Raw genomic sequence first — 40,935 nt, 5'->3', positions numbered from 1 at the left:
CGTACGCGGCCTCCCGCGCCGTCAGATGCCGGGACGTCAGCCGCCGCCGCGCCGCGTCCCCTGCCGTATGCAGCCAGGCGATGGACACCACCGCGAGGGTGAGCCGCCGCGCGAGGTGGAACACGCGCAGCGGCACCTGCGGGTCGAGCGTGATCCGGCGGCCCGCGCCGCTGCGGAACGGCGACGGGGGAAGGGCGCGCGGGTGTGTGAGGGCGTGCGGCGGTGTGGGGGCGCGCGGGGGTGCGTCAGCGGTCGACATCGGGCGGCAGCAGGAACGGATAGGGCCGGCGCAGCAGCCGGTGCCCGAGGCGGTCGACCTTGCGGAGCCGCTGGATGAAGGCCCACGACCGGGCGTCGGCCCGGTAGTAGTCGGCGACCTCCTGCTCGGTGAGGGGCACGTCGAGGCGTGCTTCGGCCTGTGCGAGGAAGCCCGGTATCAGGTGGCCGAGGCGTTCCTTGTGCAGATTGCCGAGGAAGTCGAGGACCACGCCGCGCGTCGAGTAGAACTTGTCGAAGATCGACTTGGCCGTGGCGACGCGGACGATGTCCCGCAGCAGCCAGGGGAGCGAGGCGAAGAACAGCCGTACGTCCAGCAGCTCACGCCCGGCGGCGTCCCGCATCAGGGGGGAGGTCACATCGATGTAGAGCAGTTCGCCGTCGATGTCGACCCAGTTGGAGGCCTGGGCGTCCAGCCCGAGGGTGGGGGAGACGGCACCCTCCACCTGGTCCAGGAAGCGGGAGAAGAAGTCGGCGGCCCAGGCCTCGCTCTCGCTGTGCAGGAGGTTGGAGCACAGCCGCTTGCGCGGCAGCGTCTCCTGGACGCAGTAGCCGACGATCCCGCCGCCGGGCCGCGGCTGGTGCCACAGCTCGGTCTCCGCGACCCGGACGCCCCCCTCCCGCAGTCGCCGCAGATAGGTCCGCAGGGTCTGCTCGTAGTTGAGGAGGCGGGCACGGTCGGGGAAGACCGGAAGCCGCTTGCAGGCGAAGGAGCCGCTTCGGGCCTCCAGCTCCAGTACGAGGGTCACCTCGCCGTGGCCCAGCAAGGTCAGCCCGGTGTCGTCCGAGGTCCGGAGCGCTGTTTGCACCCGGTCCTCCAGTGAACTGAGATCGCGGTCAGGGACGGTGAACGTCATGGGGGCGCCACCTTTTTCTCGTCAGGTGTGGCATCAGCTGCCGGGCGTGAAGATCAGGACCGCGTTCTGGCCGCCGAACCCGAACGAATTGCTCATGGCGACCTCGATCTTCTCCTCGCGTGGTTCGCCGGTCACGATGTCCAGTTCGAGGGCGGGGTCCTGCCGTTCGAGGTTGGCCGTGGGCGGGATGGTGGACCGCTCGACGGCGAGCACCGTCAAGGCGGCCTCGATCGCTCCGGCGGCGCCCAGGGTGTGCCCGAGCACGCCCTTGGTCGAGGTGACCGCGGCGCCGTCACCGGTCAGCCGGCGCAGCATCCGGGCCTCGACGGCGTCGTTGAGCGGGGTCGAGGTGCCGTGCGCGTTGACGTGCCGGATGTCTCCCGCACCGACGCCCGCCTGGGTCAGGGCGGCGTTCACGGCCCGTAGGACGCTGGCACCCTCCGGCTCGGGCGCGGTGATGTGGTGGGCGTCGGCCGAAGCGCCGTAGCCGGCCAGCCGCGCCCGGACCCGGGCGCCGCGGGCTGCCGCGTCCTCCTCGCGCTCCAGGACGAGGATGCCGCTGCCCTCGCCGATCACGAATCCGTCGCGGTCCTGGTCGAAGGGGCGCGAGGCGGCCGTCGGCTCCCCCACCCGCTTCGAGAGCGCGCCCATCTGGTGGAAGCCGGTGACCATCAGCGGCGTCACGTTGGCTTCCGTACCGCCTGCGAGCACGACATCGCACGAGCCGTCGCGCAGCAGGCTCGCCGCGGTGCCGATGGCCGTACCCCCGGAGGCGCAGGCCGTCGCGGTGACGAAGTTCGGGCCGGTGGCCCGCAGATCGATCGCCAGGTGCCCGGCGACCATGTTGGGCACCAGCATCGGCAGCAGGAGGGCCGAGACGGAGTCCGGGCCCTTCTCCAGCAGGCGGCGGTGCTGGGTCTCCATGGTCTGGATGCCGCCGAGTCCACAGCCGACCACGACGCCGACGCGGGCTCCGTCCCAGGTATCCGGGTCGAGGCCGCAGTCGGCGACGGCCTCCCGCGCGGCCACGATGGCGAGCTGGATGAAGCGGTCGTGCATCAGCGGGCTGCGCCTGCCGACGTGCCGTGCCGGGTCCAGTCCGGGTACCGCGCACGAGATGTCGACGGGAAGCCCGTCCAGCCGGGGGTCCCTGGCCGCCGCCGACCGGCCGCTGCAGACCCCCTCCCAGGTCTTCTCCGCCCCGATGCCGGCCGCCGTGATCAGGCCCAGCCCGGTGACGGCGATGGACGAGGGGGCTGTCACTGGGCCGTGGCCTTGGTCCGGTCCTCCAGCAGCGCCGCCACATGCCCGATGGTGTCGGTCAGCGTGGCGGCGTCGTCGTCGAGTTTCACATCGAATTCGGACTGGATCACCAGCAGGAACTCGACGAGGAAGAGGGAGTCCATCTTGAGTTCTTCGAAAGTGGCGTCCGGGGTGATCTTCCCCCGGTCCACGGCGAAGTGATCGACGAGTATGTCAACCAGTTTCTCGTACATACCGCTCATGACTGTGATCTTCCCTTCTCCGGAACAGACCGACCGACTCGTCCCGTCGACGCGTCCCGTATTCGCGGTACCGCACCGGTACCCCACCGCGTGAAAGCGCTGCAAGGCGTTGCGGCCACTATGCGGGCGCCGGCTGACCGTGCGCTGACCGATGCCTGACGGCCGCGGGGGTCAGCAATCGGTCAGCGTGCGGTCAGCCGGGCCCCATACGTTGCGAGCGACCGGAGCCCATGGGCTGTCATCCACGGGGAGGAGCACGCGGTGGTTTTCTGCCGTCGTCGTCTTACGTCTCGGCCACGTCAAGCGCCTCGCCGGGAGGTTCACATCGAAAGCCGTCCAGCGGACAGCGCCCGATGACCCGCGCGGCCGTACTGGCCGGCCTCGGGGGCTGCCTGCCGCCCAGGCTGGTCACCAACGAGGAACTCGCCGCGCGGCTGGACAGCTCGGACGAATGGGTGCGGTCCCGGACCGGGATCAGACAGCGGTACATGGCCGAGGCGGGCGTGCTCACTTCGGACCTCGCCGTCGGGGCCGGCTCCAGGGCGCTGAAATCCTCCGGCGATCCGCATGTCGACGCCCTCGTCGTGGCCACCACCACCCCGGACCGCCCGTGCCCGGCGACGGCTCCGACCGTGGCCAGCAAGCTGGGGCTGGGCCACGCCGCGGCGTGGGACGTCTCGGCCGTGTGCACCGGCTTCCTCTACGCACTCGCCTCCGGCGCCGGCCTCATCGCGGCCGGCGGCGCCGAACGCGTATTGGTGATCGGCGCCGAGACCTTCTCCCGGATCCTCAACCCCGCCGACCGCTCCACCTCGGTGATCTTCGGTGACGGAGCCGGCGCCGTGGTGCTGCGCGCGGGGGATCCGGATGAGGCCGGCGCGCTCGGCCCGTTCGACCTGGGCAGCGACGGCGAAGGGGTGGAACTGATCACCGTACCGGCCGGCGGCCCTCCTCCCGACGGCATGGATCAGGGGCCGGCGCCCGAGGACTACTACTTCACCATGCAGGGCAAGAAGGTCTTCTGGCTCGCGGTCCAGCGGATGGGCCAGAGCGCGCAGACGGTGCTGGACCGCACCGGCTGGCGGGTCGAGGACGTGGACCACCTCGTCGCCCACCAGGCGAATCACCGCATCACCCGGCGGCTGGCCGACGAGATCGGGCTTCCGCGTGAGCGGGCCGTCAGCAATATCGCCGAGGTCGGCAACACCGCCGCGGCCTCCATTCCGCTGGCACTCGCCCACGCCCATGCCGCGGGTGCGCTGACGCCCGGCGACCGTGTGCTGCTGACCGCCTTCGGCGGCGGCCTGACGTGGGGCGCGACGACGCTCACCTGGCCCGCCGTCGAACGGAGCTGACCGCACGGACCGTGAGCGGCGCTGCCGGACAGGCACGCCACGGCGACCGAACCGAGGACGGCAATGACACCTCAGAAACTCATCAGCGACTACATCGTCGATGTCTGGATGGACGGCGACGCCGAGAGTCTGGAACCGGACACCCCGCTCACCGAACTCAACATCATCGACTCGATGGGAATCTTCGATCTCGTCGGATTCCTGCAGCGCGAATTCTCCATGACCGTGCCCATGCAGGAGGTGACGCTGAAGAACTTCCGTTCCGTACGCACAATCTCCGCACTGGTCGTCCGGTTGCGCCAGGACGAGGGAGGAAATGCCGCATGACGGAGACCGGTGAAAAACACCCCGACCTCGCGCTCCTGCACAAACAAGTGGTGGAAATCGTCGCGGAGCGCACTCTGTACGACGAGTCCCATCTCCTGCCCGACAGCCACTTCGAGGCGGACCTGGGCATCGATTCGGTCATTCTGGAGTCGATCCTCGCCTCGCTCCAGGAGCGCTTCGGCATCGGCAGGCTGAACGGCCAGGTGGCCACCCTGCGGGAACTCGTCGACGCCGTCGCCGCCGAGCTGGGCCGCGAGGGCGGGGCAGCCTGGGCGGACGGGCCGGACACCGTCCTGTCGGCGCTCGTCTCCGCCGCGCTGCGCCAGACGCAGTACCGGCGCGACCAACTCGGTCCCGACACCCATCTGGAACGGGACCTGGGCATCGACTCCGTGATCCTGACCTCCGTCGTGGCGGAGGTCGCGCAGACGTTCGGAGCGCCGGAGACGGTGCCCGGCACCGGCGAGGCCACCACCTTGCGGGAGCTGGCGGACCTGTTGAGCGCGGCGTGGTCGCACAGCGAGCCTGCCACCGCCGCGCCCGCACCTGAGCCGGGAACAGCGCGTCAGGAGGACCGCCCGGCCCCGCAGGCGGGCGAGGGGCGCCAGGCACCACCGTCCAGCGCCGAGGACGGCTGGGACAGCCGCTCGATGAAGGACTTCGTGGAGCAGCGCGACCCCGACCTGTTCGCCAAGGCCCGCAGCTTCGGCGCCTACCGGCGCGGGCGGGAGGAGGACCGGCTCTACTGGTACGGCATGCCGCTGCACTCCCGCTGCGAGAACCGTGCGGTCATCTTCGACGAACTGGCGGGCCGCAAGCGCGAGTTCCTGATGTTCGCCTCGAACAACTACCTCGGCCTCGCCAACCACCCCAAGGTGATCGAGGCCGTGTGCGACGCGACCCGCAGCTACGGCGCCACCCACACCGGATCCCGCTTCATCGGCGGGACCAACATGCTCCACAAGGAGCTGGAGCGCCGCCTGGCCGCCTTCAAACAGCGGCCCGCCTGCATCGTCTACCCGGGCGGCTACGCCGCCAACCTCGGCTCGATCTCGGCCCTGGTCAAAAGCTACGACACGCTCGTGGTCGACAAGCTCAACCATATGAGCATCGTGGACGGGGCCAAGCTCTCCGGCGGCAGCCGCAGGATCTACCAGCACAACGACATGGCGGATCTCGAACGCGTGCTGCGGCGCGGAGCCGACTCGCCCGGCGGCACCCTCATCGTCGCCGACGGTGTGTTCAGCATGCACGGCGACATCTGCGACCTGCCCGGCATCGTCCGACTGGCCAAGGCGTACGGCGCCCGCGTGATGATCGACGACGCGCATGCGACCGGCGTGCTGGGCGCCCGCGGCTCCGGCACGACCGAGCACTTCAACCTCAAGGGCGAGGTCGACCTCGAACTCGGCACCATGAGCAAGGCACTGGCCGGCATGGGCGGGTTCGTCGTCGGTGACGAGGAGGTCGTCGAGTACCTGCGCTACTACTCCAACTCCTACGTCTTCGCCGCCAACATCCCCGCCGGGGTCGCCGCCGGGCTCATCGCCGCCATCGACGTCATGGAGGCGGAGCCCGAACGGGTCAAGCGCCTGTGGACGAACATCGGCGCCCTCCGCGCACGCCTGCTGGAGGCCGGCTTCGATCTGGAGAACTCCGAGAGCGCCATCCTGCCCATCCGCATCGGCGACGAGCGGCAGGCGATGGAGATGGGCCGCGCCGTGCGGGCCCGCGGGCTGTACTGCCAGACCGTGGTCTTCCCCGGTGTGCCGCTCGGGGACGCCAGGCTGCGGGTGAGCGTGACCTGCGAACACACCCCGGAAGACCTCGAACTGGCCGCCGAGATCTTCCTCGACGCGGCACGTGAGACCGGCGTGCGGCGGGCCGGCCGGTGAGCGCACAGGAGGCAAGGACGATGGACGCACACCCCGCCGTGATCCGGCTGCCCCGCGACCTCCCCCCGGACCACGCCGAACGCCCGGCGTTCGTGGGGGCGGAGACGGTGACGTACGGCGAGTTCACCGGGCGCGTCGACGCGCTCTCCGTCCGGCTGCTCGACCTCGCCGTCCGGCCGGGCGACCGCATCGCCATCTGGATGGACAAGCAGCCCCGCTACGCGGAGGCGATCTTCGCCGCGCTGGAGGTGGGCTGCGCGTATGTGCCGCTCGACGGCGGTCAGCCGAAGCAGCGGGTGCTGACCATCCTTGCCGACGCCGAACCGACCGTCCTGTTCACCGATCCGCGTCATCTGGCCGCGTTGGACGACGGTCCACTGCCCTCTTCCCTCACGATGATCGTCGTCGACGGCGACGACCCGCCCGCCACGGCCTGCGGGCTGCCCGTCCGCTCCTGGACGGACTTCGCGGGGGTCGCCCCCGGCCGGATCACGCTGCTGCCCTCGCTGCGAGCGACCGACCTGGCGGCCATCCTCTACACCTCCGGCTCCACAGGCTCCCCCAAAGGCGTGCGGATCTCGCACCGCAACCTCGCCAACTTCGTCGGCTGGGCCCGCCAGGAGCTCGACGTGGGCCCCGACGACGTGTTCGCCAACCACGCCTCGTTCAACTTCGATCTGAGCACCTTCGACCTGTTCACCGCGCTGACCTCCGGTGCCGCCCTGTGGGTCATCGGAGATGCGGCGGCACGGGACGTCTCGGCGCTGGCGGCGGGAATCCGCGAGCACGGCGTCACCGTGTGGTACTCCGTGCCCTCGATCCTGAGCCTGCTCACCGCCTCCGGAGCGCTCACCCCGGAGGGCGCCCGCTCCCTGCGCTATGTGCTGTTCGCGGGCGAGGTCTTTCCCGTACCCCGGCTGCGGGACCTGGTCGAGCTGCTGCCCGAGGACACCGCGCTCTACAACCTCTACGGGCCGACGGAGACCAACGTCTGCACCTTCCACCGGGTGCGCCCGCAGGACCTGCGGCGCGAGACGCCGGTTCCCATCGGCGGGCCGATCACCGGCGCCCGGCTGAACGTCGTCGACGACAACGGAGCCCCGGTGACGGAGCCGGATGTGATCGGCCATCTGATCGTCGAGGGCGACTGTGTGACCCCCGGCTACTGGCGCCGCACCGCGGACCCCGCCACGGCGTACCACTGCGCGGGCAAGCACCCCACCGGCGACCTCGTCAGCTATGAGAGCGACGGCCGGCTCGTCTACCGGGGCCGCGAGGACCGCATGGTCAAGCTCTCCGGCTACCGGATCGAGCTCGGCGAGATCGAGGCGGCCGTGCAGCAGCACCCGGACATCGCCGACGCGGCGGTGCTCCTCACCGGGGAGGGGCAGCAGGCGCGGCTGGCCCTCTACTACACGCTGCACCCAGGAGCCCCCAGGCCGAGCCTGGTGCGGATCAAGCAGCACTGCGCACGGCGCCTGCCCACCTACATGCTGCCGCACACCGCGACCTGCCTCGACCAGCTGCCGCGCAACGCCAACGGCAAGGCCGACTACCGCCGGCTGGCGCACGGCCCGGCCCAGTCCACCGCGGCGCCCACCGGCGCGGCTCGATAGTGACGGAGACGAACGACTGTGACTCCAGGCCCGATCGAGACGCATTGGCAAGGAGCGGAACCGGCGACCGTCGCCGGGCTGCTGCGGCGGCGCTTCGAGCTGGCGCCGCACGCGGTCGCCTACCGCTTCCTCTCCGACACCACCGGCACCAGCACCTCGTGGGACCACGCCGAACTGGACCGGCGCGCCCGCGCGGTCGCCGTCCACCTCCAGCGCGCGCAACTGAGCGGCCGTCCGGTGCTGCTGCTCCACCCGCCGGGGCTCGACTACATCGCCGCGTTCTTCGGATGCCTGTACGCCGGAGCCGTCGCCGTCCCCGCCTACCCGCCGCAGAACGCCAAGTTCGGGCAGACGATGCAGCGCCTGGCCGCCATCGCCCGTGACTCGGGTGCCACCCACGCCCTCACCACCCGCAGCATCCGCAAGGCCGCGCACGGCGAGCGCGCCGAGCTGGCGAGCCTCGGGCTCGACCGGCTGTGCTGGCTGACCGAGGACGAACTGGGCCCGGCCGAGGCAGCGGAATGGGAGGACCCCGGCACGACGGGCGACTCGCTCGTCTTCCTCCAGTACACCTCCGGGTCGACCTCGGCGCCGAAGGGCGTCATGGTCAGCAACGGCAATCTCGTGAGCAACCTGCGCTCCTCCCATCTGCGACTCGAACTCGACGCCGGGTCGGGGATGGTCTCCTGGCTGCCGCCCTACCACGACATGGGCCTCATCGGAGGGCTGCTCACCCCGCTCTACGGGGGCTTCACCTCCCACCTCATGGCGCCGATGACCTTCGTGCAGCGGCCGCTGCTGTGGCTGGAGACCCTCTCCAGCACCCGCGCCTCGACGAGCGTCGCCCCCAACTTCGGCTTCGAGCAGTGCCTTCGGCGCGTCACCCCCCAGGAGCGCGACGCCCTGGACCTGAGCCACTGGCGGCTGGCACTCAACGGGGCCGAGCCGGTGCGTGCCGACACCCTGGAGCGCTTCGCCGACTACTTCGCGCCGGCCGGCTTCGAGCGCCGCGCCCTGCTGCCCTGCTACGGACTTGCCGAGGCTACCCTCATGGCCACCGGCATCGGCCCCCACGAGCAACCCGTCGTGCACACCGTCGACGCCGAGGCGCTGGCGGCCGGAGCGGTCCGGGACGCCGGCCCCGGGACCGCCCGCGTCACCCGCGTCGTCGGCTGCGGCCCCGCGGTCCCCGACACCCAGGTGGCGGTCGTCGACCCGGCGACCCGGCAGCGCACCGGCGAGGAGCACATCGGAGAAGTCTGGCTGTCGGGGCCGAACGTGGCCCTCGGCTACTGGAACCGCCCCGATCTGACGGCCGAGACGTTCGACGTCCACCTCGACGGCGACCCCGGCACCGGCTGGCTGCGCACCGGCGATCTGGGATACCGGCGGGACGGTCAGCTCTTCCTCGTCGGGCGCACCAAGGACGTCGTCATCGTCCAGGGCCGCAACTTCTACCCGCACGACATCGAACTGACCGCCGAGAAGGCCACCGAGGCCGTACGCCCGGACAACGGGGCCGCCTTCGGCGTGCCCACACCCGAGGGGGAACAGCTCGCGCTCGTCTACGAGATCGGCCGGGGCACGGACGAACCCGCGGCGGTGCTGGCCCGGTTGCGTACCGCGCTCGCCGAGGAGCACCAGGTCTCCCCGCACACCCTCGCGCTGGTGCGGCACTCCTCCGTGTCCAAGACCACCAGCGGCAAGATCCAGCGCCAGGGCACCCGGCGCGACTTCCTCGACCTGAACATGACGGTGGTGGCCGCCAGCGTCGCCCGCGAGGTGGAGACTACGGGGCGCAGCGGCCCGGTCCCCGCCGCGCCCCGTTCCGCTCCGTCCGCCGAGGAACGCCGCGCCCAGGTGACCGCCGTCGTCACCGAGGCGCTGTCGCAGGCGTGCGGCCCCGCCCTGGCGGAGGAACCCGGACAGCGCGGCTTCGCCGCACTCGGCCTCGACTACCCCCGGCTGCTGGAGCTGGTGGCCGCCGTCGAGCAACGGCTCGGCGTCCGAATAGCGGTCGGTGACCTGCTGGTCCGCCCGGACGCCGACACGCTCGTCGAACTGCTGGACGGCGAACTGGCCGCCGCCGGACACGACAGCGCGGAGCCGGGAGCGGCCACCGGGCCGTCCACCGCGAGCCCCACCGCGAGTTCCACCGGGGCGGAGCCGAGCAGCGTCGAGCTGGAAGCCTGGCTGACCGAGCGGGTCGCCCGCCGGCTCGGACTGCCCGCCGCGGTCGTCGACCCCACCCGGACCTTCGCCTCCCTCGGCCTCGACTCGAAGCAGGCCGTGGCCGTCGTGGGCGAGCTCGGCGACCGGCTCGGGCGCAGGCTGCCCACCGGGGCCGTCTTCGACCATCCGACCATCCGCCAGGTCGCCACCCGCTTCGGCGCGCGCGGCCGAGCGGCGACCGCGGCCGACGCCGCGGCCCACGCCGCCGCCCGCACCGCGGGCCGGACCGCAGCGCCCCCCGCCGCCGACGAGCCGATCGCGATCATAGGGATAGGCTGCCGCTTCCCCGGCGCCCCGGACGTCGAAAGCTACTGGCGGCTCCTCCTCGACGGCCGGGACGCGGTGGGCGAGGTGCCCCGCGAGCGGTGGGACCCGTACCAGGCGCGGACCCCGGAGCAGGGCGGCTTCCTGGACCGGGTGGACGAGTTCGACGCCCGCTTCTTCGGGATCTCCGCCCGCGAGGCGCTCCGGATGGACCCGCAGCAGCGGCTGCTGCTGGAAACCGCCTGGCAGACCTTCGAGGACGCGGGGATCGCGCCCGCCGGGCTGGCGGGCAGTGACACGGCCGTCGTGGTGGGGATGAGCAGCCAGGACTACGGGCAGCTCCAGCTCGCGCACCCGGGCAGCGCGGACGTCTACGCGGCGACCGGCAACGCACCGTCCGTGGCGGCCAACCGGCTCTCCTACTTCTTCGACCTGCACGGGCCCAGCCTCGTGGTGGACACGGCCTGTTCCTCGTCGCTCGCCGGGATCCACATGGCCTGCACGAGTCTGCGCGGCGGCGAGAGCCGTCTCGCACTGGCCGGGGGAGTCAATCTGCTGCTCACCCCCGGCCTGTCGGCGGCACTGGCCGACGGGGAGATGCTCTCTCCCGGCGGTCGCTGCCGCACGTTCGACGACGCTGCCGACGGCTATGTACGCGGCGAGGGCGTCGGCCTGGTCTGCCTCAAGCCGCTCTCGGCCGCGCTGGCCGACGGCGACCGGGTCTACGCCACGATCACCGGCTCGGCCCTCGCGCACGGCGGGCGCGGCAACAGCCTGACCGCGCCGCGCGGTTCGGCCCAGCGCTCCGTCATCACCAGAGCGCTCGCCCAGGCCGGGGTCGAGCCCGGGCAGATCGACTATGTCGAGGCGCACGGCACCGGAACCCCGCTGGGGGACCCCGTCGAGTGGGAGGCCCTCGCGGCGGTGTACGGCCAGGAGCGTCCCGCCGAGGAGCCCTGCCTCGTCGGGTCGGTCAAGACCAACATCGGGCACCTGGAGGCGGCGGCGGGAGTCGCCGGGCTCATCAAGGCGGCGCTGGTGGTCGGCCACCGGGAGGTGCCGCCCCTGCTCCACCTGGAGAAGCCGAACCGGCACCTGGACTGGGACGGCTCCGGTCTGCACGTGCCGACCGGACGCCGCGCGCTGGCAGCCGGCACCACGGCACGGGCCGGTGTCAGCTCCTTCGGCTTCGGCGGCACCAACGTCCATCTGATTGTCGAGGCACCGCCCGCAGCCGTACCGGAGGAACAGCCGGTGACCACTCCTCGTCCCGCACACACCCTGTGCCTGTCCGCCCACACCCCCACCGCCCTCACCGCGCTCGCCCATCGCTACCGCACCCATGTGGCCGCCCACCAGGACGTGTCGCCGGCCGCGCTGTGCCACGCGGCGAACACCGGCCGCACCCAGCTGCCCCACCGCGCCGCGCTCACCTTCACCACAACCGAGGAACTCGACGCCGCCCTCGCCGCGCTGGCACGGGAGGAACGGTCGATGGCCGTCACCCGGGGCAGCACCGTGGAGGGACCCGCGCCCACGACGGCCTTCCTCTTCAGCGGCCAGGGGACGCAGTACGCCGGCATGGGCAGGGAGTTGTACGCGGCGCACAGCGCGTTCGCCGACACCCTGGACCGCGCCGAGGAGGTGGCGCGCCCGCTGCTGGGCACCTCGCTGCTCGATCTCCTCTTCGACGAGGATGGGGACGAGCGGCTGCGCAGCACGCGGTACTGCCAGCCCGCGATGGTGGCGTTCTCGGCCGCCCTCGCCGAACTGTGGACGGCGCTCGGTGTGCGCCCGGCCGCGGTCCTCGGACACAGCGTCGGCGCCATCCCGGCGGCCTGTGTGGCCGGGGTGCTGTCCCTGGAGGACGCGCTCCTGCTCGCCGCCGAGCGGGGCAGGCACATGGACGAGCAGCCCGGTGAGGGACGGATGATCGCCTGCGTCGGCGAGGCCGACACCGTGATGGAGATATCCGCCGACTTCCCGTCGGTGGCGGTCGCCGCCGTCAACACCGACCGGCATCTGGTCCTCTCCGGGCCGGCGGCGGACATCCACGAGGCACGGGAAGCACTCGAGGCACGGCGGATCGAGGTGCGCCCGCTCGCCGTCTCGCACGCCTTCCACTCCGGGCTGATGGACGCGGCAGCGGCCCCGCTGCGCAAGAGCCTGGACGACATCGACTTCGGTCAGCCGGGCATCCCCTGGATCTCCGACACCACCGGGGAACGCGTCGAGAGGGTGGACGCCGACTACTGGGTGCGGCACATGCTCGGTACCGTCCGGTTCGCCGACGGGTTCGCGACCCTGCGACGGCTGGGGTGTGACGCGTTCGTCGAGATCGGACCGCACCCCACGCTCCTGTCCGCCGGCCGGGCCATGACGCAGGAGAGGGAGGGGGCGCACGGACGGCCCCTGTGGCTGCCGTCCGTACGCAGGAGAGCCGGTGAATGGGCCACGCTCCTCGGCTCGCTCGGCCGGCTGCACTGTGCCGGCGGTGACGTCGACTGGCGTGCGCTCGACCGGGACGACCCGCCGAGGCGGGTTCCTGTCCCGCACACGGTCTTCGAGCGCGAGTCCTACTGGTTCACACCGCCCGCGGCTCCGTCGACATCCGGTGCGGGGGACCCCTCCACCGGCTCCCACGGCACCGTGGACGGCCTGCCGGGCGGGGGCGCGCCGCCGCTCCCGTCCGCCACGCCCTTCCCGGCGACCTCGGACTCGCCCCACCCCCTGCCGACCCGGCCCGGCACCGACGCGCCGGCTGCTGTCGGCGAGATCGTGCTGGAGAGTGTCGCCCGGGTCTGCGGTTTCCCCGCCGAGCAGATTCCCGCGTACGCCAGGCTCGGCACGGACCTGGGGCTGGACTCGCTGATGCGTACCGATCTGCAGCGCCGGATCTCGGCCTGCTTCCCGCTGGAGGCGGAGCGGCTGCGGCACGATCTGCCGGACGACCCCACCGTGCGGGATGTGACCGACCTGCTCACCGAGGCCGGGGCGGGCCAGCAGACGGGCGCGCAGCTGCCGGTGGCCCACCAGGCCGCCGTCGCCCCGCCGCCGTCGGCTCCGCCGCAGTCGGCGCCCGGGCTGCCGACCGCCGCACCGGCGCCCGCGGTGAAGCCGGAGTACTCCATCGAGGAGTGGCCGGAGTACGCGGAACTGCAGGACCGCCTGCGGCAGACCGTCGCACACGGCGACAACCCCTACGGCCGTACCCACGAGGGGTTCAACTCCGGGGTCGTCACCGTCAACGGCCGCAAGGCCGTCAACTTCGCCGCGTTCAACTACCTCGCCCTCTCCCACCACCCGCGGGTACGTCAGGCGGCCAAGGAGGCGATCGACACCTACGGCACCTCCAGCTCGGCGACGCCGCTGCTGTTCGGTGAGACGCCCCTGCACCACGAGCTCGATGCCGAGGTGGCCTCCTTCCTGGGCACCGAGGCCGCCATCGTCTTCGCCGGGGGCCATGCCACCAACGTCGCCACCGTCGGGCACCTGTTCGGCCCGGAGGACCTCATCGTCCACGACGAGTGGAGCCACGACAGCACGGTGCGGGGCTGCATCCTCTCCGGCGCGCAGCGCAGGCCCTTCCCGCACAACGACTGGGAAGCCCTCGACCGGATCCTCGCCGCGGGCCGCTCCCGCTACCGCAGGGCGCTGGTCGTCATCGAGGGCGCCTACAGCCAGGACGGCGACATTCCGGAGCTGCCACGCTTCATCGAGGTCAAGCAGCGGCACGGCGCGATGCTGATGATCGACGAGGCGCACTCCCTCGGCGTGCTCGGTCGCACGGGCCGCGGCATCGGCGAGCACTTCCCCGTCGCACGCGCCGATGTGGACCTGTGGATGGGCACCCTGAGCAAGGCGATCGGCAGTCTCGGCGGCTTCATCGCCGCCCGGCACCCGATCATCGAGTACCTCAAGTTCACCGCCCCCCTGCACATCTTCAGCACGGGCATCTCACCGGCCAACACGGCGGCGGCCCTGGAGGCGTTCCGGGTCATCCGGGACGAGCCGGAGCGCGTGGGACGACTGCAGCAACTCGCCGAGTTCTTCCGGACCCGGGCCAGGGAGCGCGGCCTCGACATCGGGGTCTCGCGTGCGTCGGCCGTCATCCCGGTCATCGTCGGCGACTGGAACAAGACCATGGCGCTGTCCAACTCGCTGCTGGAGCAGGGCGTCAACGTCATGCCCATCGGCTATCCCGCCGTGGCGCGCGACGCGTGCCGACTGCGCTTCTTCATCAACGCCGACCACAGCGAAGCCGACCTCGAACAGTCCCTCGACCTTCTGGTGTGATCATGGCTACCCAAGACAATGACCTCAGTGCGGCCGCGGCGAGCCACGGGCCCCGGGACGGCACGGCCGACGTGCTGGTCACCGGCGCCAGTGGTTTCATCGGCGGCCACCTCACCCGGCGGCTGGCCGAACTCGGCCACCGCGTCCGTGTCCTCGTACGGCCCGGCAGCGACCGCTCCGGGTTCGGGGACGCGGCGGACGAGATCGAGACCGGAGACCTGGACGATCCGGACAGCCTGTGCCGGGCCGCCAAGGGCGTCACCCACATCTACAACTGTGCGGGCATGTCGGCGGACTGGGGGCCCTGGGAGGACTTCCAGCGGGCGAACGTCCACGGCGCCCGGCGGCTCGTCGAAGCCGCCCACCAGGCGGGCACCGTGGCCCGGGTCCTGCACGTCAGCACCACCGATGTCTACGGCTACCCCAAGCAGCCCTGCGACGAGGCAGCCGGCTGCAAGGACATCGGGCTGCCCTACAACCGCAGCAAGCTGCTCGGTGAGCGCGCCGTGCGCAACGCCGCGGCCGAGACCGGGGTACCGGTCACCATCGTGCGGCCGGTGTCGGTGTACGGGCCCCGCAGCAAGGACTTCGTGATCGAGATCGGCAACCTCCTGCTGCAGAAGCAGATGCTCTACATCCGGGGCGGCCAGGTTCCGGCCGGTCTGCTCTACGTCGACAACGCCGTCGACGCCATGATCGCCGCCGCCACGTCCGAGGAGACGGTCGGCAAGGTCTACAACCTGCGCGACCCCGAGCTGACGACCTGGCGCCAGTACGTGGAAGCGCTCGCCGCGGGAATGGGAGTCAAGCCACCGTGGCTCAACCTGCCGGCTCCCGTCGCCACCGCCGTCGCCACCCTCTCGGAGAAGCTCTACGGCGCACTGAAGATCTCCTCCCGCCCGATCCTGACCCGGCACACCGTCCACCTGTTCGACCGCGATCAGTCCTACGGCATCAGGCGGGCGCAGCATGACTTCGGGTTCAAGAGCACGGTCGACTTCGAGGAGGGTATGCGCCGCACCGTCGCATGGCTGGACTCCGACGAGGGGCGCGCACATGTTTCCCGTTGAGACCACCTCCCGGACGGCCGGCTGGTTCCCCGGTCCGGCCGCCGGCGATGCCGGGGCGCGGCCGCTGGTGTGCATTCCGTACGCGGGCGGCACCGCCTCCGTCTACCGGGGCTGGCAGGAGCGGCTGGGAGCGGACATCCACGTCGTCCCCGCCCAACTCCCGGGCCGCGGCCGGCGCCTGCGCGAGCCGCCCCACACGGCGCTCGAACCACTCGTCACGGCGCTGGCCACCGCCCTGGTGGAGGCGGAACTCAGCCACGACTACGCGCTGTTCGGCCACAGCATGGGCGCGCTGCTGGCCTACGAGGTGGCGTGCGAACTGCGCGAGCGAGGTGAGCCGGAACCGTCGCACCTGTTCGTCTCCGGCAGCAGGGCACCCCACCTGTACGGGACGCGCGAAGACCACCTCCTGCCCGACGACGCATTGCGCGAGCTGGTCAGCGACCTGGGCGGTCTCGACCGGGACCGGGCCGTCGACGCCGCCTACTTCGAGCGCAGGCTGCCGGTGCTGCGCGCCGACCTTCGGGTGTGCGAGACGTACCGATGGCGACCACGTGCGCCGCTGCGGTGCCCGATGACGGCCTTCTCCGCCTCCCGGGACGCCCTCGCCTCCGCGCCGCAGACGGAGGCGTGGCGTGCGTACACCTCCGGGTCCTTCCTGCGCCGTCACCTGGACGGCGGCCACTTCTTCCTGAACGGCGGCCCCTCCCGGGACCGACTGCTGCGGCAGCTGCGCGACGAGCTCGACCACGTGCGCACAGGACCGGACGCCGGACCTCAGCCCGTCAACGCGCGAAGGAACGCACCATGGACCTCTTGAGTCTCGCCACCACCGTTCGCAGCCGCGTCGAGGAGCCCGTCACCGACCTGCTGCAGATACTGAAAGTGCTGAGCAATCCGCGACTGCCGGTGCTGCTCGCGCTCTCCAAGGGGCTGATCGAGCCGACGTACCGGCTGGCCTTCCTGGCGTCCGCCTCCAACTCGGGGGTGCTGCGCTGTCTGGCGGCGCGGCCGTGCGACCTGGAGTCGCTGGCCGACAGGCTCCAGATCGGCCCGGCCGAGAAGGACCGGCTCCGTGCCTGGCTCGACATGGGCGTCAAGCTCGGTGACTTCGGTACGGGCGAGGGCTGCTACCGGCTCAGCAGCTTCACGGCGAAGTTCCTGGCCCAGCCGGGCAACGACGCGGTCGCCGCCGCGCTGGAGGAAGTGATCCGCTTCCATGTGCCGGCACTGCTGCACGGGCCGAACATGCTGCGCGTCGGCGAGCGCTTCTCGCTGGACGACCAGGACGGCGCGGTCATCGCCCGCTCCACCCGGGTCGTCGAGTCCTTCGTGGAGGCGGCCGTCGACCGCAACCTGGAGCGCTCCCGGCCGGTGCGGCTGCTGGAGGTCGGCTGCGGCAGCGGGACGTACGTACGCCACGCCGCCCGGCTCAACCCCAGGCTCTCGGCGCTCGCCATCGACATGCAGAAGAACGTCGCCGACCAGGCCGCCTCGAACATGGCCGAGTGGGGGCTCACGGACCGGGTCGAGACCCGGCAGGGCGACCTGCGCACCTTGGACCTGGAGCCGCAGTTCGACCTGGTCACGATGCACAACAACATCTACTACTTCCCGCAGGACGACCGGGTCGAGACTCTGCGCCGGGCGCGCCGGCTGCTCGCGCCCGGCGGCAAACTCCTGCTGACCACCTCCTGCCAGGGCGGCAACACCGGCCTGGAAGCGCTCAACCTGTGGTTCCACTTCTCCGACTTCGGCGGTCCGCTGCCACGGGAGGGCGAACTGGTGGAGCAGTTGGAGGAGGCCGGGTTCACCGATGTCGAGGCCACCCAGGTCATCCCGGGTGAGCAGTTCCGCGCCTGCACGGGCACCAACGCACAGCTCGCGCTGGACTGAGCGGTCAGGAGACCTCACCATGACAACGCACGCAACCGACACCCCGGTCACCGGGGAGTACGCCGACCAGGTCGTCCTCCTCGGCGCGGGACCGCAGCCCGACCCGGCCGTCCTCGGCGGGAAGGCCGCCCGGATCGGCGAGATGCTGGCTGACGGACTGCCGGTACCGCCCGCCTTCTGCCTCACCACCGAACTCTTCGCCGCGTATCTGAGCGAGACCGGCCTGGCGTCCGAACTGCGCGGCACCGACAGCCGCTCCGCGCGGGAGCGGGTGCTGGCCACCGGGATACCGCCCGCCATCGCGGAGGCGATCATCGCCGGATACACCCGGTTGGGGCGCCCCCGGGTGGCCGTGCGCTCCTCCGCCCTGCGCGAGGACTCCGCGGGCCAGTCGTTCGCCGGCCAGCACGACACGATCCTGGACGTGTCCGGCGACGCGGATCTGCTGGACGCCGTACGCACTTGCTGGGCCTCCCTGTGGTCGGACCGCGCCACCGCCTACCGCGACGACGACAGCGCGCCCGGCGCCATCGCGGTGGTGGTGCAGGAGATGGTCCACGCGGACGTGAGCGGTGTCGCCTTCACGGTCGACCCCGTCAGCGCCCGCCCGCACCGCATCGTCGTCGAGGCGTGCCAGGGCCTGGGGGAGGGGCTGGTCTCCGGCCGGGTGTCCAGCGACTACTTCGTGCTCGACGACCGCACCCTCGAGGTCGTCGAGGAGCGGGTCCGGCACAAGGTGACCAAGTGCGCCCCGCTGGCGCCCGGGAAGATCGGGATGACCAGGGTCGAGGCCGCGGCCCGCAATGTGCCCTGTCTGTCGCGGGAGCAGCTGGCCGAACTCTCCCGGCATGCCCTGCGGCTGCGCAGCAGGTACGGCGCGGAGCAGGACATCGAGTGGGGGATGCGCGACGGTGCGCTCTGGTTCTTCCAGACGCGGCCCATCACCACCCGCCCCGCCGCCGGGTCCGGCGACCGTCCGGGGGGCGCCCGCAGTCCGTATGTCACCCCGCAGAAGGACGCGATCGAGCAGGGCACCCTGTGGTCGCGGATGGACATCGGAGAGATCTTCGTCGGGCTGATGACCCCGCTGGGGCTGAGCTTCGCCCGGTACTACCAGCAGCATGTGCACCTGGACTGCACCTCGGCCCTCGGCGCCCGGGTCACCGGCGACCCCGATCTGCCGATGGGCTATGTGCAAGGGCACGTCTACCTCAACATCTCCTACAGCGCCTATGTGATGGCGCAGTGTCTGCCCACCCGGGACCAGTGGCGCTTCACCAGCCGGTTCGTCAGCGAGGAGGTGGACCTGACCGGGTACGAGAACCCCTTCGGCCGGTTCCCCGGCGGCCTCACCGACGCCCTGTCGATCGCCTTCTGGCTCCGCACCACGGCCAACGAGCTGACGGACATGAAGGCCCGGGCCGAGCGGATGTCCTCCTCCCGCGCCTATGAGTTCGACCGCGACAGGGCTTTGGACCTGACCCGGATGGGCCGCAGCGAACTGGACATGGAGCTCAAGCGCCGCCTCGGGTACTTCCACGACATGCATGTGGGCTACATGCCCTACTACATCCACGCGTTCGGCTTCTACGCGGTGCTGGCGGAGCTGTGCAAGCAGTGGCTCGGCGACGAGGGCGTCAACCTGCAGAACCGCGTGAAGACCGACATGTCCAACCTGCGCACAGTGGAGTCGGCCAAGGAGATCTGGTCCGTGGCCCAGGCGGCCAAGGACCGGCCGCGGGTGCTGGAACTCATCGAGGAACTGCCGCTGGACGGCATCGAGGAAGCCCTCCGCGCGGACGAAGAGGGCCGCGAGTTCTGGCAGGAGCAGATGGAGCCCTTCCTGCGCGCCCACGGCACCCGCGGGCCGCAGGAGATGGAGATCACCCACCCCCGGTGGATCGACGACCCGTCGTACGTCTTCCAGATGATCCGGCGCTACGCCGCGGACGGGTTCTCCATCGACGACATCCTCCGGCGCAGCGGCGGCCGGCAGGACGCCTCGCACACGGTGCTGAAGCAACTGCCGCTGCCCAAACGGCGGGCCGTGGAGGCGGCCATCTCGATGTACCGGACCTACAGCGAGCTTCGCGAGGTCACCCGGATGTCGATGATCACCTCGATCTGGCTGGTGCGCAACGTGGTCTACGAAGTGGGCCGGCGCCTGCTGGAGGCCGGGGTGCTGCACTCCATGGACGAGGTGGCGTACCTCGACTTCGAGGACATCCGCGCCTATCTGGCCGGTGAGCTGTCCGAGGCGGAGGCGTTCGACCGGGCCAAGATCGACGGAGCCCGGCGGCTGCACGAATACCACAAGCGGCTGCCGGAGCCGCCGCTCACCTTCGTGGGCGAGCACGACCCGGCTTCCGCCGTGCGGCCCGTCCCCGACGGGGAGCACCTGGAGGGGCTCGGTTCCAGCCCCGGCCGCGTGGTGGGCCGGGCCCGGGTCGTCGAGGACCTCGTCTGGCAGGCCGACGAGTTCCAGGCCGGGGAAATCCTGATCACCCGCTACACCGACGCGACATGGACCCCGCTTTTCGCCATCGCGGGAGGCGTCGTCACCGACATCGGATCGATGCTCTCGCACAGTTCGATCGTGGCGCGGGAATTCAATGTGCCGTCCGTCGTGAACACCAAGTTCGCGACGCAGGTCATCCACACCGGGGACCTGATCGTGGTCGACGGGGACGCCGGCACGGTCGAGGTCGTCGAGAACTCCTGACCGGACGGCGGCGGCGCAACGGGCCGGTGCCGCGGGTCAGGAAAGCCCGCCGGTGCTCGGCGGGAAACTCGAAAGAGAGAGGGACTGCATGATTCCCGATATGTGGTATCCCGTGGCTATATCCGGGGATGTCACCGACAAGAAACCGAAAGGCATCCGCCGTCTCGGTGAGGAGCTGGTGCTCTGGCGCGACCTCGACGGGAACGTGGTCTGCCAGGGAGCTCGGTGCCCGCACAAGGGAGCCTGGCTCGGTGACGGCCGGATGAAGGGCAATGCGATCGAATGCCCTTACCACGGTTTCCTGTTCAACCCCGAGGGCAAGTGCACCCTGACTCCCGCGATGGGCAGGGACGCCCGGATTCCGGGATCGTTGAAGGTGCCGGTCTATCCGGTCCGGGAGAAGCACGGTCTGATCTGGGTGTGGTGGGGCGACGACCGGCCGGAGAGTGAACTCCCGGAGATCATCGCGCCCCGCGAGATCAAGGAGAACGACCGGGTCTACGACACCATCTCGTGGAACAAGCCGGTGCACTACACGCGGTACATCGAAAGCGTCCAAGAGTTCTACCACGTGACGTATGTGCACCGGGATCACTGGCTGAACTGGCTGGACTTCATGTTCCTCTACGGAACGAAGAAGAAGTTCGGGCTGGACGGCAAGGAGAACTACCTCAAAGCCACCATGATCCACAACCACCACGTGGAGACGGACGACGACGGGATGACCTTCCGCTACTCGTTCGACCACGGGGAGGAGGACAACCCCGAGCGGAGCATCCACTACGTCATCACCTTCTCGTTCCCGTGCATGGTGCACGTGGAGACCGAGGCGTTCGCGACGACGTCGTGGTTCTCACCCATCGACGACGACCACACCGAACACATCTTCCGCGTCTACGAGTTCCCCCAGCTCAAGCCGATCCTGCGGCATGAGAAGCTGCGGCGGGCCATGTCGACGCTCCAGTGCTACCTGGAGAAGTACGTCCAGGACCCGCAGGACTACAAGATCATGGCGCGTCAGGAGCCCAGGATCAGCGGCGGTGGGGTCAACAAGTTCATCCCCGTGGACGAGATGAACGCCAAGTTCATCAAGACCCGCGCCAGGCTGCTGAGGGAGGCCAGGGAGCGCCGCGAGGGCGTGGTCGGCGCAGGGGAGCTGTCCGACGGCATGGTCGGCGACCTGGACATGGCCACCGACGAGGCCGGCTCCGGGCAGCCGGCCCAGCGCCCGGCCGAGGCCAAGCGCCGTACCCCCGCCCGCTCCAACGGCCGCTCCCGGAACGGCGCGCACGCCAACGGCAATGCCAATGGCAGCGGCAATGCCAACGGGAACGGCAGCGCCAACGGCAACGGCAACGGCCGGGCCAAAGGCAACGGCGAGGCGGTCCCCGCCGCCGAGGAGGTGGAAGGCTGGTCCGAGGACCGCGCGGCGGCGCGGTCCTGACGCGGCGGCGTCCCGGACGAAGACGCATGGTACGGCCCGGTTCGGTACGGGATCGGGGCCCGCGGCGCGGCGGTGGCGACCGTCGCGCCGCGGCGCCCACGCACGACCAGACCACAGGGACAGCGACCACTCAGTGAGGAGAGCGCATGCCACAGGACGAGGAGCTGCCCGTTTCGCCGAGCGGCCGCGGCCCGCGAACCGAGCGGGAGACGAGAGGCAAGAACGCGTCCGGAGCGGGCGAACAGGCCTCGCTGCTGGCCGACGTGTTCAAGGAGCTCCTTGCCCACGGCATGGAGCTCTACGGGCGACTGTCCTCCGACGAAGGCGCCGTCGACGACTTCGGGTTCGACCCCGCACTGGTCGACGAGGCGCTGCTGCCCGCCCTCCGCCCGCTGTACGAGAAGTACTTCCGGGTCGAGGTCTCCGGTCTGGAGCACATACCGGCGGACGGCGCCGCCCTGGTGGTGGCCAACCACAGCGGCACACTCCCGCTGGACGCGCTCATGCTGCAGCTGGCCATCCGCGACCACCACACGGCACACCGCAACCTGCGCCTGCTCGCGGCGGACCTGGCCTTTTCCTATCCCGTGGTCCGGGACCTCGTCCGCAAGCTGGGGCACGTCCGCGCCTGCCCCGAGAACGCGATGCGGCTGCTCGGGACCGGCGCGCTCGTGGGCGTCATGCCGGAGGGCTACCGGGGGCTGGGCAAGCCCTTCGAGGACCGCTACCGCCTGCAGCGTTTCGGACGCGGAGGTTTCGCCGCCGCCGCGCTGCGCACCGGGTGCCCGATGGTGCCCTGCTCGATCGTCGGGGCCGAGGAGATCTACCCGATGATCGGCGAGTCCCGCACCCTGGCACGTATGCTGCGCCTGCCGTATTTCCCCATCACGCCCACTTTCCCCTTGCTCGGCGCGCTGGGACTGGTGCCCATGCCGACGAAATGGACCATCCGTTTTCACGCCCCGGTGGGCACCGACACATTTCCGGCGGACGCGGCGGACGACGCCCGGGTCGTGGAAAAGCTCGCCGGCGAGGTCAAGGACACCATCCAGCACGCGCTCAACGAAACACTCGAACGGCGTGACTCGCTGTTCTTCTGACGCTCTGCGCACAAGTGAGGGGCGGGTCGGCCGGTGACGGTGCCACCGGGGGCTCGCCCCTCACCTGTACGGCAGCCCGCCGGGGACGGAGTGCGCCGAGCCCGCCGACCGGTCGCTGACGCTTCGCTGAAAGCCGGCTGACGGGGCGCTGACGGCGGAGCCGGGGCCCGGAGCGAACTCTTGTACGCCCACGCTCCGGTGCACAGAATCGTGGCCATGAGAAATTTCTCGGGGCTGGACGAATTGGTCTCAGCGAAAGGCGAACACCTCGGCTACAGCGAATGGTTCGACCTCACTGAGGAGCGGGTGGAAAAGTTCGCGGCAGCCGCGGGGTTCTCCACCCAGGAGCCCGGATTCCGCAGGGCCGCGGAGGGTTCTGCCGTGAGCACTGTCCACCCCGGCTGTCTGACGCTCGGCCTGCTGCCGTCGATGATGCGGGCCGTCTTCACCGTCGAACGGGCCCGGAGCGGGGTGAACTTCGGGCTGGAGAAGGTGCGCTTCCCCTGCCCGGTCGAGGTCGGGGCCCGTGTCCGCGGCGGTGCCGAGCTCTCCGGCGCCCAGGGGGTGCCCGGCGGCTGGCTGGTCTCCGTTCGGATGACGGTCCAGATCGAGAACGAGCGGCGCCCGGCCTGCGTGGCGGACACCGTGTCGCTGTTCCTCGTATGAGGCCGTTCGCCGGGGTCGGGCAAGGGCCGGGGTGGGGCTGGAGGAGGAGAGGGTGTCGCCGTGGCGCGGTCCGCCCTGGGCGGGCGGACCGCACCGCCACCTCAGTGGGCCGACCCGGCAGGGGCCAGCCGCAGGACAGGCACCCGCTCGGCGACCTCGTGGAAGTCGGCCTTCGAGCCGTCGACCCAGTAGCCGTAGAGCCGGGGCAGCATCCGCTTGGCCACGGCCCGGTGACGCCAGAAGTATCCCGTCATGATCTCCGTCGCCTCTTCGGCGGGGAGCGGTTCGGCGGTCACCTGCTTGGTCCGGCCGTCGACCTCGACGGTCGTGCGGGGACGCCGCAGCAGGTTGCGGTACCAGTCGGCGCCCGGCCCCCAGCCGGAGGCGATCAGATAGCTGTCGTCGCGTTCCTCGTGCCGGATCACCTCCACCACCGTCTGGTAGCGCTTGCCGGTGACCCGCCCCCAGTGGTTGACCATGAGCAGGCGGTCACCGAACAGCCGGCCGAGGCCGAGCCGGTAGAAGTGAACCGGCAGTTTGAGCATTTTCCGGGTCAGACCCGTCGGATGGTCCACCTCTTTGATGACCTGCATCGTCACTTCACCTCCGCTTCGCTTCTTCCTGGTGTGTCAGCCGCCGAGCGCGAGACTGCGGCGCCGGAAGCCCGCCACGCCCACCACGGTCAGCGCTCCGGCGAGTACCACCATCACCACGATCGGCATCACGGTCAGCGACTCGGCGGGCATGTTCGGCAGGTGGCTGTAGGGCGAGATGTCGAGCAGCCCGTCGGGCAGGTTGAGCAGCGTTCCGAACTGACCGATCACCAGGCAGACGGCGAACGCCGCCCAGGTGACCGTCGCCGCCAGCCGCGGGAGCAGCCCGAAGGCCGCCAGCGCGAAGCCCGCCAGCACCGCGGTCGGTGCCAGCTGCGCCAGCGTCGTCTCCATCAGATCGCCCAGGGCGGCGGTCAGATCGTTCGACACCGCGCCGTACGCCAGGCCGGTGCTGAGCCCGAGGACGGCCAACACCAGCGCCGTGCCCAGCAGGGCGATCAGCGTGTGTGCCAGCAGCCAGTGCGCCCGGCTCACCGAGGTGGCGAGTACGGCCTCGGTGGGCCCGTTCTCCTCGTCGGAGCGCAGCCGGATCAGTGCCTGCACGGTGAAGCCGGAGACGACCACGGCGAGCAGACCCATCATGCCCGCGAAGTACGCGTTCACCAGATCGCCCTCGCCGCCCAGGTCACGGACGAACTGGGCGCTCTTCTCGCTGCTGAACAGATCGTCGACCTGGTCACCGATGCCGCCGAAGACCGCGCCGAAGACCGCGATGCCCACCATCCAGCCGAGCACCAGTCCGCGCTGCAGCCGCCACACGAGCCCGATCGGTTTGAGCATGGCGGAGCTCGCCCGGACCGCGCCGCGCCGTGCGGGCAGCATGCCCGTCCCGACGTCCCGGTGGACGCTCAGCCGCACCGCGAGCAGCACGCTGAGGGCGCAGCACAGCAAGAGCAGCGCCAACGGCCACACCCGGCTCTCTCCGTAGGGCCGCAGTTGCTGGCCCCAGCCGAGTGGCGAGATCCAGCTCGGCCATGCGGGGTTCACCGTGATGTCGTCCGAGGCGGTGTTGCCGAAGGCGTCTCCCGCGGCGCGCAGCAGAAATGTCGTGGCGAGCACGAGACCTCCCAGCCCGGTCGCGGCGCGGGCGCTCTCGGTCAACTGGGCGGCGACCGCCGTGAGGCCGGCGAAGGCGAGCCCCACCGTGCCGAGCGCCAGGCCCGCCAGCGCCGAGCCGCCCGCAGGCAGCCCCATACCGATCAGCGCCAGCGTGCTGAGCACGATGAGCAGCACATTGGCGAGACCGCCGACCAGCAGCGCCGCGGTCAGCTGGGCGTGCCTGCCGACGGCCGCGGAACCCACCAGTTCGGTCCGGCCCAGTTCCTCGTTCTGCCGGGTGTGCCGGACCACGAGCAGGATGTTCATCAGCGCCACGAGGACGCAGGTGAACACCAGCCCCTCCGACACGGTCAGCGCCCCGGTGCTGCTGCCGGGCGCCGGGCCGGTGAACGCACGGGTGACCACGTTGTCCGCGCGCACCTGCGCGTTCTCCAGCCGCGCGGCGTCGGTCTCGTAGAGCCCGGAGATGCTGTTGCCGATGGAGGCGAACAGCGCGGCGAGCCCGACCACCCACAGCGGCAGCCGGAGACGGTCGCGCCGCAACGCCAGCCGGGTCAGTACACCGGTCCCGGTCAGCGCCCTCACCGGGCACCCACCACGGTGTCGGCGGGCTCGGTGGCCTTCTGTTCGCCGTAGTGGCGCAGGAACAGTTCCTCCAGGGTGGGCGGCGCGCTCGTCAGCGACCGGACCCCGAGTGTGGCCAGGTGCCGGTGCACCTCACCGAGCTGGGCGGTGTCCGCCTCGAACTTGGCGTGGTGGCCCTCCACGGAGAGCTTGTGCACGCCGGGCAGCGCCTGCAGGTCGGTCGGCGGCGTCTCGGTCTCCACCTCGAGCGCGGTACGGGTCAGATGGCGCAGCTCGGAAAGGGTGCCGGACTCGACCGTGCGTCCCTCCCGGATGATGCTCACCCGGTCGCACAGCTTCTCCACCTCGGCGAGGATGTGGCTGGAGAGCAGGATCGTCTTGCCTGCCTCGCGGAGCTCCTGGACGCACTCCTGGAAGACGGCCTCCATCAGCGGGTCGAGTCCGGAGGTCGGCTCATCGAGGATGTACAGCTCCACATCGGAGGAGAAGGCCGCCACCAGAGCGACCTTCTGCCGGTTGCCCTTGGAGTAGGTGCGCATCTTCTTGCCCGGGTCGAGGGCGAACTTCTCCAGCAGGTCGCGCCTGCGGGTCTCGTTCAGTCCTCCGCGCAGGGATCCCAGCAGGTCGATCGCCTCGCCGCCGGTCAGGTTCGGCCACAGGTTCACGTCGCCGGGCACGTAGGCCAGCCGGCGGTGCAGTTCGACCGCCTCGTCCCAGGGGTCGCCGCCGAGCAGGGTGGCTTCTCCGGAGTCCTTGCGCAGCAGCCCGAGCAGCACCCTGATGGTGGTGGACTTGCCGGCGCCGTTCGGTCCGAGGAAGCCGTGGACCTCGCCGGAGCGGGCCGTCAGCTGAAGGTGGTCGAGCGCCGTCGTGTCGCCGAAAGTCTTCACCAGGTCGCGGATACTGATCGCGACACCGGGATCACCGCCGGGCGATGGAACGTTGGTCAGCATTGCAAAGCTCCTTGCCGTTCTGCCTACCTTTGGTAAGTAGAGCGTAGCGCAAAACTGACCGGAGGTAAGCGGGGGTGCGGAAAATGGATCAGCAGACAAGTACGCGAGAGCGGATCCTGCACGAGGCGGAGCGGCTGTTCGTGGAGCGCGGCTACCACGCGACGGCCCTGCAGGAGGTCGCCGACCGGGTCGGCATCACCAAGGCCGCGCTGTACTACCACTTCTCCTCGAAGGTCGAGCTCCTCGGTGATCTGCTCGACCCGATGACGGCCGAGCTGGAGCAGGTGCTGGACGACGCGGCCGCCCAGGAGCCCTCCGGTGGCATCGGGGCGGTGCGGGGCACGCTGATAACCGGTTGGCTGGATGTCTTCCTGCGCTACCGCAACACCCTGGTCACCCTGCTGAAGGAGCTGCCTGCGACGCCTTCCGACTCCTTCAACCGGCTGTTGCGGACGATGGAGCACGGCATCGAGGTCGCGGCCGGGGCCGAGGCGGGCGTCCCCGAGCGCATCGCCGTGGCGCAGGCGGTCTCGGCCGTCACCGACCCGGTCGCGCTCATGCCGCAGCTGTCCAACGACGTGCTGCGGGACCACCTGCTGGCCGGTGCCTGGCGGCTGCTGCCGGAGTCGGCCCCGGGGGCGCGCAGGGGGCGCGGCGGGCGCCCCAGGTCACTGTCCGAGGAGGACGCCGACCTCGCCCGGACGCTGTACGCCTCGGGTGAGCACTCGGCGGACTCGATCGCGGCGCGGCTCGGGGTGTCCCGGGCGACGGTGTACCGCCATCTCAAAAAGTGACCCCGAGATTTTGAGACGGTTGTGAGACGGATGCGGAGACATCGCCGGAAGCGCCGAAGCTCTCCAGAGCCTCCTTGAGATCGCTGAGCACGTCCGCCGCCTCGGCGCCGTCGATCACCCGATGATCGAAGGTGAGGGACAGCGGCAGTACCGGTGCGACGGCGACCCTCCCGTCGCGTACCACCGGGCGCTCGGCCACACCGCCCAGACCCAGCGTGATCGTGGTGCCACCGGACGAGTGGAACGAGGTGACCGGCCGGTGGCCCAGCGAGGTCACGGAGAACGTGCCGTTGGTGGTGATCCGGCGGCGCAGCGGCCGGGTGGCCAGCCGGTAGGCGAGGTGCCCGAGCGGTCCCGGGAGGTGATGCAGAGCGCGCACGCCGGCGTACTCGGGCATCCGCTCCGGGTCGCCGTCGCGGTGGTGTGCGATCTGCCCGGCGATGTCGCGCAGGCTCATCGTGTGCAGACCGGGCAGCACGGCGGAGAGGACCACGCGGTGCCCGCCGAGCCGCTTGTCCAGCGTCAGCTTGCCGGCCACCGTGCGGTAGCGGGCCACCCGTGGGCGCAGCCGGCCGCGGAGCGCGGCATTGGCCTCGGGGTGGGCGGCCAGCACCCGTGCCGCCGTGTACAGCACATAGGCCACGGTCGAGCAGCTGCCGCCGTGCGCTGCCGCGTCCCGCTGGTGGCGCCGTACGGCGGTCATGTCGATCTCGGCGCCCAGGAACACCGGTGCGAAGCCGCGGAGCTCCCGGAGGAAGAAGGCGGTGTGCCGGCGCTCCCTGGGGAAGGGGCCGACTGTCATGTCCTTGTTCACGTCCCGTCCGAGCTCCTGCCTGGTGGGATGAGGATCCACGTCGGCCCCATGCTGCCGCCGCCGACTAGAGGCGTCCTCGTCGCGTGCTTCACCGGACGTACCCGCGGGCGGGCCCGGCCGGGCGCCGAGCGCCATTCGGCCCTGGCGCTTTCATGCTTAGGGGGCGCGCCGCCCGCTTCCGGGGCGGGTGTCGTGGTGTCCACCCGCACCGGCGCCTAATCTCGGCGGCGCTGTTCCCAGGCGGACGGCGGGACAGGCGTGCGCACGCCCTCGACGCACTCGCACCGTCAGGTCGGTGGAAAGGGGCCCCGTGACTCTCTACGTCTACGGGCTGGTGGCCGCCTGTTTCCTCGGGCTGGGCTTCGTGCTGCAACAGGACGCCGCCTCCCGCGCCCCGACCGCCGATGTGCTCTCCTTCCGGCTGCTGCTCGACCTGGTGCGCGTTCCGCGCTGGCTGCTGGGCATCGGCAGCATGGTGGTCGGTCAGCTCACCAGCGCCTTCGCCCTGACGCAGGGCGAACTGTCCACCATCGAACCGCTGCTCGCGACGAACCTGCTCTTCGCGATGCTGTTCGCGCGGCGGCTGAGCAGCCAGCGGCTCGGCTGGTCCGGCTGGGCCGGGGTGGTGCTGCTCAGCGGGGGAGTGACCGCCTTCATCGTGGCGGGCCGGCCGGAGGGCACGGACCGCGACGCGGGCCCCCTGCGGCACTGGCTGATCTTCGGTCTGCTGGCCGGGATCGCTGCCGTCCTGGTGCTCATCGCACGCCGGCTCGAACTCTTCAAGGAACCACCCCTGCTGGCGACAGCGGCCGGAGCGCTCTACGGGCTCCAGGACGCCCTGACCCGGGTCTCCGGCGGGATCTACGGCTCCTCCGGGCTGGGCGGTCTGCTGACGAGCTGGCAGCCGTACACCATCGTCGTCCTCGCCGTGGTCGGGCTGGTGCTGGTGCAGAGCGCCTTCGAGGGCGGGCCGCTGCGGATGTCGCTGCCCTCCCTGACGGCTTCCGAGCCGCTGGCCGGGATCGCCTGCGGCATCGGCTTCCTGGGGGACTCGATCCGGCTGACACCGGGTGCCCTGGCGGGCGAGGTCGCCGGGCTGGTGGCCGTGGTCGTCGGAGTCTTCATCCTCGGCAGGCACCCGGTGCTGCCGACGGGCAAGCAGCCCGGCACCGAGGAGGGCTGACGGCCACCGCCTCTGACGGGGAATCAGCGTCAGCGGCCCCGGCGGGCGTTGAGCCGGGCGGCCTGGCGCATCAGGTGGTCGCGCTCGGCGAGGTTCGGTGCCTTGTGCGCCGCCTCGGCGTACAGCCGTGCCGCCGTCGCCAGGTCGCCGTCGCGCTCGTGGAGGTACGCCGCCACCGCGGCGTGGCGGGGAACAGGGTGCTCCCCGCTCGAGCGCAGCCGGGAGTTCGGGGAAGAGGCGTCCAGCTCCGAGAGCGCCGCCAGGCCGGCGCGCGGTCCGTCGGCCTCACCGACGGCGACCGCGCGGTTGAGCCGGACGACCGGACTGTCGGTCAGGCGCGTGAGCTCGTCGTACCACTCGACGATCTGCACCCAGTCGGTCTCCTCGGCGGTGGGCGCGTCGGCGTGGAGCGCCGCGATCGCGGCCTGGGCCTGGAACTCGCCCAGCCGGTCACGGGCGAGGGCCGCCTGCAGGATCCCGACGCCCTCGGCGATCAATGCGGTGTCCCACCGGCCGCGGTCCTGCTCGGCGAGCGGCACGAGGCTGCCGTCGGACGCGGTCCGGGCGGTCCGCCGGGCGTGGTGGAGCAGCATGAGGGCGAGCAGCCCGGCCACCTCGGGGTGATCGATGCGGGCCGCGAGCTGCCGGGTGAGCCGGATGGCCTCGGCGGCCAGGTCGACATCGCCGGAGTAGCCCTCGTTGAAGACCAGGTAGAGGACGCGCAGCACGGTGGCGACATCGCCGGGCCGGTCCAGGCGCACACCGGAGACGGTGCGCTTGGCCCGGCTGATCCGTTGCGCCATGGTCGACTCGGGCACCAGATAGGCCTGGGCGATCTGGCGGGTGGTCAGCCCGCCGACGGCGCGCAGCGTGAGCGCGACCGCCGAGGCCGGGGTCAGCGACGGGTGGGCGCACAGGAAGTAGAGCTGGAGCGTGTCGTCCACCGCGGGCGGCGGCTCGGGAGCCGGCTCCTCCTCGACACGTTTCTCACGCCGGCGGCGGGCGACGTCGGCGCGCGTCGCGTCGAGGAACTTGCGCCAGGCCACGGTGATCAGCCAGCCCTTGGTGTCCCGCACCGGGTGTCCGCTGCTCGAAGAGGCCGGGGACGGGTCGGCCGCCCCGCCCCGGAGCGCCTCGACCAGAGCGTCCTGCACGGCGTCCTCGGCCGCCGCGAAGTCGGCTCCGCGGCGGACGAGGACGGCGATCACGCTCGGCGTGAGGCTCCTGAGCAATGCCTCGTCCAACGGTGGTGTCACTCGGTGATGGTGGGCGGTTCGGTCAGGAATGGGCGCAGCTCCAGCCACTCGTGGATCGGCTTGCCGCCGGCGCCGGGGGCTGCCGACAGCTCCCCTGCCAGTTCGACGGCGCGTTCGTAGCTGTCGACGTCGATGACCATCCAGCCGGCGATGAGGTCCTTGGTCTCCGCGAAGGGGCCGTCGGTGACCGGCGGGCGTCCCTCACCGTCGTAGCGGACCCAGGCTCCCTCGGGGGCGAGTGCCTGGCCGTCGATGAATTCGCCGGTCTTCTCCAGCCGGGCCGCGAAGTCGTTCATGTACTGGACGTGTGCCGAGATCTCCTCGGGGCTCCATCGGTCCATCGGCACGTCGTTGACCGCGGCCGGGGCGCCTCGGTAGTGCTTCAGCAGCAGATACTTGGCCATCGTGGCTCTCCTCGGTGCTCGTGCGACCCATTGTGGTCGCGTTCACCCCTGGGACGGAGCCGGACACCGATTCTCGACATCGCCGTCCGATCTTTTTCCCGGCCGGCTTCGGTGCGCGGAGAGATGGCCCGAAAGGGGCGCTGAACCGCAGGTCCGCGCCGTCCCGCGCTGGTGCGCGCCTGCTCCTGGACACCCGCGCCCCCACGCATAGGTGTGCGCTCAGTGGGGACCCGCTGGAGCGCACACGAGATGACGGAAAGGACGTGAGGCACGTGCGTGTTGCCTTTCTCGTCGCGCCCGAGGGCGCCGAACAGATCGAGCTGACCGACCCCTGGGACGCCGTCAAGGACGCGGGCGGTACGCCTGTGCTGCTCTCCACCCGAGGCGACACCGTCCAGGCGTTCAACCATCTGGACAAGGCCGACACCTTCCCCGTCGACCAACTCGTCCCGCAGGCCGCACCCGGCGACTTCGACGGGCTCGTACTGCCCGGTGGTGTCGCCAACCCGGACCTGTTGCGCACCGACGAGCAGGCCGTCGCATTCGTGCGGGGCTTCTTCGACTCGGGTCTCCCCGTCGCGGCGATCTGTCACGCACCCTGGACCCTGGTCGAGGCCGACGTGGTGCGCGGCCGCACCCTGACCTCCTATCCCAGCCTGCGTACCGACATCCGCAACGCCGGTGGCACCTGGGTCGACGAGCAGGTCAAGGTCTGCGACGGGGGCAACAACAAGCTGATCACCAGCCGCAAGCCGGACGACCTCAAGGCATTCGACAAGGCGTTCCTGGCGGAGTTCGGCGCCGGCGGCTGACGGCAGCCGACGGCCGGCTGCTCCGCCCCGATACGGTCCGTAGCGGTCGGGCCTGCCCTCGCGTCCTGTCACTCACGGGTGGCGAACACACCAAGGGTGACCAGGCCCAGTACCACCCAGCAGAACCACAGCCACCCGCTGCTCCCCAGCGCCGCGGTGTACGCCGTCACCACCACGAGACCGACGACCGTGCAGACGGTCATCGCCTTCGCGGACACCGGCATGCGCGTCAGACCAGACATCACAACACCGTCCTCCTCCCGGCGGCCCCGGGACGCACGGTCGCGCACGCACAAGGGCCGCGGCCAGGTCCCCATGGTCCCTCGCTCGCGGCCCCGTGCGCCACTGCGCACCTCAATGCGCCCGTGTCAGCCGCCGCCACGCGCCCCTACGGGCGCCCGGCGACGGTGTGCTCTCATCCCCGGGTCTGCAAGGAGGCGAGGTAGGCGTTGTAGTCGGCCAGTTCCTTGTCGCCGTCCCGGTCGGCCTTGCGGTCCCGGCGGCGGGCCTGGCGCTGCTCGGTCACATACCACTGGAACACCAGCGCGATCAGCACCAGCACCGAGGGGATCTCGCTGAACGCCCAGGCGATGCCCCCGGCCGCCGTCTGGTCCGAGAGTGCGCTCACCCCCAGCGAGGCGGGCGGATCGGCGTAGGTCTCCACCATCGGCTCGGAGGCCATCATCAGCGCGATGCCGAAGAAGGCGTGGAACGGCATCCCCGCGAACAGCTCCAGCATCCGCATCACGTAGCCGGGGCGGTGCGGGCCCGGGTCCACACCCATGATCGGCCAGAAGAAGACCAGGCCGACGGCGAGGAAGTGCACCATCATCGCGATGTGCCCGGCCTTGGAGCCCATCAGGAAGTCGAACAGCGGGGTGAAGTACAGCGCGTACAGGCTCGCGATGAACAGCGGGATGGTGAACGCCGGATGCGAGATCACCCGCACATAGCGGCTGTGCAGCAGCGCCACCAGCACCTCGCGCGGCCCCTTGCGCATCCCCTGGCTGCGGGCCGCCGAGGGCAGCGCCCGCAGCGCGAGCGTGACGGGGGCGCCCAGCAGCAACAGGATCGGCGACAGCATACTGATCACCATGTGCTGCACCATGTGCACGCTGAAGAGCACCATGCCGTACTCGTTGAGCGCGGTGCACATCACCAGCGCCACCGTCGCCACACCGACCGCGAAGCCGACGGTGCGCCCCACCGGCCAGGCGTCGCCCCTGCGCCGGAGCCGCACCACCCCCCAGCCGTAGAGCGCCAGCGCCAGCAGGCACCCCACCAGGAAGAACGGCTCGCCCGTGAACTCCAGGCCCCGCGCGACCGTGAACGGCGGTAGGTCCATCGTCATGCCGTGTCCGCCGTGATCCATCCGAACTCTCCCGCAACCGACCGATACGCCCGCACCAGACTAGAACCGCCCGCTGAGGCCGCTCTCACGGGGGCGGCCTCAGCGGGCGGTCCTGTCACTCGATCCGGTGGGAACGAGCCACCGGACAAGCGCGCGCGGAGCGGGAGGATCAGGCCGGCTGCGTCGCGGCGACGATCCGCTCCTGCCGCAGCGCCTCGTACCAGGTGTCGTCGGTCGGTGGCAGCGCGTTCACATCGAGCGACAGCTTGATCAGCAGATCCGCGATCTGCGGGTTGCGGGCCAGGACCGGTCCGTGCAGATACGTCCCGAAGACCGTGTCCCGCCAGGCACCCTCGGTGCCGTCGCCCGTGCCGTTGCCGTTCCCGAGCCGCACCCGGGCGAGCGGGCGCACCCCGGGACCGAGGTGGGTGATGCCCTGGTGGTTCTCGAAGCCGGTGAGCTCGGGGAGGCGCAGCTGATCGTCGGCTTCGCCGAGGACGTCGCCCACACACCGCTCGGCCTCGCCCCGGCTGCTGACCACGTCCAGCAGTCCGAGCCCGGCGGAGCGCTCGCCGAGGTCGTTGACGAACTCGTGGCCCATGATCTGGTAGCCGGCGCACACCGCGAAGACGATGGCGCCGTTGTCCACGGCACGGTTCAGACCGCCGTCGCGCAGCAGCCGCTCGGCCGCCAGCCGCTGCGGCCGGTCCTCGCCGCCGCCGATCAGATAGATGTCACCGGACGTCGGGATCGGCTGGTCCGAGCGGACGTCCAGCCGCTGGACGTCCAGACCGCGCTGCCGGGCCCGCCGCTCCACCACGAGCACGTTGCCCTGGTCGCCGTACGTGCTCAGCAGGTCGGGGTAGACCCAGACCACACGCAGACTCGTGTCACTCATGCCGCCAGTCTCCTTGAGCGGATCGATGGGTCGGGCGCGCGACGGCCCGGAATCCCAAGATACGGGTGATCAGTTGCCGACGGCGCGGCGCAGGTCCTGGAACGCGGTGTAGTTCGCGATGGTCTCGATCCGCCCCGGCGGGCACCTGCGTACCGCGTCCTCGGGGCTCTCGCACACCTGGAAGGGGACACCCGCGACCTCCAGCCGCACCGCGAGGTCCAGCTTGCGGTCGCCGAGGACGCAGATGGGGTGCCCGGCCAGCCGCCCGTAGTCCACGTCCCACAGCCACGAGGTGTCGGTGCCGTCCGCGCTGCGGGCGTTCACCGAGAGGATCACCGGGGTCGGCGGCGGGTCGATCAGGGAGAACGTCTCCAGCCATCCGGCGGGGTTCTTGGCCAGCAGCAGCCGCATGTCGCGGCCCTGGTACTGCACCACGTCGTACCGTCCGGCGACGGCCTTGACCGCGTACATCCGCTCCAGCGCGACCTGCGGCGGTACCCCGAAGGCGGCGGCCACGGCGGCGGAAGTGGCGGCGTTCGCCTTGTTGGCGCGGCCGGGGAGCTGGAGGTGGATGGGCCAGGCGGAGCCGTGCGGATCCAGTACGTGATCGCCGGACAGCGCCCAGGTGGGGAGGGGGCGGCGGAAGCCGCACTCGGCACAGAACCAGTCGTCGCCGGGACGCTGCATCACGCCGCCGCACGCCGGGCAGGACCAGGCGTCGTCCTTCCACTCCTGGCCTGCGGCCACCCACACCACATTGGGGGAGGAGGAGGCCGCCCAGACCACCAGCGGGTCGTCGGCGTTGGCGATGATGACGGCCTTCTGCCCCGAGAGGCCCTCGCGCCACCGCTCGGCGAGCATCCGTGTCTCGCCGGCGCGGTCGAGCTGGTCACGGGAGAGGTTCAGCAGCGCTATGGCCTTCGGGGTCACGTCCCTGGCCACGCCGGCAAGGTACTTCTCGTCCACCTCGATGACGCCGTAGCGCGCGTCCGAGCCGCCGGCCAGCGCCGAGGTGATACCGGCAGGCATGTTGGCGCCCAGTGCGTTGGAGACCACCTCGCCGTTGGCGCGCAGCGCCTCGGCGATCAGCCGGGTGGTCGTCGTCTTGCCGTTGGTGGCGGACACCAGGACCACGTCCAGGTGCTGGGCAAGCCGTTGCAGCAGGTCAGGGTCGAGCCTGAGCGCTACCTTGCCGCCGATCACCGACCCGCTGCCGCGGCCCGCAGCCCGCGACACCGCCGCGGCTGCCCTGCCCGCCGTCACGGCCAGCCGGGACCGTGGCGACAGCGGCTCCGTGTTGCCTGCCATCGTGTCTGAACCTCCTTGCCCCTCGCGCATGAAGAGAAGCCTACCGAGATCCTGCCGGGGCCCCGACCGCGCCACCCCTGGGAAGATCGACAATGCGTCGCCGGGCGTACGCTGACTGCCATGCGACGCGGCCCGATTCCCGGCGGTTCGGGTGCCGTACACCCGCTGCGGACGTACGGCGACCCGGTGCTGCACACTCCCAGCCGCCCGGTGGTGGCCGAGGACCGCCGCATGCTGCCGGGGCTGGTGGAGGACCTCTACGCGACGATGTACGCGGCCCACGGGGTCGGGCTGGCCGCCTGCCAGATCGGCGTACCGCTGCGGGTGTTCGTCTTCGACTGCCCGGACGACGAGGACCGCCGTCACCGTGGGTATGTGGTCAACCCGCGTATGGTGCGCATGGACGGGGTGACCGTGCGCGGCCCCGAGGGCTGCCTCTCACTGCCCGGGCTGGAGGCCCCCACGCGGCGTGCCGACGTGGCCGTCGTCGAGGGCGAGGACGCGGCCGGGGCGCCGGTGCTGATCGAGGGCACCGGCTACTTCGCGCGCTGCCTGCAGCACGAGTACGACCATCTGGAGGGCAGCGTCTACACGGACCGGCTCACGGGATGGGCCCGCCGCCGCACGCTCCGCAAGGCGGGAGGGCGCACCCGATAAGAGGCGGGAAGGGGCGCGGGGGACTGCGCGACCAGCCACCGGGGGCCCGCAGGCTGCGGACGACGCATCGGGGCACCCCGTGACCAGCAAAGCGGGAGGGGGCTCAGAAACGGGGCCCGCCCACGCGGTCGCCCGCGGCTGCGAGCCGTCCCCACAGCAGATCCGCCAGGTGCCGTACCAGTCGGGCCCGGTCGCACGGCTTTTCCCGCAGCCACCAGTCACCGGCGGCATGCATCATGCCGACTATGCCGTGCCCCCACACCCGGGCCAGCTCCTCGCTCTCGGGCCCCAGGTCGAGCCGTTCGGCGATCACCTTGGCCAGCTCCTCGCCCAGCCGCCGCAGCAGCGGTGCCGAGTGCTGTCCCACGTCGAACCCGCGCTCGCTGCTGGAGGAGTCCTCGGCCGGATGCATCAGGAACCGGTAGACCTGCGGATGGGCCGCGATGGCGGCCAGATAGGTGTCCAGGGTCGCCTCGACGCGCTCGCGCCGCTCGCGGGGGGCGTCGAGTGCGGCGCGCAGGGAAGCCAGCAGGGCGTCGGTGTGCCGGATGGCGAGTGCGCGGTAGAGGCCGCCCTTGTCGCCGAAGTGCCGGTAGAGAATGGGCTTGGTGATGCCCGCCTCGGCGGCGATGGCGTTCATGGAGGCCCCGGGACCGTCGCGCAGTACGACGCTCGGCGGCCTCCAACAGCTGTCTGCGGCGTTGCTCGGTGCTGTCGGCCCGGTCGGCCTGCCGTGCGGTCCCCATGGTGTGTCTCCCCGCCCCTGTCTGCGATTTCCCCGCCGCAACGTAACACCCTCACGTGCGCGAATGCCTGGGCGAACGGGAGTTGACAGGGGCTACTCACGGGTAACAGACTGCGGATTACCGATGGTAACGAATTCCGGAGACAGGCGGAGGACCCCGACGATGGCCGAGACCGAGTTCGCACTGGATCTCAACGACGACCAGAAGGAAGTCCGAAGCTGGCTCCACGGGTTCGCCGCCGATGTGATGCGCCCCGCGGCCGCCGAGTGGGACGAGCGCGAGGAGACCCCCTGGCCGATCATCCAGGAGGCCGCCAAGATCGGTCTGTACTCGCTCGACTTCTACGCCCAGCAGTACTTCGACCCCACCGGGCTCGGCATCCCCATGACGATGGAGGAGCTGTTCTGGGGCGACGCGGGAATCGCGCTGTCCATCGTCGGTACCGGTCTGGCCGCCGTCGGGGTGCTCGCCAACGGCACCGAGGAGCAGATCGGCACCTGGGTACCGCAGATGTACGGCGACACCAATGATGTGAAGGTCGCCGCCTTCTGCTCCTCCGAACCCGACGCCGGCTCCGACGTGGCCTCCATGCGCACCCGGGCCGTCTACGACGAGGCCAAGGACGAGTGGGTGCTCAACGGCACCAAGACCTGGGCGACCAACGGCGGCATCGCCGATGTGCATGTCGTCGTCGCCAGCGTCGACCCCGAACTCGGCTCCAAGGGTCACGCCTCCTTCATCGTCCCGCCGGGCACCCCGGGCCTGGCGCAGGGCCAGAAGTTCAAGAAGCACGGCATCCGCGCCTCGCACACCGCCGAAGTCGTCCTCGACGACGTCCGGGTGCCCGGACACTGCCTGCTCGGCGGCAAGGAGAAGCTGGACGAGCGGCTGGCCCGCGCCCGCGAGCGGGCCGAGCAGGGCAGTGGCGAGAGGGTCAAGAACGCGGCCATGGCCACCTTCGAGGCGTCCCGCCCCGCCGTCGGCGCCATGGCGGTCGGCACCGCTCGCGCCGCCTACGAGGTCGCGCTCGAATACGCCAAGACCCGCGAGCAGTTCGGCCGCCCCATCATCGACAACCAGGGGGTCGCCTTCCAACTCGCCGACATGCGCACCAGCGTGGACGCCGCGCGGCTGCTGGTGTGGCGGGCCTCCTGGATGGGCGTGACGGGCCGTAAGTTCGAGTCGGCCGAGGGCTCCATGTCCAAGCTGTTCGCCAGTGAGACGGCCAAGAAGGTGACGGCCCAGGCCATCCAGCTCCTCGGCGGCAACGGCTACACCCGCGAGTACCCGGTCGAGCGGATGCACCGGGACGCGGCGATCTACTCCATATTCGAGGGCACCAGCGAGATCCAGCGCCTGGTCATCGCCCGCACCCTCTCCGGCATGCCGATCCGCTGAGCCCGGCCGCCGCCCGGCTGCGCCGCACAGCGGTGGCGCAGCCGGACGGCTACAGCTCGAACCGGGGGGCCGACCGGGTGAGCACCGCCGAGCGGGAGACGACAGCCCAGTGGGCGCGCAGCGCGTCGGCGAGGACATCCATCAGCTCCGCCACCTCACCCGGGGCCTTCTCGTGCAGGCCCTCCGCGATGATCAGTACCTCGGCCGTCTCCTCCCGCACGGCGGAGTGGCCGCTCTGCCGATTGGTCCAGCGCCGCGCGTGCGCCCGGCCCGCGTCGTCGGCGAAGATCACCTCGCCGGGTTCGGGGTGCTCCTCGCTGCCGCTGAAGGTCTCGTAGACCTCGTCGCCCTCGGCGTGCCGCACCCGCAGATCGCCGGTGATCCGCGCCAGGTCGAAGACGCCCACCGGGATCGCGAAGGCGAGCGAGGCGGCGTTGCACAGGTCGATCAGCGGGTGAATGCCCGGCAGGGAGCCCTCCTTGCGGAAGCGCCGCAGCAGTGACTCGGCCGCGCAGCGGTACTGGGTCGGCTTGAGGCCCAGCGTCGCGAAGGCCCGCCGCCACGCCTGGATCTGCGGCAGCGTGCTCTCCTGGCCCCCGCCGTGCGCGTTGCGGGCCGCCGCCCGTGCGGACAGCCGCTCCACGGCGCCCTCGACGGGCGCTTCGGCCGTGATGCCCTTGGCGTGCAGCACGCCGGGCACCAGTCGGGGGAAGTCCCGCCACAGCTGCGGGGAGTGCTCGAAATGCATGGTTGCTCTCTCCTTGTGAGGGCCGGTGGTGTGGTCAGAAGAAGGCGAGTCGGGCACCGAGCGCGGCGAACGTACCGGCGAAGACCCGGCGCATCCAGCGCACCACCCGCGGCCGCGCGACGACGTGGGCGCGCATGGTCGCCGCCGCCAGTCCGTAGCCGGCGAAGACCAGCATGGTCAGCAGTACGAACACGGCGCTCAGTTCCGCCATCCGCCACAGGGTGTGCGGGTCGTCCTCCCGGACGAACTGCGGCAGGAACGCCATGAAGAAGAGTGTCACCTTCGGGTTGAGGACATTGAGCAGTACGGCGGACACGATGATCCGCGACGCCGAGCGCTGAGCACCCCCAGCCTCGTCGTCCCCCTCCGGCACCGGCGGCGCGGACGCCTCCCGCAGCGTGCTCCATGCCATCCAGAGCAGATAGCCGACGCCCAGGTACTTGAGGACCTGGAACGCCATCGACCCGGCGTGCAGCAGCGCGGCGAGACCGGTGACCGCCGCCAGCGCGTGCGGGAGGGTACTGAGAGTGCAGCCGAGGGCGGTCAGCAGACCGGCTCGTCTGCCGTGCGAGAGCCCGGCCGCGAGGGTGCACAGGACACCGGTGCCGGGCGTCACCACGACCACCAGTGCGGTCAGCAGAAACTCCATGCCTTGACCCTCCCGGCACAATGGGCCGGTGAACAGAGCCAAAGGATCTTCGGTCGACAGGACCAAACGCGGGACGGTGAAAGGGGGGCCGGGCGCTCCCGCCGCCTCCGACTTCCTCCAGCTCACCGCCGACCAGGCACCCAAGGGCGGGCTGTCCGACTGGCTCGTCGGGGAGATCAGGCGTGCCATCGCCGACGGCCGGCTGCCCACCGGCAGCCGGCTGCCCGCCACCCGCGTCCTGGCCGCCGACCTCCAGGTGTCGCGGGGCGTGGTGACCGAGTCCTACCGCCGTCTGGTCGAGGACGGCCACGTGGTGGGCCGGGGCCGTGCGGGCACCGTGGTCGCCGCCACCCCGCTGAACGGGGCGCCCGGCGCGGCGGACGCCGCCGGGAGCGCCGCCACCGGCGGTCCGGCGGCCACCGGTGTGTTCGACGCCCCGCCCGGCGCCGACGTCTTCGACGCCTTCCGTGCCGCGCCCGCCCGTATCGACCTGTCGCCGGGCCAGCCCGACCTCGCCGCGTTCCCCCGTACCGCCTGGCTGCGGGCCGAACGGGCCGTGCTGGCCGAACTGGCCTCCGCCGATCTGGGGTACGGCGATCCGCGCGGCACCCTCGCGCTGCGCCGCGCGGTCGCCGGATGGCTGCGCGTCAACCGGGGCATCACGGCCGAGCCCGAGGAGATCATCATTGTTGCCGGCACCGCCCAGGCGCTCGGTCTGGTGGCCCAGGTGCTGCGCGCCGAGGGCGTGGACCGGCTCGCCGTCGAGGACCCCTGCTCCCTGGGCGCCCGCCAGCATCTGCACAACTGGGGGCTGACGACCCCGCCCGTGCCCGTCGACTCCGAGGGCGTACGCGTCGACGCGCTCCGCGCCACCGCGGCGCCCGCCGTACTGCTGACCCCGGCGCACCAGTTCCCCACCGGTGTCGTCCTCGGCGGTGAGCGCCGCCGGGAACTGCTGCGCTGGGCGGGGGAGGGCGGCCTGCTCATCGAGGACGACTACGACGCCGAACACCGCTACGACCGCGCCCCGGTGGCGGCGCTGGCGGCGATGGCCCCGGAGCACGTCTGCTACTCCGGCAGCGTCTCCAAACTCCTCGCCCCCGCCCTCCGGGTCGGCTGGCTGCTGGCTCCCGCCCGCTACCGCACAGCACTGACCGACGCCAAACGCTTCGCCGACCTCGGCAC

The 40,935-nt window shown here is 71.2% G+C and carries 33 protein-coding genes and 2 pseudogenes; 18 read left to right on the top strand and 17 right to left on the bottom strand.

Annotated features, from left to right (window positions below; genetic code table 11):
- From KBY19_RS26465 to KBY19_RS26450, 4 genes and pseudogenes are all read right to left on the bottom strand, one after another.
- Positions 1-259: pseudogene (locus KBY19_RS26465) on the bottom strand (hypothetical protein); the annotation flags it as partial.
- Positions 246-1,133, bottom strand: a complete 888-nt coding sequence (locus KBY19_RS26460; protein ID WP_099878146.1) for a DUF6206 family protein — start codon at positions 1,131-1,133, stop codon at positions 246-248. The pseudogene KBY19_RS26465 and the gene KBY19_RS26460, both read right to left, overlap by 14 nt.
- A gap of 33 nt (positions 1,134-1,166) precedes the next feature.
- The gene (locus KBY19_RS26455) at positions 1,167-2,396 is read right to left on the bottom strand and encodes a beta-ketoacyl synthase (protein ID WP_099878143.1); all 1,230 of its coding nucleotides are present in this window, start codon (positions 2,394-2,396) and stop codon (positions 1,167-1,169) included.
- Positions 2,393-2,638 carry an acyl carrier protein gene (locus tag KBY19_RS26450; RefSeq protein ID WP_099878140.1) on the bottom strand — a complete coding sequence of 82 codons (246 nt, stop codon included), beginning with the start codon at positions 2,636-2,638 and terminating at the stop codon, positions 2,393-2,395. Before KBY19_RS26450 ends, KBY19_RS26455 begins: the two co-directional genes overlap by 4 nt.
- A 353-nt stretch (positions 2,639-2,991) precedes the next feature.
- Here KBY19_RS26450 and KBY19_RS26445 point away from each other — a divergent pair, with 353 nt between their 5' ends.
- The 12 genes from KBY19_RS26445 to KBY19_RS26390 all read left to right on the top strand — a co-directional run bounded on the left by KBY19_RS26445 (position 2,992) and on the right by KBY19_RS26390 (position 23,521).
- Positions 2,992-3,993 (top strand): beta-ketoacyl-ACP synthase III, encoded by a 1,002-nt coding sequence (locus tag KBY19_RS26445; RefSeq protein WP_185016192.1) that lies wholly within the window; start codon positions 2,992-2,994, stop codon positions 3,991-3,993.
- A gap of 63 nt (positions 3,994-4,056) precedes the next feature.
- Positions 4,057-4,320 carry an acyl carrier protein gene (locus KBY19_RS26440; RefSeq protein ID WP_099878134.1) on the top strand — a complete coding sequence of 88 codons (264 nt, stop codon included), beginning with the start codon at positions 4,057-4,059 and terminating at the stop codon, positions 4,318-4,320.
- On the top strand, positions 4,317-6,215 hold the full coding sequence (locus KBY19_RS26435; RefSeq protein WP_210966842.1) for an aminotransferase class I/II-fold pyridoxal phosphate-dependent enzyme: 1,899 nt from the start codon (positions 4,317-4,319) through the stop codon (positions 6,213-6,215). Before KBY19_RS26440 ends, KBY19_RS26435 begins: the two co-directional genes overlap by 4 nt.
- Before the next feature lie 20 nt (positions 6,216-6,235).
- The gene (locus KBY19_RS26430; RefSeq protein WP_185016191.1) at positions 6,236-7,831 is read left to right on the top strand and encodes a D-alanine--poly(phosphoribitol) ligase; all 1,596 of its coding nucleotides are present in this window, start codon (positions 6,236-6,238) and stop codon (positions 7,829-7,831) included.
- Positions 7,832-7,849: 18 nt separating this feature from the next.
- Positions 7,850-14,623, top strand: a complete 6,774-nt coding sequence (locus tag KBY19_RS26425) for a type I polyketide synthase (RefSeq protein ID WP_210966841.1) — start codon at positions 7,850-7,852, stop codon at positions 14,621-14,623.
- Positions 14,624-14,625: 2 nt separating this feature from the next.
- Positions 14,626-15,693, top strand: coding sequence for an NAD(P)-dependent oxidoreductase (locus KBY19_RS26420; RefSeq protein ID WP_210966840.1), 1,068 nt, complete (start codon positions 14,626-14,628; stop codon positions 15,691-15,693).
- Entirely contained in the window at positions 15,680-16,513 is an 834-nt protein-coding gene (locus tag KBY19_RS26415; protein WP_099878120.1) for a thioesterase II family protein, read from the top strand. Before KBY19_RS26420 ends, KBY19_RS26415 begins: the two co-directional genes overlap by 14 nt.
- Positions 16,501-17,589 (top strand): cyclopropane-fatty-acyl-phospholipid synthase family protein, encoded by a 1,089-nt coding sequence (locus KBY19_RS26410; protein ID WP_099878118.1) that lies wholly within the window; start codon positions 16,501-16,503, stop codon positions 17,587-17,589. Before KBY19_RS26415 ends, KBY19_RS26410 begins: the two co-directional genes overlap by 13 nt.
- Before the next feature lie 19 nt (positions 17,590-17,608).
- Positions 17,609-20,311, top strand: coding sequence for a PEP/pyruvate-binding domain-containing protein (locus tag KBY19_RS26405; protein WP_210966839.1), 2,703 nt, complete (start codon positions 17,609-17,611; stop codon positions 20,309-20,311).
- 100 nt (positions 20,312-20,411) lie between these two features.
- The gene (locus KBY19_RS26400) at positions 20,412-21,755 is read left to right on the top strand and encodes an aromatic ring-hydroxylating dioxygenase subunit alpha (RefSeq protein ID WP_099878114.1); all 1,344 of its coding nucleotides are present in this window, start codon (positions 20,412-20,414) and stop codon (positions 21,753-21,755) included.
- A gap of 146 nt (positions 21,756-21,901) precedes the next feature.
- Entirely contained in the window at positions 21,902-22,855 is a 954-nt protein-coding gene (locus KBY19_RS26395) for a lysophospholipid acyltransferase family protein (protein ID WP_210966838.1), read from the top strand.
- A 216-nt stretch (positions 22,856-23,071) separates the two neighbouring features.
- The gene (locus KBY19_RS26390; RefSeq protein WP_099886286.1) at positions 23,072-23,521 is read left to right on the top strand and encodes a MaoC/PaaZ C-terminal domain-containing protein; all 450 of its coding nucleotides are present in this window, start codon (positions 23,072-23,074) and stop codon (positions 23,519-23,521) included.
- Positions 23,522-23,622: 101 nt separating this feature from the next.
- On the opposite strand, the gene KBY19_RS26385 is transcribed toward KBY19_RS26390, so the two are convergent.
- The 3 genes from KBY19_RS26385 to KBY19_RS26375 are packed head-to-tail and all read right to left on the bottom strand — an operon-like array spanning position 23,623 to position 26,732.
- Complete coding sequence (locus tag KBY19_RS26385; protein WP_099886285.1) at positions 23,623-24,114, bottom strand: nitroreductase family deazaflavin-dependent oxidoreductase; 492 nt, start codon at positions 24,112-24,114, stop codon at positions 23,623-23,625.
- Positions 24,115-24,150: 36 nt separating this feature from the next.
- The gene (locus KBY19_RS26380) at positions 24,151-25,779 is read right to left on the bottom strand and encodes an ABC transporter permease (protein WP_099878108.1); all 1,629 of its coding nucleotides are present in this window, start codon (positions 25,777-25,779) and stop codon (positions 24,151-24,153) included.
- Positions 25,776-26,732: an ABC transporter ATP-binding protein gene (locus tag KBY19_RS26375; protein WP_099878105.1), complete on the bottom strand. Its 957-nt coding sequence runs from the start codon at positions 26,730-26,732 to the stop codon at positions 25,776-25,778. Before KBY19_RS26375 ends, KBY19_RS26380 begins: the two co-directional genes overlap by 4 nt.
- 83 nt (positions 26,733-26,815) lie before the next feature.
- Between KBY19_RS26375 and KBY19_RS26370 the strand changes: the two genes are divergently transcribed.
- A complete protein-coding gene (locus KBY19_RS26370; RefSeq protein WP_210966837.1) occupies positions 26,816-27,526 on the top strand; it encodes a TetR family transcriptional regulator in 711 nt (236 codons plus the stop codon).
- On the opposite strand, the gene KBY19_RS26365 is transcribed toward KBY19_RS26370, so the two are convergent.
- Entirely contained in the window at positions 27,516-28,328 is an 813-nt protein-coding gene (locus tag KBY19_RS26365) for a 2-oxo acid dehydrogenase subunit E2 (protein ID WP_099886284.1), read from the bottom strand. The genes KBY19_RS26370 and KBY19_RS26365 overlap by 11 nt on opposite strands.
- Before the next feature lie 322 nt (positions 28,329-28,650).
- Here KBY19_RS26365 and KBY19_RS26360 point away from each other — a divergent pair, with 322 nt between their 5' ends.
- Positions 28,651-29,523 carry a DMT family transporter gene (locus KBY19_RS26360; protein ID WP_099878099.1) on the top strand — a complete coding sequence of 291 codons (873 nt, stop codon included), beginning with the start codon at positions 28,651-28,653 and terminating at the stop codon, positions 29,521-29,523.
- A 29-nt stretch (positions 29,524-29,552) separates the two neighbouring features.
- Here KBY19_RS26360 and KBY19_RS26355 read toward each other — a convergent pair whose 3' ends face one another.
- The gene (locus KBY19_RS26355) at positions 29,553-30,767 is read right to left on the bottom strand and encodes an RNA polymerase sigma factor (RefSeq protein WP_210966843.1); all 1,215 of its coding nucleotides are present in this window, start codon (positions 30,765-30,767) and stop codon (positions 29,553-29,555) included.
- An 8-nt stretch (positions 30,768-30,775) separates the two neighbouring features.
- Complete coding sequence (locus tag KBY19_RS26350) at positions 30,776-31,183, bottom strand: YciI family protein (RefSeq protein ID WP_099878093.1); 408 nt, start codon at positions 31,181-31,183, stop codon at positions 30,776-30,778.
- A 272-nt stretch (positions 31,184-31,455) separates the two neighbouring features.
- On the opposite strand from KBY19_RS26350, the gene KBY19_RS26345 reads away from it, so the two are divergent.
- Positions 31,456-31,995, top strand: a complete 540-nt coding sequence (locus tag KBY19_RS26345) for a type 1 glutamine amidotransferase domain-containing protein (protein WP_099878090.1) — start codon at positions 31,456-31,458, stop codon at positions 31,993-31,995.
- Between the two features lie 68 nt (positions 31,996-32,063).
- Here the strand turns inward: KBY19_RS26345 and KBY19_RS26340 are convergent, their stop codons facing one another.
- The 4 genes from KBY19_RS26340 to KBY19_RS26325 form a co-directional block, all read right to left on the bottom strand.
- Positions 32,064-32,237, bottom strand: a complete 174-nt coding sequence (locus KBY19_RS26340) for a hypothetical protein (RefSeq protein ID WP_180289490.1) — start codon at positions 32,235-32,237, stop codon at positions 32,064-32,066.
- Positions 32,238-32,410: 173 nt separating this feature from the next.
- Positions 32,411-33,367, bottom strand: a complete 957-nt coding sequence (locus KBY19_RS26335) for a cytochrome c oxidase assembly protein (RefSeq protein WP_099878087.1) — start codon at positions 33,365-33,367, stop codon at positions 32,411-32,413.
- A 148-nt stretch (positions 33,368-33,515) separates the two neighbouring features.
- Positions 33,516-34,244 (bottom strand): type 1 glutamine amidotransferase, encoded by a 729-nt coding sequence (locus tag KBY19_RS26330; RefSeq protein WP_185016186.1) that lies wholly within the window; start codon positions 34,242-34,244, stop codon positions 33,516-33,518.
- A gap of 69 nt (positions 34,245-34,313) precedes the next feature.
- Positions 34,314-35,552, bottom strand: coding sequence for a MurT ligase domain-containing protein (locus tag KBY19_RS26325; RefSeq protein WP_099878081.1), 1,239 nt, complete (start codon positions 35,550-35,552; stop codon positions 34,314-34,316).
- A 120-nt stretch (positions 35,553-35,672) separates the two neighbouring features.
- Here KBY19_RS26325 and def point away from each other — a divergent pair, with 120 nt between their 5' ends.
- Complete coding sequence (gene def / locus KBY19_RS26320) at positions 35,673-36,209, top strand: peptide deformylase (RefSeq protein WP_185016185.1); 537 nt, start codon at positions 35,673-35,675, stop codon at positions 36,207-36,209.
- A gap of 103 nt (positions 36,210-36,312) precedes the next feature.
- Here the strand turns inward: def and KBY19_RS26315 are convergent.
- Positions 36,313-36,955 (bottom strand): annotated as a pseudogene (locus tag KBY19_RS26315) (TetR family transcriptional regulator).
- A gap of 162 nt (positions 36,956-37,117) precedes the next feature.
- Between KBY19_RS26315 and KBY19_RS26310 the strand changes: the two are divergent.
- Positions 37,118-38,353: an acyl-CoA dehydrogenase family protein gene (locus KBY19_RS26310; RefSeq protein ID WP_099878074.1), complete on the top strand. Its 1,236-nt coding sequence runs from the start codon at positions 37,118-37,120 to the stop codon at positions 38,351-38,353.
- A 49-nt stretch (positions 38,354-38,402) separates the two neighbouring features.
- On the opposite strand, the gene KBY19_RS26305 is transcribed toward KBY19_RS26310, so the two are convergent.
- Both KBY19_RS26305 and KBY19_RS26300 read right to left on the bottom strand, forming a co-directional pair.
- Positions 38,403-39,101, bottom strand: coding sequence for a B3/4 domain-containing protein (locus KBY19_RS26305; RefSeq protein ID WP_210966836.1), 699 nt, complete (start codon positions 39,099-39,101; stop codon positions 38,403-38,405).
- Between the two features lie 34 nt (positions 39,102-39,135).
- Positions 39,136-39,750 (bottom strand): LysE family translocator, encoded by a 615-nt coding sequence (locus tag KBY19_RS26300; RefSeq protein ID WP_099878068.1) that lies wholly within the window; start codon positions 39,748-39,750, stop codon positions 39,136-39,138.
- A 76-nt stretch (positions 39,751-39,826) separates the two neighbouring features.
- On the opposite strand from KBY19_RS26300, the gene KBY19_RS26295 reads away from it, so the two are divergent.
- On the top strand, positions 39,827-40,935 hold a 1,109-nt coding region (locus KBY19_RS26295; protein WP_307843627.1), incomplete at its 3' end, for a PLP-dependent aminotransferase family protein.

It is taken from the genome of Streptomyces sp. B15, assembly GCF_018070605.1.
Taxonomy (GTDB): domain Bacteria; phylum Actinomycetota; class Actinomycetes; order Streptomycetales; family Streptomycetaceae; genus Streptomyces; species Streptomyces smyrnaeus.
This window is presented reverse-complemented; position numbering and strand designations above follow the sequence as displayed.

What these genes read in the sequence shown, in the direction of transcription:
- KBY19_RS26460 (WP_099878146.1), bottom strand. Translation starts at nt 1,133, where the DNA reads ATGACGTTCACCGTCCCTGACCGCGATCTCAGTTCACTGGAGGACCGG.
- KBY19_RS26450 (WP_099878140.1), bottom strand. Translation starts at nt 2,638, where the DNA reads ATGAGCGGTATGTACGAGAAACTGGTTGACATACTCGTCGATCACTTC.
- KBY19_RS26445 (WP_185016192.1), top strand. Translation starts at nt 2,992, where the DNA reads ATGACCCGCGCGGCCGTACTGGCCGGCCTCGGGGGCTGCCTGCCGCCC.
- KBY19_RS26440 (WP_099878134.1), top strand. Translation starts at nt 4,057, where the DNA reads ATGACACCTCAGAAACTCATCAGCGACTACATCGTCGATGTCTGGATG.
- KBY19_RS26435 (WP_210966842.1), top strand. Translation starts at nt 4,317, where the DNA reads ATGACGGAGACCGGTGAAAAACACCCCGACCTCGCGCTCCTGCACAAA.
- KBY19_RS26430 (WP_185016191.1), top strand. Translation starts at nt 6,236, where the DNA reads ATGGACGCACACCCCGCCGTGATCCGGCTGCCCCGCGACCTCCCCCCG.
- KBY19_RS26420 (WP_210966840.1), top strand. Translation starts at nt 14,626, where the DNA reads ATGGCTACCCAAGACAATGACCTCAGTGCGGCCGCGGCGAGCCACGGG.
- KBY19_RS26415 (WP_099878120.1), top strand. Translation starts at nt 15,680, where the DNA reads ATGTTTCCCGTTGAGACCACCTCCCGGACGGCCGGCTGGTTCCCCGGT.
- KBY19_RS26410 (WP_099878118.1), top strand. Translation starts at nt 16,501, where the DNA reads ATGGACCTCTTGAGTCTCGCCACCACCGTTCGCAGCCGCGTCGAGGAG.
- KBY19_RS26405 (WP_210966839.1), top strand. Translation starts at nt 17,609, where the DNA reads ATGACAACGCACGCAACCGACACCCCGGTCACCGGGGAGTACGCCGAC.
- KBY19_RS26400 (WP_099878114.1), top strand. Translation starts at nt 20,412, where the DNA reads ATGTGGTATCCCGTGGCTATATCCGGGGATGTCACCGACAAGAAACCG.
- KBY19_RS26395 (WP_210966838.1), top strand. Translation starts at nt 21,902, where the DNA reads ATGCCACAGGACGAGGAGCTGCCCGTTTCGCCGAGCGGCCGCGGCCCG.
- KBY19_RS26390 (WP_099886286.1), top strand. Translation starts at nt 23,072, where the DNA reads ATGAGAAATTTCTCGGGGCTGGACGAATTGGTCTCAGCGAAAGGCGAA.
- KBY19_RS26385 (WP_099886285.1), bottom strand. Translation starts at nt 24,114, where the DNA reads ATGCAGGTCATCAAAGAGGTGGACCATCCGACGGGTCTGACCCGGAAA.
- KBY19_RS26375 (WP_099878105.1), bottom strand. Translation starts at nt 26,732, where the DNA reads ATGCTGACCAACGTTCCATCGCCCGGCGGTGATCCCGGTGTCGCGATC.
- KBY19_RS26370 (WP_210966837.1), top strand. Translation starts at nt 26,816, where the DNA reads ATGGATCAGCAGACAAGTACGCGAGAGCGGATCCTGCACGAGGCGGAG.
- KBY19_RS26365 (WP_099886284.1), bottom strand. Translation starts at nt 28,328, where the DNA reads ATGACAGTCGGCCCCTTCCCCAGGGAGCGCCGGCACACCGCCTTCTTC.
- KBY19_RS26350 (WP_099878093.1), bottom strand. Translation starts at nt 31,183, where the DNA reads ATGGCCAAGTATCTGCTGCTGAAGCACTACCGAGGCGCCCCGGCCGCG.
- KBY19_RS26340 (WP_180289490.1), bottom strand. Translation starts at nt 32,237, where the DNA reads ATGTCTGGTCTGACGCGCATGCCGGTGTCCGCGAAGGCGATGACCGTC.
- KBY19_RS26335 (WP_099878087.1), bottom strand. Translation starts at nt 33,367, where the DNA reads ATGGATCACGGCGGACACGGCATGACGATGGACCTACCGCCGTTCACG.
- KBY19_RS26330 (WP_185016186.1), bottom strand. Translation starts at nt 34,244, where the DNA reads ATGAGTGACACGAGTCTGCGTGTGGTCTGGGTCTACCCCGACCTGCTG.
- KBY19_RS26325 (WP_099878081.1), bottom strand. Translation starts at nt 35,552, where the DNA reads ATGGCAGGCAACACGGAGCCGCTGTCGCCACGGTCCCGGCTGGCCGTG.
- def (WP_185016185.1), top strand. Translation starts at nt 35,673, where the DNA reads ATGCGACGCGGCCCGATTCCCGGCGGTTCGGGTGCCGTACACCCGCTG.
- KBY19_RS26310 (WP_099878074.1), top strand. Translation starts at nt 37,118, where the DNA reads ATGGCCGAGACCGAGTTCGCACTGGATCTCAACGACGACCAGAAGGAA.
- KBY19_RS26305 (WP_210966836.1), bottom strand. Translation starts at nt 39,101, where the DNA reads ATGCATTTCGAGCACTCCCCGCAGCTGTGGCGGGACTTCCCCCGACTG.
- KBY19_RS26300 (WP_099878068.1), bottom strand. Translation starts at nt 39,750, where the DNA reads ATGGAGTTTCTGCTGACCGCACTGGTGGTCGTGGTGACGCCCGGCACC.